Origin of the sequence: Gracilibacillus boraciitolerans JCM 21714 (assembly GCF_000521485.1) — a bacterium.
In the GTDB taxonomy this organism is placed as follows: Bacteria; Bacillota; Bacilli; order Bacillales; family Amphibacillaceae; genus Gracilibacillus; species Gracilibacillus boraciitolerans.
In genome coordinates this window covers 1-57,671 of record NZ_BAVS01000005.1, presented here as the reverse complement: position 1 = coordinate 57,671, position 57,671 = coordinate 1, and the positions used below count along the sequence as shown (strand labels likewise).

Genomic DNA, 57,671 nt, shown 5'->3' with positions numbered 1-57,671 from the left:
AAAACAATATAAACCTCGATGCTAAAAAAGTACAGACTGACCCTAAAATACTACTACAACATGCGATACTTTACCGCCATTTTCAATGATATATTTTAAAATGTAAGCCATTACAAAAACATTTTGAAAGGGGGGAGTAATGAAATGAGGGAGAAATTCAAGTTTATCTCGATATTATTCATTGCAATTATGGCTATTATCTTCATCACAGGCTGTAACAGTGAAAGTGGAAGCGGTACCGCAGATGATACCGGAACGGACTCAGGTACAGAAACAGAGAGTGAAAACACAGATGATGGAGGAGTAAGTATTGGTATTGTATTACCAACAAAAGATGAGCCACGTTGGGTTCAGGATGAAGCACGATTTAAAGCAGCATTGGAAGATTCAGAATACACGACAGAAATTTTATTTAGCCAAGGATCTTCAGCAAAAGAAAAGGAAAATGTAGAAACATTAATCAGTCAAGGTATAGATGTGTTAATTATTGCACCACATGACGGTGCTGCAGCTGGTGCATCGGTTGAAGCAGCAAAAGAGGAAGGAATAACCGTTATTTCTTATGACCGCTTAGTGACAGATACAGATGCAGTTGATTATTATGTCACATTTGACAGTGTCGCAGTAGGGGGGGAAGCACAGGGACAGTATCTGGTTGATAACGCAGAGGGAAGCAATGTGCCACTTTATTTGTATACGGGAGCGTCTTCTGATAATAATGCATTTTTATTCTTTGAAGGAGCATGGAATGTGCTGCAGCCAAAAATTGCTGACGGAACATTTGTGATTGCAAATTCTAGTGAAGCAGAAGCTTTAAAGGATAAAGCAGAACTAACACGTGATGAGATGGGCAAAATTTTAGGCCAGGTAACAACGAACTGGGATCCAAACGAAGCAAAAAATAAAGCACAAACTAATTTAACTGCTGCTGGAGAGGATCTTAAAGGGAATGTTGCTATATTAGCACCAAATGATGGCACTGCCCGCGCAATCGCAGATGTATTTGCAACAGATGGGGGGGAATTACAGACTATGTTGTCACAGGGCAAGATGCTGAAATCGCTTCTATTCAATATATTATTGATGGAAAACAATCGATGACAGTCTTTAAGGATGTTCGAACATTGGTAGAAGACTCGATGGGAATGGCAGTTGACATTTTAGATGGAAATGAACCAGAAACTACCGGAAGTTATGACAATGGAAATATCGAAGTACCAGCAAAACAAACGGAAGTTATTGTTGTTGAACAAGATAATGTACAGGCAGAGTTAATCGATTCTGGATACTATGAAGCTAGTGAATTTACTGGATTAGAATAATAATTGCTAGACATAGTGGGAAATGGTGTTGGAAATTCACCGGCACTCATTTTCCACTATCAAGTTTTCTCGCTAAGGGAGGCATCGTGGTGAGCGATAATATATTAGAAATGAAACAAATTTCCAAGGAATTCATAGGTGTAAAAGCGCTCTCTAATGTTAATTTTGCTGTAGAAAGAGGAGAAATCCATTGTTTAGTAGGAGAGAATGGCGCAGGTAAGTCGACGCTGATGAAAGTACTGAGTGGCGTGTATCCCTATGGAACATATAAGGGAGATATCATTGTTAACGGTGAGATTCTACGATTTAATAAAATTAGTGATAGTGTCGAAGTAGGCATTGCTATTATTTATCAGGAACTGGCACTATTTCCTCACCTATCTGTTTATGAAAATATTTTTGTAGGTAATGAAATACAATATGCCGGTATTTTGGAATGGAACCAAACAGTGTCCGAGTCCGAAAAAATGTTAAAAAAGGTAGGTTTGAAAGTAAATCCGGACACCTTAATAAAGGATTTGGGCGTTGGCAAGCAACAGCTGATTGAAATTGCCAAAGCATTAAGTAAAGAAGTAAAACTGCTTATATTGGATGAGCCAACAGCAGCGTTAAACGAAAATGACAGTGAAAATCTGCTGGAATTGCTAAAAGAACTAAAGAAACAGGGAATTACCTCGATTATGATTTCCCACAAACTGAAGGAAGTTATTGCGATCGCTGATAAGGCAACAGTTCTGCGTGATGGAGAAACGATTTGTACGCTAGAAGCTTCAAAAGGTGAAATTACGGAAGCCGCTATTATCAAAAATATGGTTGGCCGCGAAATAGAAGACATCTATCCGAAACGGCCAAATCAGGAAATAGGCGAAACCATCTTAAAGTTATCTAATTGGACGGCTTTTGATCCGAAGTTAGGACGAAATGTTACGAAAAATGTCAACCTTAATGTTAAACGGGGCGAAATTGTTGGAATTTCTGGATTAATGGGATCTGGACGTACGGAGCTCGCCTTAAGTATGTTCGGTAACGCACGGAAATATAAAATCACTGGTGATTTAGAGTTGGAAGGACAGCCAGCTAAACTGCAGCATCCTCATGAAGCGATAAAAGCAGGTATTGCCTATGTAACAGAAGATCGCAAAGGAAATGGTCTATTTCTATTGCAAGACATCAAAAATAATATTTCAATTGGAAATTTAAAGGAAATCTCTTCAAAAGGAACAGTAAATATAAATGAGGAAATAGTTGTCGCTGATCAATACAAAGATTCATTAGGAATTAAAAACGCCCAATATTCAACAATTAGCAGGAAATCTGAGTGGTGGTAATCAACAAAAAGTATCGCTTGCCAAGTGGTTATTTGTGAACCCTAAATTACTGATATTGGATGAACCAACTCGTGGTATCGATGTTGGAGCAAAATTTGAAATTTACTCTGTAATGAATGAGTTAATTAATAAAGGAATGAGTATTATTATGATTTCATCTGAGCTTGGGGAAGTGCTTGGAATGAGTGATCGTATTTACGTAATGGCAGAAAGTGAAATAAAGGGTGAATTATTAGCGGAAGATGCGACCCAGGAAAAAATCATGCAACTTGCGACGCAATAGGAGGAATCATTCATGAAATATCTAAAGGAGTTACTGAGCTTAGTAAAACGGAATATTCGTGATTATGGGATGTACATTGCCTTATTTGTAATTATGATCACGTTCACGGTTCTGACTGATGGATTGTTTTTATCTTCTCGGAATATTAGTAATTTACTAGATTCCGCTGGCTATATAGCTGTATTAGCGGTTGGGGTTATGCTGGTCATTGTTATTCGTCATATTGATTTATCAATTGGTTTCCTGGCAGGTTTTCTTGGTGCAGTTGCAGCTATTCTAATGGTGAATTATGGCATGCCGATCTATGTTGTTATACCTATTATCCTTTTTCTTGGGATTTGTGCAGGGTCCGTTACAGGTTTTTTAGTAGCAAAAATAGGTATACCAGCGTTTGTTGCTACGCTTGCAGGCTGGCTTATCTATCGTGGTGCGATTTTACTGGCAACAGAGAAGACAGGAACGATTATTATTGATAATGAGACATTTAATGCGATTGGTAATGGATATATTCCGGCAATTATGGAAGTGGCCGGATTGCATTTCCTTTCCTTAATTCTAGGGGGGGTGCTTGGTATCTTATTTTACATCTATAGTGCCATCACCAATCGTCACAAAAAAATAAAATATAATTTTGAAGTGGTCTCCAAACCGATATTTGTTGTGCAACTTGCTTTTATGTCTGTGGTTATTGGTTATATTACATGGCTATTAGCAGGATATAACGGCTTTTCATGGACAGTGGTAATCATTTTAGCAGTTGTTTTTATCTATCATTTTATAACAACCAAAACAGTAATTGGCCGTCATATCTATGCGGTCGGCAGTAATCCGGAAGCAGCGCACCTTACCGGTATCAGTGTAAGTAAAATTACGTTCTTAGTATTCGGTTCCATGGGGGGGATGCTTTCTGCATTATCCGGTATTCTTTTTACGTCTCGCTTACAATCTGCGACAACGACAGCAGGTACGTTATTCGAGCTTGACGCGATTGCTGCAGCCTTTGTAGGTGGTGTATCTGCCCACGGTGGTGTTGGAAAAGTTACCGGAGCTCTAATCGGTGCGATCGTAATGGCGACATTAACGAACGGGATGAATCTGATGGGTGTAGGAATAGCTCCTCAATACATGATCCGCGGAGGCGTTCTCGCATTAGCTGTAATTTTCGACGTAATGACTAGAAGACAAAGAGGATAAAGAAAACCTCACTATCGTTTTACAACCGGTAGCGAGGTTTTTCCTATAATAAATTGAAAAGTGACCTAATTATGCTTTAAAGTGACCTGATTATTAAAAAAAGTGACCTAAATATGCTCTAAAGTGACCTAATAATTTAAAAAAGTGACCTAAATATACAAAAAAGTGACCTAATCATAATTTGACAGAAACTTTCATATATTTCTTACACGGCATCGATCTTTAAAAAGTACAGATATTCTTTATATAATCCAGAATTTAGTGACTCTTGAGTTATATAATAATAAGTATCATGGAATTATTTGAAACCAATGAAATATTTTCAAGTATCAATAACTCCGTTTTCAAAAAAATGATAGCGCTTTCTAATGGGAAGGGGGGGAGTTGCTAAGTTGACAAAAGTACTGATCGTGGATGATGAAAAGGTGGAACGAGATGGACTCGAAAAGATTTTACAATCGTATTTTTCCAATATGATCATTCAGCAGGCTCAAAACGGAAGAACAGCATTACAAATGGTAAAGACATTTCAGCCAGAATTGATTTTAATGGATATTAAAATGCCAGGAATGTCCGGTATAGAAGTGATTAGACAAATAAAATCAGAGCATGCTGGCATAAAGTTCATTATGATGACAGCATATGCAGAATTTGATTATGCAAGATCAGCATTGAAGCTCGGTGTCGTTGATTATCTGGTTAAACCAAGCAGTGTTCAGGAAATTATCACTACGGTAGAAAGAATTTTAGTACAAATCACTAAAGAAAATAAAAAGCAGGAATTAGAAAAACAGCAGGAACATACCCTGCAGAAAGCCATGTCCCTCTTTGAAACCGATGTGGTGACCCAATTATTATTTGATCATGTTCATGACGTCCATATCGAAGAATTAATGGAAATACTCGATATGCATGGAACACAGGAAAAATTTGTGATAAGTCTGATTCTTCCTAAAGGGTTGGACGTCCATTATACGGTAATAAAAGAAATCGTCAGAAAACGAGGTGGGGGGGCATGGGTAGGGGGGCGCTATATGGACATCAGTTACCGATTATTGTATTTCGCGATCCGATCCAATCATTTCGAGCCCAGGCAACCTTACTAGCACGAGAAATTCTCTCACATATAAACCCTGCCAATATCAGTTCTTCTTTCATCGGAATAGGAAATGTGTACACACCTCTAGAGCAAGTCCGACAATCCTACCAGGAATCTTTAATCGCAACAAGTGATACAGCCATCCCAGTTAAATTTCGATTTTATACCGATTTACCAAGCATTGTTCCAGGGATAGATACGAAAGCAAATAAGCAATATGAACAGCAATTTTTTGACTATATACGAGCCGGTAACTGGCAGGAGATTCATCAGTGTTTTACGGATTTTATCGATCGTTCCAAACAATTAGGAGAGAATTTATTACAAACATCTCAAAAAACAAGAGAATTATTGTGGATTGCCTCGCGGATACTTGGGGGGGAAATGGGTGTGGAACACCACACGCAATTTTATTATTTCAAATCGACGGATTATCGACAGTTAAGTGCGGAAGTATTAAATTATTTAAAAGCAATGGAGAATTCCTTTCAAGATCATCAATCAGAGTTTGAAGCAGATACCATTCACTATATTAAACAATTTATTATCGACCATGCGCATGAAGAAATTTCGCTGGATAGGATTGGCAAAGAAGTAGGACTGAGCCCGATCTACATTAGTAAATGTTTTAAGGATCAGCTGGGTATGAACTACATCCACTTTTTAACCGAATGCAGAATCAATAAAGCACAGAAATTAATGCGCGATCCTAACAAAACGTTAAAGGAGATTACCTTTGACGTTGGATATCATGATCCGAACTATTTTAGCAAAGTTTTCAAAAAAATATGTAAGACCTCACCAACCGAATACCGGAACAAATTGCTCCATAAAGTGTAATGATTAAAGCTGATCTATTTGTGGCGAAGAAAAAAGTAATGTGAAATACGAATGATACCAATTCTACGATTAGAATTAGTTATCATTCGTATTTTTTATTTATAAAAAGGATGATCTATAATTACGGAGCAAAGGTTTCTCCCTAATTCACACTTGTCTGGTACTTGGAAGTTTATCGACGAAATCTAGCGTAACCTAAGACGACATTTTAACGATAAACCCATATATCGTTGAAATCCACTCTAACTCTTAATGACATTTCATCATTGCCACAAAATTTATGTGGCATCATCTCCCTGCCTTCTCCTTCTCCTAACCCTGTCGAGTCTTAATAGCTTGTGATCTCATCCATAAACTGCTATAGTTAATAATTGACTGACCAGTCATTCATATATAAAGATGAAACCAATTATAAAACAGACCGTAGAAAAGAAAGTGGGGGGGTGTTACTTCTAATGGATAGCAAAAAAAAGCGGATGATCGAAGAAAGCATTAAACTATTCTCGGAGAAAGGATTCCACACAACATCGATTCAAGAGATCGCAAATAAAAGCGAGGTATCCAAAGGTGCATTCTATCTCCATTTCTGCTCCAAAAATGAATTACTGGTAGAAATATACAAATATTATTCGAATGTTATCATTGAAAAAATTAGCTCAATAAAATCGGATACCGAAAAGCCATTTGATCAATTCACCGAACAAATTGCGGCATTGCTTAGCTTATTTAAGGAGCACAAGGAATATTTAATCATGCATGTCCGTGATAATGTCAATCTTGGAGATAAGATGGATGAGCTGATTTATAATATCCATAAACAGGCGTATACCTGGATAAGCGACCAATTGATTCATGTTTATGGAGATAAAGTCCGTCCCTATTTAGTCGATATGGTCATTCAGGCAGACGGACTAATCGGTGGTTACTTTAAGTGGATCGTGATTCATGATCTGACATTTGATCCAAAACAATTAGCCCAATATATCACAGATAAAATCGATCTAATTGTCCAAAAGGTCATCACAGATCAGCAATCCGTGATTTTTACCTATCAGGATTTAAAGAAATTCACTAATCCTGCTGTACATGAGTTAATACAACAAGTGAAAAATCAAATTGAGAGGAGTGGCCAGCCGGAAGATACAGAAGCAATTCAAGTATTGGAAGAAGAATGGAATAAAACAGAACCCAAGAATATAATCATCCAAAGTATGTTGGAACGCCTGGAATTAAATCCAGCAGTAAAAGAGACCATTCAGATATTAAAAAAGACAGCTGTAACGATCCGTTTGCGTCTTATCAAAAAAACATAACCATCATGATAAAAAAAGTGTTGAGAGGGGGGACAAACATATGAAGCGTTTATTATTTATACTGATATTAGTGATCATCACATTGGTCGCATGTTCAGAAAATAACAAGGAAGAAAAACAAGTAGAACGAGTAACACCTGTTGAGACAGGTGAAGTAACGAAAGGTGATCTCGTCATGGAACGTAATTTTTACGGAAGAACGATGCCGAATCAGACGATACCGATCATCCCAACCGTAGCAGGAGAAATCGATGAACTGAACGTGGAAAATGGAGACAAGGTCGAAGAAGATGATGAAATTGCAACCATCTCCAGTCCCCCCCAGGGAAATATCAAAGTCGAGGCAACGAGCACAGGCACGATCACACAATTACAAGCACAGGAAGGATCATTGGTATCGAATCAGGATCCATTGGCAGTTGTGATCGATTTAGAACAGCTGACCGTACAGCTGCAAGTGCCAGATGTTCAATTAGAATTATTTGAAAAAGGCAAGAAAGTTACCCTTATATTAGAAAGTGCTGAAGAAGAAACACTTGAAGCAGAAATAGAATATGTGGCATCAGCAGCCAATGAAGCAGGATTATTTCCAATCGATTTGTCATTTGATAATGAAACAACCCATCATAAAGCAGGTGTCATTGCTACGGTTGTCTTAGAAGACACGGTGATTGACGATTCCTTATTAATTCCTACAGCAGCACTTGTCGAGGACAATGATGGAACATATGTCTTCACAACAGACGGGAAAACGGCAACAAAAGTAGAGGTAACAGTCCAGGCAACACAATCACAGTCAACGGCCGTTCAGGCGGAATTAAAAGAAGGAGATCAGCTGATTACAAGCGGTCAATTAACCCTTGAAGATGGCGCAAAAATTAAAGTCATAGAGGAGGACTAATCATGAAACTAGTGAATACATCGGTAAAACGACCAGTCGGGGGTCATCATGATTGTCCTCGCTATTATTGCAATGGGTGTTATTTCTGTTCGAAATTTAGCGATCGACCTTTTCCCAGAGATTGATCTGCCGATTGCAGTGGTTGCGACGAGCTATCCAGACGCGGCACCACAGGAAGTCGAGAGTTTGGTATCGAAGCCGCTTGAGGGGGGCTTTAAGCTCGATTGAAGGGGTCAATTCGATCCAATCCCAATCGCAATCAGGATCATCTTTAGTAATTGTTATGTTTGAAAATGGTACGAATTTGGATAATGCACTATTGGAAGTAAGGGAAAGCGTTGATCAGGTAAAAGCAATGCTGCCAGAAAGTGCCAATGCTCCAAGTGTACTACGATTTAATCCCAATCAGCTACCAATTATGTGGGTTGGTCTGACTGGCAGTGATACCACGACCCTGCAATCGATTGCAGAAGATACGGTTCAGCCCTATTTTGAACGGCAAGGCGGGGGTAGCTTCGGTCAGTATCGAAGGTGGAGAAGAACGTGTGATTGAACTAGAGTTAGATCGAGCGGCAATGACCCAGTATGGCCTCACGACTCCATTGGTTCAGCAGTCACTTGCAGGTGCCAATCAGTCAGGTTCAGCAGGTTCGATCCAACGTGGGGATCAGGATTTGCAATTGCGGATCGATGGATCATTTTCCTCGATTGATGATATCGCCAACACGATTATTCGTACCCCCCCACAGGGTGCACAAATAACAGTAGCCGATATTGCAAAAGTGAACGATACCCTGCAAAAGAATGGCACGACATTAGTTAATAATGAGACAGCTGTTGTGTTAAGTGTCCTCAAACAATCGGATGGGAATACCGTAGAAGTTTCCGACAATGTTCTGGCAAGTATCGAACAATTAAATAAAGACTTACCAGAGGATATTTCGCTAGATGTGGTCGTCGATACTTCTGAATTTATTAAGCAGTCGATTAATTCCGTGATTCAGAATATGATCTTCGGTGGTATCTTTGCCTTACTTATCTTACTGTTATTCCTTAGAAGTGTAAGAGCAACATTAGTTATTGGCGTTTCGATTCCAATCGCGATTGTTTCGACCTTTGTTCTCTTATATTTCACAGGGGGGGAAACCCTAAACGTCTTAACGATGGGTGGTCTTGCCCTTGGTATCGGGATGATGGTCGACAGCTCGATTGTAATACTCGAGAATATTGTCTACTATAGGCAGCAAGGCTATAAATTAAAAGAGGCATCGATCAAAGGGGGGGCATCCGAATTAGCGCCAGCTGTGATCGCATCGACAACGACAACCTTAGTCGTGTTTTTACCAATCGTGTTTGTTGATGGAATCGCGTCGGAATTGTTTACACCGTTAGCATTAACAGTATCATTCTCGTTAATCGCATCACTGGCAGTTGCCGTGACATTAATTCCGATGCTGTCATCCAAGCTATTGACGAAAGCAATGGAGGATCATGGCCGCCGTTATTGGTTTGATCGCTTTTTAAATAAAGTCATCGCAGGCTATCAACGTGTCTTAGAAAAAGCATTAAAGCTAAGGAAAACAACGATTGCAATCACACTTGCAGCTGTAATTGGCAGTTTGGCCCTTATCCCATTTATCGGAACATCGTTTATTCCGGAAGGGGGGGATCAAGGACAGGTCAACATATCTGTAGAAACACCAACAGGAACAAATGAAGACAAGCGGCTTGCGATCACGGAAAAGGTAAATGAGCAGCTATCAAACACGAGGATGTTATTGACGTAAGCTATGTCACTGTGGGAAGCAGTAATCCTGAACAAGCGGTGATGTCAGATGGATCTGCTGCATCTTATCAAATTCAATTAGTGGCACCGGAAGAACGCGAGCAAACGACCGCTTCTTTTGTACAGGAAGTGAATCAGGATTTACAGGATATTGCTGGAGCAGAAATCACTGTTTCTGAGGCAAGTTCAGGTGCAGCTGGTTTTGGTGATCCAATTCAGATCCAAATCAGTGGTCCCGAAACAGAAGTGTTACAGCAATTATCCGACCAGGTCCTGATGGTTTTAGAGGATGTAGAAGGAGTCTATAATCCAACCTCCTCTTTAGCGGATACACAACCAGAAATGCAAATTCAGGTTAACCGCGAACTTGCTGCACAGTATGGCTTAAGTTATCAGGAAATCATGAGCCAGATCCAGATTGGTTTCACGGGTCAGACTGTGATGCAGTATCGCGAAGATGGCGAAGAAATGAATGTCACGCTGATGTTTCCAGAAGATGAGCGTTCGACTATTAATGACTTAGAGAATTTAAAGATTCAAAATCAACAGGGAACAATGATTTCCTTAACAACTGTTGCAGATTTTGAACAAGTCCAAAGTCCTGCAACGATTACCAGACAGGATCAGCAACGTCAAGTAAACATTACCTCTGGTATCTCTGGCAGTGATTTAGGAACGATTTCTGCCAACGTGGAAGCAGCCCTTAATGGCATGAACTTCCCTGAAGAGTATGACTATTCGATCGGTGGTCAGGCAGAAGATATGGTGGAAGCTTTTGCAGATCTTAGCTTAGCTTTACTATTATCAATTTTCTTAGTATATGCCGTAATGGCTGTGCAATTTGAGAACTTCCTATTTCCGTTAATCATCATGTTCTCGATGCCAGCAACAGCTATTGGGGGTATTCGGCGGACTGTTTGTCACAGGCCAGCCCTATCGATTACCGCCTTCATCGGGGGTGATCATGCTCGCCGGTATTGTCGTAAACAATGCGATCGTTCTCGTCGATTATATCAATATCTTAAGAAGACGAGGGGGGGTCGAACGACATGAGGCAATTGTGGAAGCAGGTAAAACAAGGCTGCGTCCGATCTTAATGACGACTTTAACAACGATCCTGGCAATGGTACCATTAGCCTGGGTTACGGAGAAGGCGCCGAAATGCAACAGCCAATGGCAATCACTGTTATCTTTGGTTTAGCGACATCAAGTATCTTTACCTTAGTGTTAATTCCAGTTATATATACCTATTTTGATAATCTGTCAGAGCGGGTGAAAGGCTGGTTTGGAAGGAAAGAGAAGAAAGAAGCATAAAATAAACCCTGAGGTGTTACGTTACCTCAGGGTTTTATTAATAGAATTTGAAAGCAATAATGTTACAAAATGTGTAATATTAAAATTGATGATTGCCATTTGATATGTTTTAAAGTAATATTATGGTAGTTAATAGAGTGCTCTTTTATTATAGGAGATTGAGGAATGAAAAAAAAGGTTTTAATTATTACTCAGAATTTTTATCCTGCGATAGGCAGTGCGGGGAATCGTATGAAAAACATCTTTCAATTACTGTTAAAAGATAATATAGATGTAGAAGTCCTAACAATTGAACCATCCTACCCCCCCAATAAAAATATGTATAAAGATCGAATGTTTTGGGACGATGAGGAAGTCAATAACCAAGAGCAACGAATAACAAGAATACCAATTAAGAATAAAAGGTTTTCAAATGAATTATTCAGTAGGCTCTTTTTTTATTTAGAAATTATGTATCGCTTCACATTGGAATTATGGAAGAGGCGAAAAGATAACTATGATTATTTATATGTGTCGACCCCCCCAATATTTATTGTTTTATCAGCATTAATCGGGCGAAGACTGATACATTCTAAACTTATATTAGAAGTAAGAGATTTATGGCCTGATAGTTTGACAGGGGGGGTCAAAAGCTTCGATAAAAAATGGATTATTAATATTTTTCAGTATTTAGAAAAGAAAATGTATCGAACGGCTGATACTATTGTGATTAATAGTCAGGGCTTCAGACAACATATAGAGAAAAAATTAAAGACAGATAAAGAGATTATTTATCTACCTAACGGACCCAGACAATACGAATTACATGCGAACCGAAAAAACCATGATGAATTTAAAGTAATATACGCAGGTAATTTAGGTTTAGCTCAGGATATCGACCGGCTCAAGCAGGTTGCACAGGACTTAAATAACATAACATTCATTTTGATGTTGTTGGCTATGGAATGAGAACGAATGAATTTAAAGAGTATATTCAAAAAGAATCTTTAAATAATGTAAAAATGCATGAACCTGCAACAAGGAGCCAAAGTTTACAATTAATTAGAAATGCTGATGTAAGCATTGCTTTTTTAAATGAAGAAGAAGTATTTACGACCGTCTTACCTGGAAAAGTATTGGATTACATGACATGTCAGACTCCTATTATTGCAGGTTTAAAAGGTGTTGCAGCAGATTTAATAATAGAAAATGAAGCAGGATATGTTTATAGTTCAAGTGATGCTCTCCCTCTCATAGAAAAAATAGTAGAGCTGAGAGAAAACCGGCAATTATTAAATAAACTGCAGAAAAACTGTTTGCGCGTAATAAAACAGCACTTCTTATGGGAGAATAATATAAAAAAAATAGTAGATTTTATTAAATAAAGAGGGGGTATCGAATGAAGCGAGTAGGAATGTTTGTATGGAATCATTTCACAAATGATGCCCGTGTCATGCGGGAAGGGACCTCGTTGGCGCAAAATGGCTACGATGTGGAGCTTATTTGCATCGATGACCCTGATGATCCAAACGTCAAGCAATATGAAGAAATAAACGAGCATTTTCGAGTATATCGAATGAAGCGCTATCCAAGCTTACTTTTATTTATGCAAGATAGTTACCGTTTTGTAGTCGGTAAGAGATGGCCGCTAGTCCCACTAGCAATCATATGGGCTTTTCTGGTTTATATATTCCCATGGGTTATCCTGCCATTAACAGTGATCGCGATTCTGTTGTTAAAAACGAAAGTAAGGGTGCTCTGGATAAGAGGATCGTTAATTTTAAGAATGATCTGGAAAGGCCATCGTGGTAATTATGATATCTATCATTCCAATGATTTGAATACCATGCCACAAGGATATATAAGTGCCAAATGGCGGATAAATAAAAAGCCTCTTATTTACGACTCACATGAAGTCCAAACAAGTAGAACAGGCTATGATAGTCCGTGGTACGAGAAATTTGAACGATTCTTCATTCAGCGTATGGATGCGATGATGGTAGAGAATGCCACAAGAGCAAAATATAATGAAGATTTATATGGCTTTTACCCATATGTACTGCACAACTATCCAACAGAAGAAATAAGCATCGAAAAAGAAAAAGCAGATTTACATGCTATCCTAGATTTGCCAAAGGATGAGAAGATCCTCTTATATCAGGGTGGTATTCAAATGGGAAGAGGCCTGGAAAATATTATCGAAGCTTTTCCGCAATTTAAAGAGGGTACATTAGTGTTTATCGGAGACGGAAAGATAAAAGAAAAACTAAAACAAATGGTTAAAGAGAGAAACTTAGAAGACAAGATTAAGTTTATCCCAAAAGTTCCACTTAAGGAATTGCCTAAATATACTAAGAATGGCTATTTAGGTTTTCAGGTCTTAAATAATGTGTGTTTCAATCATTATTCCGCATCATCAAACAAATTATTTGAATATATGATGGCAGAAGTACCTGTGGTCGCCTGTGATTTCCCTGAAATTAAGAAGGTAGTGGATGAAAATCAGATAGGTGTGACGATTGATCCGCATTTACCAGATCAAATAGCAAAAGGCGTTAACTACTTATTGGAAAACCCCGATAAACGCGAAGCATTCAGTAAGAATTGTATTTCGGCAAGAAAGCAGTATAATTGGGAAAGGGAACAACATAAATTATTAGAACTATATCAACAATTTTAAGGAATGAAAGGAAAGTGTTGAAAATGAAATTATGTACAGTAGGTTTAGGTTATATTGGTTTACCAACTTCGATTATGTTTGCGAAGCATGATGTAGACGTAATCGGAGTTGATGTGAATCAGAATGTAATTGATTCTTTAAATAATGGTAAGATTCATATAGAAGAACCAGGTTTACAGGAAGCGCTGGAAGAAGTAATTGAGAAAGGGAACTTTAAGGCACAATTAAGTCCGGAAAAAGCCGATACTTTTATTATTGCGGTACCCACCCCTAATAGTAATGACGAACATAAATCTTGTGACTTAAAATATGTATTATCCGCAGTAGAAAGCATTATCCCTTATTTAGAAAAAGGAAATGTAGTGATCGTCGAATCTACCATTGCACCAAGAACGATGGATGATAGTATTAAACCACGCCTTGAAGAAGCTGGCTTTACAATCGGGGGGGAAGATATTTATTTAGTGCATTGTCCAGAACGAGTGTTACCAGGTCAGATTATGCATGAAATGATTTATAATAATCGAGTGGTAGGTGGCATTACAGATGCCTGTACAGAAAAAGGTGCAGAAGTATACGAAAGAATCGTAAAAGGCGAAATCGTAAAAACCCAGGCAAAAACTGCAGAAATGTCCAAGTTAATGGAAAACACGTTCCGTGACGTTAATATTGCCCTTGCCAATGAATTAGCGAAAGTTTCGACTGAATTAGGAATTAATGCTCTGGAAGTAATTGAAATGGCCAATAAACACCCACGTGTTAATCTGCACACACCTGGACCTGGCGTAGGTGGACATTGCTTAGCGGTTGATCCATACTTTATTATTGCAAAAGCACCGGAAAATACCAAACTCATTAATCAAGCAAGAGAGATCAATAACTCCATGCCTGACTATGTAGTGAATGCTACCGAAAAGCTTTTAGCTAAAAACAACGGCAAAAAAATTACCGTATTCGGTTTAACCTATAAAGGTAATGTCGATGACATCAGGGAAAGTCCTGCGATGGAAATTTATGAAATATTACATGCAAAACCAGAATATGACGTTGTAGCTTATGATCCACACGTGAAACTGAGCTTTGTGGAAAAAGACTTAGAAAAAGCATTGGATGGCTCTGATATAGTGTTAATCTTAGCGGATCATAATGAATTTAAAGATTTAACAGGAGAACATTTTGCAACAATGAGAACCCAACAAATTTTGATACAAAAAATATCGTGAATAATACAGATGCATCAATGAATTATGTGAATTATGGCAATTTATATAACTATGTTAACTAATTTATTTAAAGGGAAGCATAAAAATGTTTAATGCAGTAAAAACGATTATTATGGAACAGATACAAAACAAGAGATTGATATATCGAATGTCTCGTTTTGAGGTGAGAGCAGATTATCAATCTCATTATTTAGGAACTCTATGGCAATTTTTAACACCTATTATCCAAATTGTGATTTATTGGATTGTATTTGGTGTTGGTTTAAGGGGGGGCGGTTCTTCAATTGGAGAACTACCTTATATTATTTGGTTGTTAATGGGCTTGATTCCATGGTTTTTTATCAGTCCATCCATGATACAAGGTTCTAACAGTATTCATCAAAAGGTATCCTTAGTATCGAAGATGAACTTTCCGGTCAGTTTATTACCTACTATTAAAATATTGAGTAATAGTGTCCAATTTATTGTACTTATGTTGATCTTTGTTGTTGTATTAATTATTAACGGCGTGGGTATTTCATTATTTTGGATTCAATTATTCTATTATTTTTTCTGTATGTTTATGTTCATTTTTGCCTTTTCATTGTTTAGCTCTACCATTTCAATGTTAATAAGGGATTACCAAACATTTCTATCATCTACTATGAGAATGTTATTATATTTGTCACCGATTTTGTGGGATCCAACTGGAGACAGGGTTCCACCATTATTAACGAATTTACTGCAATTGAATCCTTTATACTATATTATAGATGGAATTAGGAATTCATTTCTAGGCACTGCATGGTTTTTTGATGACTTAGTTTACACTTCCTATTTTTGGGTATTCACGATCACATTGTTACTAATAGGTGCTAAATTACATATACATTTCCGCGAAGATTTTGTTGATTATTTATAAAATTGTGAGGGAACTTCATGACATATAAAGTAAAATTAGAAAATGTCTATAAATTATATTCCACAGAGAATAAACGTTCAGATCAATTATTGGAATTTTTGTCTCTAAAAAAGAAAAAAAAACGAGATGCTGTTTGCGGCATTAAGAGAGATATCCTTTACTGCTAATGAAGGAGAAACAATTGGTATTTTAGGTTTGAATGGTTCTGGTAAATCTACTTTGTCTAATATTCTCGGTCAAGTTGTCCAACCATCGAAAGGTAGTGTTTACTTAAATGGCACACCTTCTTTGATTGCTATTTCTGCTGGATTAAATAATAACCTTTCTGGAATCGATAATATTCACTTAAAGTGTATGATGCATGGATTAACTGAGGCTCAAATTGAGAAGGTGGAAGATGACATTATGGATTTTGCAGAACTTGGGACTATATCCATAAACCAGTAAAAAATTACTCCAGTGGTATGCGCTCAAGATTAGGATTTGCTATATCCGTTCATACAAATCCCGATATATTAATTATTGATGAGGCATTATCCGTTGGGGGATTCAACATTTGCGAATAAATGCTTAGATAAAATGAATCAATTTAAACAGCAGGGGAAAACGATATTTTTCGTCAGCCATTCTGCAAGCCAAATGAAATCCTTCTGTGACAGAATTCTTTGGTTGCACTATGGAGAATTACGAGCCTTCGGTGTAGTAGAAGACGTAATAAAGCAATATAATACCTATGTACACACAGTTAAAAAAATGACAGCTGAACGAAAATCACAATTAAAAAATACCAGTCTAAAGAAACAATATATTAACTCCAAAGATGTATTGGAAAAAACAAAAAAAACATCTTTTATCAGATGGTTCATACCGAAGCTTCTATTAATCTGCCCGTTATTGATTCTGGCTTATCTAGTAGGATTAGGGTTATAAGCTTAAAGGAGATATGCTAATGAATGAAATAAAACATGTTACAGCTCGGGAAAGTTGGTTATATGAACACGTACATGGCAATCATTTATTGATTGTTGGAGATTTGCCAATTCATCTATTCCAAACGCTTGTTAAAGAGGAACGTGAAATTACAATATTAGATGGAATGGAGTTGCAAGCTAGATTAGATTACTTTCAGTCTAAACATGTGCCTTCTTACCATTTTTTATCGATGGACGATTGGAAGTCGGCAAGCTATAAGCACTATTTCGACTCGGTAATTATTTTTGAAAGGTCAAATTATACTTTAAAGTTTTTGGGTTGGAAGTCATTATTGCGATCACGCGGTAGTTGCACCTTTCTGATAAATGCGGATGATACACGAGAATTATATCCTGCTCATCCATTTTGGACTGATTATTTTGAATTAGAAGATCATAAGCACCGTTTAGAAGAATTAGAATGGATATCACCTTATATTTATATCCAATTTATCACAACCACTCACGATCATCCACTATTAATGGATGTTGCACTTCTTAAAAAACTGGAATGGATTCATAAAGCCAGAGAAGAAAGGATCTTAGACTACTATAAAACACAATTTAAGACAGAAAAACTAAAAAAAGTAGAAGTAATGAATCAATTAAGAGACCATCTAAGTAGTGAAAAAAACGTCTTAAAAAAAATATCAGGATTTGCTAAAAGACTATGAAAAGTTAAAAAAATCCTTTCAAGATACCGATAAAAAATATAAAAATTTAAAATCTTCAAAAGCAGGCAGATTAATTATGAAATATTGGAGTATTCGTAATAGAGTGAGGCGAAGGTAAATGGATCAAATGAAAATGAATGAAGAGGAAGCAAAATTGCAAACGCAGTTAAATGATATTGAGAACCAATTAAAAGAAGAAAGTAAGACGGGTACTACTAAAGAACGGTTTCTATGGAATCAAATTAAAGCTTCCTCTAGCTTAGACACCTATCCATTTCAAGAACAAGTGGTTGATTTGGAACATTATCAACAATTGAAACAGGAAATGGTTGATGAAGATTTTCCTTCCAAGGTAATTACTATTACTAATGCAGCTAATGTTACTCCAAGTAATGGTTCTCAATATTTTCATAAATATAATATTAAAATTGGTATTATTGCTGATGAGTTTTTGTACAAAGCATATGAGAATACTGCTGAATTGATTTATTTAACACCGGATAATTATAAAGACTATAAAGATAAGCTGGATTTTGTATGGATTGTAACGACGTGGAACGGTCTTAACGAAGAATGGAAGGGGGGGTTAGGTAACCCCCAAAAACACCACTATGCGTAAGACAATCCAACAGCTAATTAAATTCTTTAAAGCAGATAACAGGACAATTGTGTTCTACTCGAAAGAAGATCCACCAAATTATTCTATTTTTATTGATATTGCAAAGCAATGTGATATTGTATTTACAACTGCTGCTGAGATAATTTCTAATTACCAGCTTGATTGTCAGCATGAGCGCGTCTACCTATTAGAGTTTGGTTTCAATCCTGTTTACAATAATCCGATTAATAGACAACGACCGGGTAAAGATGAGTTAGTAGTTTTCGCGGGATCCTGGTATGCCAAATATCCACATCGTCAAAAAGATACGATGCGAATATTTGATGATGTAATCCAATCTGGGGGGGAAAATTTAAAAATCATTGATCGGAACTATCAGCGTAATCATCCAAATTATTTATTCCCTATTAAATATTTACCATTTCTGTCACCTTCCATCGATCATGCATCCATTCAAAAGCTGTCTATGTTACATAGCTGGATGGTTAATTTAAATTCAATACAAGATAGTCCAACTATGTTTGCAAGCAGAATATTTGAGCTTCAGGGAATGGGTAATCTGATTCTTTCAAATTATAGTAACGGGGGTTAATAATCTCTTTCCATCCGTCTTTATGGGTATTACAAAAGGGGAAATTCAGAATATTTTACGTCGCTACACAACAGAAGAATTATATGAAATTCAAATGTTTGGTGTTAGGAAGGTTATGCGTAAGCATACTAGCTTTCATCGGTTACAATTCCTGTTAAAAAAAATAGGTATGGAAGTTAACGATAATCATCCGAAATTTATTGTCGTATTATATGATGAACATGATAATTATCAACAAATTAAAGAAAGCTTTGATCGGCAGACATATCCGCATAAAATCCTAAAGGGTATTCATGATACTACTGATGAAGAACAAGAGATGGAGTATGTAACTATTTTTTCAGACACGTATCTCTATGAAGAATTTCATCTGGAAGATATGATAAATGGCTTTAAATATACAGATGTTCGTTTTGTTACGAAGGATATAAAAGTAACTAATCATGAAATTATACCTGTCAAGGAACATCAATTTGTGGAAACTTATAGCGACAGCTCACTTACTATGTTCGCTTTAAATCATTGTTCTTTATCTGAATGGATCAGACAATTTCACGAAGAAAGTCATTCCTTTGATAAAGGATATGCAATTGATGGGCTTGAAATACAGACGGTTATGAAGCAAATAAATAGACGGCATCATCCAAAATTTAGTGTAATTGTGCCTATCTATAATAATGGTGACCATCTATATGGGAAATGCTTTCTCAGCTTAAGAAGATCTTCAATGTTCCATGAGATGGAAATCATTTTGATTGATGACGGTTCCACCGATTCCTATACTTGTAAAATAGTTGAACGATTAGCTAGAAAGTATAGTAATATCCAAACATTTTTCTATCCAACTGGTGGAAGTGGAAGTGCATCACGCCCCCCCGTAATAAGGGAATTGAACTTGCGACTACACCATTTATTACTTTCCTGGATCCGGATAATGAAGCAGTGAATGAAGGATATACTAAACTATATCAAAGTATAATAGAACAAGATGTGGATATTGTGATTGGAAATATTATTAAGGCAGATAAAAATTGCCGTGAAGTCAATTACTTTAAATCTGTTTATGAATGTTTCCCTCAGCAAAATATTTTTACACAACAACATGCAGCAGAAATCTTGCTCGATACTTCTTTTAAAAGTCAAAGTATACAAGCAATGATGATGAAAAAATCGTTTTTACTTGAGCGAAAATTAAAAATGGTGGAGGGTGTTGTCGGTGAAGACACACTATATTTTTGGGAGGTGCTTTACAACGCGCAAAGTTTTGCAACAATTAATGAAATAATTCATATCTATTTTGCGGGTGTTGAAGGATCTTCTGTAAATAATATCACATTACAAACTTTTTTAAAGTATAAAAAAATTGAGGAAAGGAAATTAGAATTTCTCCAAAATCATTCGTTATTAGATGAATATCTGGCATTGCGATTTTCCTATTATTTTAATAATTGGTACTTGAAGAAATGGAATCGGATGAAAGAATATGATAAGGATCAAGCAAAAGAAGTGCTAAAAGATATTCTGGAAATGTATCTGCCATATATGCAAGAACATCAAAAGCATGAATGGCATCTTTTAATGCGATAATGCTGAAAGGATGGAAATCGATGAGTAAACAATTTAATTTACCGTCTGTTGAAGAGCAACGAGAGGAACTTAGAAATAGAACGATTGAAGCATCAGAATTTTACCGAATATTACATATAGGAAGATATGCATTTGGTAAAACAGATATCGTTAGCAGAATGAAACAGGCACTGGAAAATTTAGGACATACCGTATTTGATTTTAATACAGATGATTTTAGAGGTGTTGTCTATAATCCAGACAGACTTACCGGTGGAATAGGACCGGTTGAGATAAAATTGGATCAATTAAAGCCAATCTTAAAAGAATTCAAACCACAAATTATTATTTGTAATGCGGGAGGATACACATTTTCTGAAGAAGACAGCAATTGGCTAAAAGATCTAGGTTTTATATTAGTGGGCATTACGTTGTCAGACCCTGATGTATTTGTCGGCACAAAGAAATTCGCACATCGTTTCGATTATCATGCAACAAATGCGATTGAAGCGTTAAATATGTATAAAGAGGCTGGAATAAATAATACTATTCATTTCCCCCCCTTTGCAATTGACCGATCCTTCATTGAAACTGAAGCTGTAGCAAGACCAGATTGGAATGCAGATGTTGTCTGTATCGGAAATGCCTTTAATCGCGAAGATCGTAATCGCGTGATGAATCATCTGAATCAATCCTTAGATGTTAAAGTATATGGTACAGGTTGGGAAATACCAGGTGCATTTCCTGTCAGTGGAGAAGATTTTTTCTCAGCAGCTCGAGCTGGGAAATTTCATATAAATTTTCCTGCGACACGGGCAGGATATACCAATCTGAAGATAGGCGTCTTTGAATCGATTGCAAATGGTGGTATTTTATGTACCGAGATTTTTGAAGAAATGGAAATCTTTTTTGATTACGGGGAAGAAATCATCGGATATAAGAATGAATTCGATTTAAAGGAAAAGATAGAATATTATCTGGCACATCCTGAAGAAGCAGAAAATATACGAAGAAAATCTTTTGCTAAACTAGTGGAAAAGCATATGTGGGAGTCAAGATGGGAAGATTTATTTGCTTATATTCGTCAGGATATTAACCAAACACAGAGTTTATTGAATATGGAGCGTTATTCTCAAATAGGTAAATTAATTGGTCAAAAGCAAAAAGCTGCCAAAGTCATTATACAGGGCTATTATGGAGCATTGAATTCAGGTGATGATTTAATACTGGAATCTATCAGTCATCATATCAAAGCGCAGCATCCTAACACGTTAATTATGGTGGCAGGATTTAATCCGCAAGCTATAACCTTGAAACAAGGCTTTTACAGTTTGCCACGCACGGATTATTATCGAATGGACCGCTTTATTAAAGAGGCTGATTTGTTAATTTACGGAGGTGGCGGACTTCTAAATGATTATTCCTTTAATCAGTCGGCTGGTGTACCGGATTTCTTTGACAGTATTACAAATGGAATTGCTGGAATGGGTATTTTACCGACAATTGCTAACATTCATGAAGTGCCGAAGATGTATTTTGCCTTAGGAGTGGGTCCTTTAACAAATCCTGAAGCAAGAAAATTCGCCAAATTTCTGGCCAACCAAATGGACCTTATTACCGTTCGTGATCAACATTCCAAGCAATTGCTTGAATCAATTCCTGGTGTGCAGAAGGAAATTCATCAAACCTCAGACCCGACCTATATGCTACAATACCCCGGGACACAATTAGCTCAGGAATATATAAAGCAGCACCATTTAAAAGATAATTTGATATTAGTTTCGCTGAGAGATTGGCGGGATAGCCCTGAGTTCTTTGAACAAAACATAGCGACATATCTTGATAGTGTTTTATCTGAGAGTAACACATCTACAATATTGTTCTTGCCATATCAATTTGGAAGAGGGAAGTCCGACGATAATAATATCCATGAACGTGTCAGCATGTTAATGTCAAAACATGAAGATACTCACATTTATAAGCATAATGGTAAATATGATGAATTTCTTAGCCTAATTGGTTATGCTCAAGCAGCAATATCAATGAGACTTCATGGCTCTATATTAGCGAATCGCTTCGGTGTACCCGCTATAGGCTTTAATTATGATGAGAAGGTTATGGCACACTATCAGAATATGAAGATGGAACCTTACTTGTTAGAACTTGATTTTAAGTTAAATGATGCTACGACAAAATATCGTGAATTAATTGATAATAGAAGGGAACTTGTCAGTAAATTAAATGAAGCAGTAAAACAAGAAACAGCGAAATCAGCTAAAACATTTGATATGGCAGTTCAGCTATTAAAACAAGGTATTAATCGCCATAAGGAAATTTATCGATTCTATCCTCGTCAAGATCTTTACGAAATATGAAGACTAATTTAGTACGTAAGGAACTCCTGGAGGCAAATCTCAAAAAAGGTGAAATAGAGAATGAACTATATAATGTCTCACTAGAAAATAAATTGCTTCGTAATTTAGATCGATCACATGCTATAGCTAGTGAAATGGTTGATTTGAATAATGCAAATGTATATTGCCAAAATCAACATTTGAATAAGGAAGTAACTATGAAACAACAGTCACAGGAAATTGTTTTTCGGCTTTCGAATATTAAGGCACCAAAAAAGAAGGATTACACAATAGTAGAAATAACATTAGATGTTATCAAGAAGAAGGAAAATATGGTTTCCTTTGTACTTCATAATTCTTATCAAAAGCCCAGGAATAAGGGAAGAATTCAATATTCTGTTATATTAGAAGGCAAGAAGATCCATAAGGAAGATATCGCACTTAGCAACAAAGAAAACTTTTTTAATCTGAAACTCACACCGAAAAAAAATCAAATAACATTACGTATAAAATTAGAAGCTATGAAAAACTGTGAATCTTGGAGTTGGGGTTCTGCTTCACGAACTAAATTCTATGGACTTCGTATCTGGACAGAAAGTGCAAATGAAAACGACTATTCAATCATAACCCAAACACTCAAACGAATATAAAGTTTAGCTGAGGAGAAAAACCCGTGGAAAGGTAGGCCGACAAGTCGAAGCGATTGGTAAGCAGTACTACCACTTCATAATTACCTTTGATAGTATTGAAGCAGAGCCAACCTCTTTACGAGGTTGGCTCTGCTTCTGTTTCCTGAGAATATTCAGTTGGTTGACCAGGCTCTTCTATTTCTAAGTGAACACGTAACTCGTGCTTTACAGTATTTAAGGACTCTTCATTTAACTGATAGTAATAGGTATTACCAATATATTGATCTGAACCCTCTAACGTAACTTGATCAATATTAGATGTTCGGAAATCCGCATATTTACTTAAAAAGTTGATGCCATCACCAACTTTAAAATTTGTTTCGACATTGGATTCTAAATTCTTACCTAGATCTTCAATTTTTGTTATTGCAGTAAGTGAAGTAATTTCTTTGATGATTGCTTCAATCACTTGCTTTTGTCGCTCATTACGGCCAATATCACCACGAGGATCTTCCAGACGCATTCGTGCATATGCCAGGGCATATCGTCCGTTTAACTCCATTTCACCTTCAAAGAACTGAAGCTTTTCGGCTTTCTGGTCATCACTATTCTGTTCAAAGTCAAATGGTACATCAACGGTTATACCACCAAGTGTGTTGACAATGCTTTTAAACCCATCAAAGTTGACGGTGGCATAATAATCAATTGGAATATCCAATAATTCTTCTACAGTTTTGACAGTTAATTCCTTCCCGCCGTATGCAAAGGAATGATTAATCTTGTCCATTCCTTCCCTACCAGGGATGGTTACATAGGAATCACGGGGGGGAATACTCAACAATTTTAACTTTTCATTGCCAGGATTAAAGGTGGCGACAATCATCGTGTCGGATCTTCCATGATCTCCATCTGAAGAATAATCTTCGACGCCCATTAACAGAATTGAAATTGGATCTTGACTAATCTTGACAACTTCTTCGCGTTTTTCAGACTTTTCGCCTCGTTCTAATTCATCATAGGTACCACTGGCAGCTTGATATGTTTCAAATAAAATATAGGCACCAAGGCTAATTCCTATTACAATTACTAATCCTAATATAAGCAAGGAAGTTTTTATTCTTTTTTTCTTTTTTTGCTTTTTTTGTTGTTCTCGCAGTTCTTTGCGCTCCATGGGCATTCCCCTTAAATCAATAATCCTTCTTTTCATTAATTATAAAGAATCTAATAGGTTTTGGCAATATATGTTGAAGAAATTATCAAATAATGTAATATTCATGTAATAATTTACACAGTTATTCCATATGCTAATGTTTTATAAATCGAATAGAGGCAAGAATCATCTAAATATCAGACCACTAATTACGTAGGTAAAACAAGATTATTTCACTGTTGTAGATGATTAGACAAACATATGGTATTATATGATAGTGTTACTTTTGCATTTTTGAAAGTAATACTATAAAGTACACAACAGATAAAGTGAAGCTTTCATGATAACCCACTAAAGATAGAATAAACCAACGAAATATTTAATATCCAGAAATCAAAGTAGGTGTTTGTAAACAATGTACAATATTACGGAATTAATCATCGCATTTCTTATAGCGACACTTGTAGCCTTTTTTACGACTCCACTGGTAAAGAAATTAGCCTTTAAAATAAATGCCATTGATGTACCAAAAGGACGTAAACAACATGATGGGATAAAGGCCAGATTAGGTGGAATTGCAATTATTGCTGGTGTAGCGGCCGGATTAATTTACCTTCAGCCAGAACATCCCTATATGCTTGAAATCATCATTGGCGGAATTATTATTATCATCACAGGAATACTGGATGATACGATTGGCTTAAAGCTTATCAGAAAGTGATTGGTCAGTTAGCAGCAGCAGGTGTTGTTATTTCCTCAGGGCTTGTAATTGACAGATTGACGATGCCTTTTATTGGTTCCGTTGAGTTAAATCAATTTGGTTTTCTATTAACGATTATATGGATAATAGGTGTGACAAATGCGATTAACCTGATTGATGGACTGGATGGATTAGCCTCCGGGGTATCAGCGATTGGATTAACGAGTATTCTGATTATAGCAATTATGGATTATCGGCTTATCGTTGTTTATTTATGCATTGTCCTTGTCGGAAGCTGTTTAGGCTTCCTGTATCATAATTTCCATCCAGCGACGATATTTATGGGGGGGGACACTGGTGCATTATTTCTTGGCTATGCGATATCAGTGATATCAATGCTCGGATTATTTAAAAATGTAGCCTTGTTTAGTTTTATCATTCCAATTATTGTAATAGCTGTTCCAATATTTGATACCTTATTTGTCATGATGAAACGGTTAATTAATAAAGAGGGGGGATCGGAAATGCTGATCGCAAGCATCTTCATTACAGACTACTTGATATGGGCTACAGTCATCGGTCGACGGTATTGATCATTTATGCTTTCAGCTTTTTCTTTGGATTGATGGCGGTTATTTTTAGCAGCACTCAGTTATTAAATTCCTTAATTATATTTACGTTTATTCTTCTGGGAATTCAAATTATTGCCGAGTTATCTGGTGTGGTGCTAAATGGCCAAAAACCATTAATAAGCAGTTTACGTAAAATAATCAAAAGAAGGATGTAAGTACCATGTACGGATTCCGACACTTATGATGAAAAGAAATGAAGTTAACGGTTGAAATTTGCAATCTACTTCTATATAATGTATCAGAGACTTGTGAAAAATAGATATTCGTTATATTCATAAATATATAGGAGGCAAATATGAGCTTATTAGCTTTAACGGTATGTTTTATTATTTCCGTTATCATTACACCATTTGTTATAAAATTTGCTATTCGAATTGGAGCTGTCGATCAACCAAACGAACGAAAAGTCCATACGAAAGTAATGCCGCGTTTAGGTGGCTTGGCAATCGTGATAAGTTTCTTTATCGGATTCTTTATTTTTAACCCTGGTATGATACAGGCCTGGCCAATGCTTGTAGGTGCATTGATTATTACAGCGGTTGGTTTCCTGGATGATTTATATCAACTCAGTGCCAAAGTAAAGCTATTAGGACAAATTATTGCCGCAACCGTAACCGTGATTGGCGGTGTCCAAATGGAGTTTATCGTATTACCATTTGGTGAAAGAGTGGAATTCGGACTATTCACCATCCCGATTACGATTATTTGGATAATAGGGATAACCAATGCAGTCAATCTGATTGATGGATTAGATGGTTTAGCTGCAGGAGTTTCTTCGATTGTCCTCATTACAATAGCAGGTATGGCAATGGTTATGGGCAATGTCTATATTGGTTTTATCGCACTGTTATTACTTGGAAGCACATTAGGATTCCTAGTCTATAACTTTAATCCTGCCAAGGTGTTTATGGGGATACGGGCTCGTTATTCTTAGGATATATGATTAGTGTATTAGCTATTACCGGTTTATTTAAAAATGTGACATTCTTATCCATTCTTATCCCAATAATTGTGTTAGGTGTACCGATTATGGATACAGTCCTTGCGATCGTCAGAAGAAAAATTCAACATAAACCATTAATGGCCCCGGATAAATTTCATCTTCATCATTGTTTGATTCGGATGGGCTATTCTCACAGACAAACGGTAATCTTTATTTATGCGCTTAGCTGTCTGTTTAGTATCGCTGCGATTGTATTTAACCGTTCCACCGTATGGGCTCTACCGTAACGTTATTTTTACTGCTTATCGTAATTGAACTAGTGGTTGAAGTGACTGGTTTAATTAGTAAAAATTATCGTCCGATTTTAAATTTTGTCGATAGTATGAAAATAAGAAACAAATAATAGAAGAAGCCTCGTCCCAGGACGAGGCTTCTTCTATGTGTTTATGTGTTATTGAAAGGTATCTAATGCCAGCTGAGCTGTTTGTAATGCATCTCGTTTTAATGGCTCCACATGATTTTTTAATAGACTGTGATAATCGTCAACATTTTCATACACATCATTTACAATCTCATACAGTTCGTTCTCAGACCAATTACTCTCATTTACATTAGCACCAATCGGCTGGTTAACTAATTGTGCAAAGGAATCTATTTTCGGATCATAAGAAATGGCGACAAAAGGAGTATGCGACAGACTGGCAAATATCAGAGAATGAAGACGCATGCCAATCAGCATACATGAAGCAGCGATGATCGAAATTTTTTCCTCTAACTCCAATTCTACTGGTACGTGTCGAGCCTCTGTCTCCATATACCCCCCCATAACTTTCTCGCAGTCTGCCGGTCATCTTCTCCATGCATCGGTACAAAGAGAATCTCCGTCCCCTTCTTTGCAAAACGATCACAGACAGCAGCTAATTTTCTGATAAAGTCTGTTTCAACTGGCCAGTCGCGAACGCTAATGGTAATAAAATCAGCTGATAACGATTGATCTGTCAGCCATATACTAGCTTGTTGCTTTACAGCTAATCCGAATACAGCATCTGGTACAATGTCAATCGGCTTCTTTAGACCAATCTCCTCTAATAACTTCTTTGAATCGGCATCGCGAACCGTAATCTGATCGCTCTTATTTAGAGTGGAACGTGTCAGCCATTTCCCAACGCCCCATCAATCGGTCCCATGCCCTGTGCATAAACAAAAACAGGCTTTCGGTAAAACTTAGCAATTCTCATCACCGCTGTGTAATAAGGAATCGTCTTCCAACCGGTTTTATCCTGTAATAAACTGCCGCCGCCACTAATCAAACCGTCAGCATTTCGAATTGTTTTAGCAATAGCCTTGATATCCCAACGATTAACCGCTTCTACATGATACTTAGCAGCTGTTGATTCAGGGTTATTCGATAAGACTACAATACTCACGTCTGGTTGCAGTTTGCGAAGCGAATCGACAATTGCTTGCAGAATTGCTTCATCTCCCGTGTTGTCAAATCCAAAGTATCCTGACATTACAATGCGCATTAGTCATCACCCCCATACCTTAGCTAGTTTTTTACTTCCCCCATTTAAAGATGTAAATAAGGATTAATCCTATTATTAAGCCGATCACTAAGCTATATCCTGTACGAATGATCGAAATATATATCGGAATGTGCAAATGACTAAACGTATTCACGATCGATAAAAATCCAATACTACCAGGAATCAGTAAGTACTTACCAAAGCGTGGATGCTTACCAATCACATAAGTCGCTAATATAAATAATGGAAACCCAATCAGAAATTCCTTCGTTCTAGGTCTGACATACAGCCATTCCTCTAATCGTTGACGCACAATAATCTCAACGTCAGCTGCAACACCTTCATTACCTGTCCGAGTAATGTAATAATAAAAACCAATACCAACAATACTTAGGACAATAAGGTGCCAATATTTTACTTGAGCATTTGAAATAACGTGAACGACTTTTTTCATTTCCGCGGCGAAGTTGCTTCTCATATGGTGATAAAAACGATTCAATGGCTGCCATAATGCCCATAACGCTAAGAAGACCATTGGAACAACGTAAACAAGAATCACTCCTCGGAATTGCGCAAATCCAGTGATAAAGGAATCGCCATTTAAGACTCCGATCATAATTGTGATGCCGATGACACTAATAGCAATTGCCTGAAGGTAAACTAACATAATCCCCCCCTTCATGGTTGTTGTCCCATCTTTTGCAGCTAAAGTAGCATAAATCGCTGTAAGAAGTGCGATAGCAAGACCAAATGCTTGTAGGCTTGCTAACAGGCCTGTACCTAAGTACATCCCAGCGAGAAGCGCCATCACTATCGATCCTGTGATTCGAATCCATGTTTTCTTCATCACTTCTAATGAAAGATAAGTGAATGCGATACCGGCGAGTAATACAGAAATCATCGACCAGATCGGAATTTCAATATCCTGAAACGGCTCAGGTTCCCCGGAATGATAGTTAGTGGGGGGGATGTGACTGTTTAATCGATTAAGAAATATTTCAGTGGTTTCTAACCTATCGGAAGCTTCTCCTATACCCGGTATATGTAAAAATAGAGAACGAATATTACGTTCCTTTACAGCCCTAACTGCTCGTTGAACAGACTCGGCAATGGCATCAGATTCAATGGTCATACTGTGTAATCGAATAACATCATAGTCAAGTTCACTAGCAAGGGTTGCTAAACCATCCTGATAAGTGAATTCAATGGAATAAAAATCGAAACCAGCTTCATTTAATCGATTGGCATAGGTTTGTATGTCAGCTTTCTCAGGATATCCAATAACTTCTCCTCCTGAGAATAATAAGGAAGAAGTGTCATCATTTTTTAAATCAATTATATTATTTATCGTTTCATTATTGTTAAGTTCTGTGTTCTCCACACGAAGCACATATTCAAAACCATAGTTACTAACTTCTTCTATTAATAATTGGTTATAACCTAGATAATAATTGAAAGCTGATTCATCCGATAATTCTTCGCCGTTTTCATTATTACCTTCCTTATTGATACCTAAAGATTTTAATTCATCTTCTATATATTGTTCTTCATCGATAAAATATAACTCCTCTGTTCCAATATTGATTGTAATCGGATGGAACTCGCTAACTATTTTATCGTCATAATAATCTTCTGAAGGTCTTGTTATGTAAAAACCATCTTTGTCTTCCACAAGGTTATCAGCATCTTCATGAAAGCGCACAATATCCTCTAATTCTCTCTTTTCATACTTACTAATTATATCAAGACTTGACCATTTAGCTAATGAATCAGGTGTAAAAGATACGGTTGTAAGACCCGCATCGTGTAATCTAGTCAGCGTTTCTTCCAACGATAGATCATCTTCCTTTGTTAAATCATTAATCTCTTTAAACGGGATGATCGTATTATATGTATCATTACCTGTCTCGACATTCCACCTTGCTAACACACCAGGAATAGATAAAAGCGTCAATATAATAATGATGAGCCATAACCAATATTTTTGTTTCAATTTTATACTCCCTTTCTATACCACCTATTCATTATATTTTGATTATGTAGTTTATTTATTCACATAGGACTAAAAACTTACAAATAGGTTTCAAAAACTCAAAAGCTATTATAACAGATATTAGGTGAAAATAGGCTATAAAAAAAAGGTAATCGATAAATTGTTACAAGGATGAGGATAAACTATCATTAAATATGACAATTTATTTACGATATAAATAAATATATGAATAAATAGTTAGTTAGTTATTACTTAAAACCTACAAAATATTACAAAAGTCCTTGACAATTAATCATATTCTCAGTAAACTACTATGTGAAGCACTAATTAGCTTTATATTTGCTTAACTTCGAAACTATTTTCATTGTTTAATTACATAGGTTAATAGTTTCAGGGATCTCAAGCGAATTTTTATATCACGAGGAGGAATTTAAATAATGACAATTTCCAAAAAGTCAAAAGTATTTGCAACATCGATCACTGCAGCTGTTGCAGCTACAGCAGTAGTGCCATCAGCATTCGCAGCGTCTTTCCCAGATGTTCCAGCTGATCACCCAGCAGCGCAACAAGTAAGTGATCTAGTTGATGCAGGAGTCGTAGTTGGTTTTCCAGATGGCTCATTCAAACCAGGTGACTCTATAACACGTGAAGATGCTGCAAGAATGGTATCTGCTATCTTAGAACTGGATGCAGTTAATGCACAAACAGCAGACTTTCCTGACGTAAATCAAGATGCATGGTATGCTAAATATGTTAATGCTCTTGTTGAAAATGATTTAATTGATGGTTTGCCAGATGGTACCTTCGGTGTTGATGAAACATTAACTCGTGCTCAATTTGCTAAAATTGTAGTAGATGCGTACGGATTAGAAATGAAATCTGTAGATCATCCATTTACAGATTTAAAAGAAGATGCATGGTATAACAAATATATCGAAACACTTTATGCAAATGATCTAATTAAAGGTACTACACCAACAACTTTCTCACCAAATGACGAAATTAAACGTGTAGACTTCGCTCTATTATTAGCTAATGCTGATTATAAGTATGGAACACTTTTGAATTCGCTACATGAAGCAGTTGTAAATGTTGAGAGTGTAAAAGCAATTGACAGTACTACTATGGAAGCAACTTTCTCAGGTGAATTAACTGATCAAGAAATTGCTGAACTTACATTTGAATTTGATCCAGCGTTGGAAGTAACTAACGTTGAACGCAAAGCAGATTCAGAAGTACAAACTGCAGCAGCTGGTGATGCAACTACTACAGTGGTATTAACTACTGAAGAACAAGTTGCTGGAACTGAATATAAGCTTGTATCAGTAAATGGTGATGAATTAGAAACTTCTGTTGAAGTTGCGCCAGTACCAGCACCAGAAGTTGAATCTGTAAGTGCGATTGATGATATTACAGTAACTGAAGGTGATGATGTAACTCTTCCAGAAATGGTAGAAGTAACTTACTCTGATGATACTACTGAAGAAGTTGCAGTAACGTGGAACTCTGATGAGTTTGACTTCTCAGAAGCAGGAACTTATGAGTTGACTGGTACTATTGAAGGATCTGATCTTACTGCATCTGTAACAGTTGTAGTGGAAGCAGCAGTAGTAACTCTTGAAGTTGAATCTGTAAGTGCGATTAACACTCAAGGTCAAGAATTATCACTTGATGCAGTAACTGTTACTTCGACACTTGAAGTTAACTTTGGTGAAAAAGTAACTGAAGAGTCGATTAACATTAATAACATCCGCTTATTCGAAGCAGATGGAGACGTTCCTGTATCAATCACAGCTAATAACGTGTCACTATCTAAAGATGGTGAAACGGCTTTAGTTGACTTGGATGGTTCATTAGATAAAGACGTTGAATACAAATTAGTTGTTAACAACGTTGAAAATGCGGATGGTGAAGTATTCGCAGAATCAGTAACTAATTTTACTACTTCAACTGACGCTGTAGTTGACGATGTAACTTTTGATACTGGTTTCATTAACCCGAATCCATTAAATGCAAATAGCAACGTAGACGTTGTTACTGTAGAATTCGATGAAGCGTTAGATAGCACTTCTGTTAATGTAACTAATGTAGCTATCTACGATGCAGAAACAGGAAATCGTGTAGCTGCTCAAGTAAGATTGAATGCATCAGATGCTACTGAAATTGAAATTGATCCTACTAATGATCTTCCAGATGGACAGTACTTTGTAACAATAAATAACGTCAACACTTTAACTGGAACTGATGCTGAAGATTATACATTTAATTTCACAGTAAATGCAGACGCACCGTTAAGTGCTGCTTATTCTGCAGAGACATTAGATGGTACTTCTCTACCAGGTACAGTTTGGCCTAAATTAACAGCTGGCGTTCATGAAGCCGATGGCAATGAATACTATGCTGGTCTTCAATTGCAAGTAGATGTAGCTGAAAAGCTAGATGCTGATTCAGTTCAAGACTATGTGCGTGTTGTAGAAACAGATACTGAAGAAGTTGTTGATGCAACTATTTCTTACAATGCAGCTTCTGGAATTATTACAATCGTTCCAAATGCTGATCTTAAAGAAGGCACAGATTATGAAATTCAATTCTTAGGTGGACTGAAGACTGACTTAGGCATTCTACTTGATCCTTCTGATGTAGACGACGTTGACCAAACAATTTCTTTTGATACTTTAGATATCACATCTCCAACTGTTGTGTCTGCTACGTCTGAGGATGGTCTTACATCACTTTCAGTTGATGAAGCACATGATTTCACTTTTGAATTTAGCGAAGCATTAGCTCTAGATGAGACTAACATTGCAATCGTTAAAACAAGTGTTGATTTAGATGATACATCTAGCCCAGCAGCAGGTGATATTTTAACGCCGGTTACTGACTATAGTGTATCTCCAGTACTTGGAAGTGATAATGAGTACACACTTAGAATTGCAAAAGACAAGCTTGAAAGAAATGAAGCTTATAAAATTGTAGTAGTTGGTCAAGATCTAGAAGACCAAGAAATTGTTACTCAAACAGGACGTGTGGTATTGAATGATGGCACATTGGCTGGGAGTAATGGTAACGAACTTGAAAAATCATACGTATTATCATTAACTACGGTTGGTGAAGATGTTACAGTTCCAAAAGTGGTGAATGTATATAATTCATCAACTATTAATGCTGATTTCTTAGTGGATGGCATGTTAACAAATGTTGTTAATGGAGATACATTTGTTTTTGAATTTAATGAAGAGATTCAAAATATCGATAGTACGAAATTTGATCTTCAAGTTAAATCGGGAACAAGATGGGTTACGCCAACGAATGGTGAATCAATCTCTGTTGGTAGCTTGGTAACTTCTCAAGGGGGGGTAGATAAAGGTGTAGATGTAACAGTTAACAGTCCACTTGAAGATGCTACGTACAGAGTCGTTCTTGAAGAAGGTGCTGTAGATGATACAGCTGCTACTCCTAACGAAAGTTCTGAATATGCTTCTTTCGAATTCGTAGGTAGTGAAGGCGACGATAATGCTAATGATGTAGAAGTTCTAATGGGATCTGACGACGGGACAACACTTACTACGGGTACTGCTACAGATGATAGCTTCTATATTACCTTTGAAGAAGAGCAAATCTTTGAGGTGCTTCCAGAGTCAGTAACTGTTACAGATGCTGATGGAAATGAAGTAGTTGGAGAGCTTGAAGAGATTGATGATCAAATTACAGGCATAGGTGCTGGCTTTGCTGGAGATGACAAAGCTTATAAATTTACACCTGAAGAAAGACTATCTAATTCAACTGTTTATACAGTAACTGTTGATGGTGTGAAGGACACAGCTGGAAACACAATTGCGAAGAAAGTAGTGTAATTTGAAACAGTAGCTGCAGGACTTGCGGTTTCAACTGTTAGTATCGAAGATGGAGCAATGACTGTAGATCGCAAAGCGACAATCTCATTCTCACTTAATGCAGCAAGTCCTCTAATCGAAGATGCAACTGCATCTACATTAGCTGTTGCAGAAGGCTCAGTTCGTCTAGTTAATGTAGATTCTGGTGTGAATGGCACTACTGTACCAGTTGTTGAATATGATCTTGTTTCAAGCAATAATAAAGATTATGAGATTCAGTTCTTAGGTGCAAATGATCTTGATCCTAACACTAGATACAAACTTGAAATCAACCCAACAGGTACCGACAACACGGAAACAGTTAACTTTACAACTGGTTTAGCTGCGACTGATGATGTTGCTCCAACTGTTGCTGAACAGGGAACAGTTGCTAATACAACAACTACTTCATCTCAAAGTGTTTCGGTTACAGCTGTTGCTCAACGTGGACAAATTACTTTTAACACTGACAGTATTGCTGTACAGATGAGTGAAGGTCTTGATATCTCTGACGCAACTGTAACACTTAGAAACCTGTCAGATAATACAACAGTTTCACTGCCTGGTTCAAGCGTATTCCTTGCTGATTCTGATGCAGACAGCACTAATGGAGAAGACATTCTAGTTGTTGATCCAGCGGTTAATCTTGATGCAGATTCTACGTATGTACTGAATGTATCTGACGTAAAAGACGCTTCAGGTAATGTAGCTAGCGATTTTGAATTCATTTTTGAATCAGCTGCTGCTCCAGCAACAGTAACAAATTCTGGTGTTCTTGCTTCAGTTTCAAATTCTGTTCAAGGAGACGCTGAAGATTTTGAAAATGCAAATGCAGACATCACAAACGGATCAATTGCAACCGATACAATCACTGTTAATACAGTAAATCCTTCAACAACTATGAATGTTCAAGTAGATAATGGTGACACTGCGGATCAAGTGGCTACAAAAATCCAAGCAGCGTTAACTGGAAATGTAACTGGATATAATGTTGCAGTAAATGGAGTAAATACGAGCCAATTAGACTTTACAGCAACTAGTGCAGGTAACTTGACAGACATTACATTCAGTATTGCTGAACAAGATTATGCGTTAGAAAATACTGGAACAATCTCTGGTGCTGTGACAACACAAGGTGATGATGCAGGTAACGCTGAAGAATTCACAATCACTGTTTCTGATGACGCAGCGGCAGCTGGTAAAGCTTCTATTACAGTAGGTGCTGAAACTTATATTATTGATATTGCTGTAACTGATACTGCAGCTGATATCGCGGATAAAATTGAAGCTGCTATTAACACTGATGGTGTTCCAACAGGGTATTCAGTTGACTCTGTCACAGGAAATAGTTCAGTGGTATTAACGTATGCAAATGATTCAGGTCAGACTGATTTAACGCTTACTGCTAGTCAAGTGGATACAACAGTAGCTGCAGCTGCAGCTACTGTTAGCCAACAAGGTGCGGCTAATACAACTGAAACTCACACTGCAACTTTCACAAACTCACTTGCTACAAAAGACATTACTGTAACGGTTAATGGCCAAGCTTATACAGTTGGAGTTGTTAATGGGATGTCTTCTACTCAGGTAGCAACTGCTGTTGCAAATGAAATTGGTTCAACTGATCCTAATTGGACTGTTACTAATAACTTTAATGGTACTTTGACATTTACATCTAAAATAGCAAATGCAAATGTAAGTGACCTTACTGTTAACGTTACAGAGTAATATTTAGAACTAAATTCACGGGGGGGACGTAAATCATGAATCATTCGAAGTTCGAAAGACCGAAGATGGTTTAAAGGTTTAGTTCTTGAAAATGAAAGCTCCTGTTGTCTCAGAAATGAGATGGCAGGAGCTTTTGCGGATTCACGGGGACGTAAATCATGAATCATTCTAAGTTCGAAAGGCCGAAGGTGGTTTAGCGATTTAGTTCTTGAAAATGAAAGCTGTCGCCTTCAAAAAGTCTATCCGAGTGTTTTGTGCAATCGTAAAATACATAGTTCTGCAACGGGGGGGAATGCAGAGAATTACAACTTGACATGGAGCCTCTACGGGCATGACTTCTAAGCCAAGAAGCCAGCAGTATTAAGGGCTGGCTTTGCCAAAGAAGGCTATCATGCCCGCCTCTCCATGTAAAGTTGGGCTACGCCAAATTCTCTGCAACATTGTGTATTTTTATTTTGCAAAAAACAATCCGAGGAAATTTCACGAGAAATCTCCTTGGATGGGCTTCTTTTTTTCGCTATTTCACAGAGAATTGATGATGCACTAGGAGAGTTTCAGCTGACTAAACTAAAGAGTAGTTAGGAGAGTTAAAAATATGCATGACAAAAAAGCCTTTCTTCTTCGATTTTAAAAAGGCTCACTGTTATTCTATGAATCTATATATTAAGCGATCCGCTTATATATATGGTAAAGGCCATTCATAACCGAAGTTGCTTTGAGCTTTAATTCTTCCGCTTTTACAGGCAGATGCTTTGGTGTAGGGATCGGTGTTTGCCCGGCTAGACCTTGATGTGTCCGGTGTGAGTTGTAATAGTTGTGAATGTAATCGCTAAGCAGATGACGGATGTGCTTTTCATTGATTGGAATAATATGATCGGTGCATTCCCGTTTGATAATACCAATTGCTCTTTCAGCGTAAGCATTTTGCCAAGGTGATTTATATGAAGTTCTTTTAGATTGAATACCTGAAGATTGTAGAAAACGTTGAAATTTAATTGATCTGAATAATGGATCGTTATCATGTATGAGATAAGTGGGGCCTTCACCATAGGGCGTAGCGTTCCTGAATTGCTGCACGACCCATTCTGCATCTGGATTCGTTGTCACATTAAAATGGACGATCTGTCTAGTTTGATGGTGCATGATTATAAGTACATGTAAGATTTTAAAGTTGAACGTTGGAATCGTAAAGAAATCAACAGCCCACGTAACGGATAAATGATTTTTAATGAATGTCTTCCAAGACTGTATTTGTTTTTCAGTGGGTGGCTTTGGCTTGTTTGCCATTTGCTTAATGTATTTGGCAATGGTATTCGGAGCAGGTGCATTAGTAACACCACGAAGTTTGATCTGTTCATGTAACTTTTCGGGCGATAGTGTTGGATTCTCCTTGTGCAGTTTCTCAATTAGAGCAATAATTTCTTTGGAGATAGGTGGCCTTCCAATTTTTTCAGACTTTTTTCTCCAATGAATTTTAAATGCTGTTCGATGCCAACGAATAACTGTCTCAGGTTGTACTTTGAATAGTAGGTCTTTCCAATTGGTTAAGACTTTCGATAATATAACTCATAAATGCTTGAAAACAATATTTTGCTGTTCTTTGGTAACTCGGAGATCCTTTGTTTTTCCATTTCCTTCATCAGTTGACTATGTAATGCTAAGTTTTCTAAACGTATTGCGATATTATTGGCAAAGAAATCGGAAGGTAGCTTCTTTAGTAGAATCATAATTCGAATTTGTTATAATTGATTAGATTCTTATAAATATGGGATTTCAGAAGTCCGAAATGACTCCCTATTTCATTAAGTTGCATTAAATTCGATTGAGAAACTGTGTAATTTATATCTAGTTGTATTGCTGTTTCATCATTTTTAACTCTATAATTGTTACAAAAATAACCAGATTATTAAATTTTCATGTGACATTTTAGGTGTTTTGTACTAAACTAGGATTATAAATCCATATAATAGGAGGATGAAATTTGAAAAGTATTATTTCGTTTTTTACAGTTTTTGCTCTTATTCTTTCGAGCGGGTTAAGTATCACAGCAACCGACATGGACTGTAGTGACTTTGCAAATTGGAAAGAAGCACAAAGCTTTTTCGAGTCTGAAGGGGGGGGTCCAGAATCTGATTCTCATCGTTTAGACAGTAATGGTGATGGACTAGCTTGTGAAAGCTTGCCAGGGTTTGATTCTTCTTATGAACCATATAAAGGTGATAAGGGGGAAACAGGAATCTTCACAGACACTGGTGGCCACTGGCTGAAGCCGATATTGAACTTTTGTATAATTTAAGTCTTATTGGTGGCTATAATGATGGTTCTTATGGTGTTAATAAAAGCATTACTCGTGCAGAAGTAGCAACGATTATTACCCGTCATTTAGATTTATCAGGATCAAAACCCACATTCTCAGATGTTTCTTCGAAACATTGGGCATACTTATCAATTGGTGCTATTGAGAAAGAAGAGATTATGGGTGGTTACAAAGATGGTAGTTTCAAGCCAAATGCCCCCCCAATTACGAGAGCTGAGCTATCTGCATTACTAGTTAGAGCATATGAACTAACTGGAAAGAGTCCTTTATCCTTCTCCGATGTTTCATCTAAGCACTGGGCTAACCAAAGTATCCAAGTACTCGTTAACAATGGTATTGCAGGCGGTTACCCCCCCGACGGAACATTTAAACCAAGCAGTAATGTAAATAGAGCTGAATTTGCTACTTTCTTAGCAAGAATTATAAAAAAAGATAATACGAAAATTGCAGGCGGTGAAATCACCGTCTCCTTTATTGATGTTGGTCAGGGAGACAGCATTCTACTCGAGACGTCTAATGGTAATACGATGTTAGTTGATGGTGGTAACCGTTATGCTGGTGATGAAGTAATTGCACACCTAACCAAAAGGGGTGTTTCAAAGATTGACCTTTTGGTTAATACTCACCCTGATGCTGATCATCTTGGTGGTTTAATTGATGTATTAGAAACTTTCTCAGTTGAAAAAGTTTTAGATAGTGGTAAAGTTCATACAACACAAACATATACTGACTACTTAACATTAATCGATCAAAAAGATATTCCATTTGAAGTTGCTCAAGAAGGACAGTTTATTGAGTTCGATGAGAATGTTATTATCCAAGTTCTTAATTCAACTAATGATAGTAGCGATTTAAATGAGTCTTCTGTTGTATTAAAAGTCATACATGAAGATGTCAGCGTATTACTTACAGGTGATGCTACAATGGAGAATGAAGAAGAGATGATGAAAAAATATAATGTGGATGCAGATGTTTTAAAAGTAGGACATCATGGCTCAAGTACTTCTTCCTCATTAAATTTATTAAGAGCTGTCACTCCTGATAACTCAATCCTTTCCTACGGCGATAACTCTTATGGTCATCCTGATTCTGAAGTCGTACAAAGACTTTACAGTGTTAATGCAGAAATATGGTCCACCTATTATGACGGTAGTATTCTATTAGAAACAGGAGATAATGGATACAGTATGATGAGCGGTGATATGTATTAATGAGAAAATTTATAGTTGATTCCATTGAAAATGAATTGGTGACCCTCCTCTCTAAAGAAAATGAAATGGAACAAGTGGTTGTTGCCAGAAGTGATTTTCAAGAAAATATTACTGATGGGGATGTAATCGAGGCTACTATTAATGAAAAATGCAAAGTAGATAGTTATAAAATTCTCGATGATGAAACAACTACATTAAAGAAAAAAAATGAAGAATTATTAAAGAAGATATTAAATAAGAACAAACACTAGACATTAGAAATAGGGAGCAGACCCACAAAAAAGACAATTGTTTACGTATAGAGAAAAGTCTGTGGGTTTGTATAGATATATAGGGAAAATTGGCGTGTGTATTGTTTATTAAAAGATAATATATCCGTTATTTCTGATTGTTCAATGTGAATATTTGAGCATGTGTGAAATGTACATCTTGTCCTTTTGAACATAGATGCTTAAAAAATAAAAAACTTTGTAGAAATTTGCAGGATATTTTGATGCTGTGTAGAATAATATAAAATAAGAGTAAATTCTTCATGTTTCCTCATACATTCTATTTCATTCGTTTCGTTTTTGCCTTTCTCTCTTTTCTTTATTCTTTATTATAGACATAAACAGTATAGTATAGTAAGAGGAGTTTATCTTTTGCCTAGAAAGAAACGGGTTTTGTATCCTGGTGAGAGGTTTCATATTACCAGTATTGGGATTCGTCGAACGACGTTATTTCATGACGAGGAAGATAAGCTGGAATATCTCCGGTTAGTGGAAGAAGTAAAAGAACGCACCCCATTTATTCTTCAGAGCTATTGCCTCATGACGAACCACATTCATCTTTAGATCGAAGTAATCGATCACCCTACAGGGAACATCATGAAACACATCCATTCTCATTATGCCAACTATTTTAATCACAAATACCATTTTACAGGTCATGTATTTGAAAGTCGCTATGGTGCTGAGCTGCTGACAACAGTTGAATACGAATTAGAAGTAAATAAGTATATTCATTTGAATCCGATTCGTGCCAATATGGTGCAGAATTTATATGATTATAAATGGGGGGGTAGTTATTTTGATTATATCAATCTAAATCACAGTTCCCTTGTAAGTACAGGCAGAATTCTCAGCTTTTTTCCTGAATCGAAAACAGAACATGATAAGAAATTTTTGCAAATGAGCGTACAAGAGCAACGTCAATCTAACCGAATCCCTCCTTTTCGTTCGCCACATCATTCGTCTTCCTATGTTACGCTTGTTGGTGAGGGGGGGAGTAATCCCAAGCCTGGTGAAGCTTCCCTTGCTCATCATCGAGTACTGTTTCTCGATGAATTGCCTGAGTTCACCAGAAAAACATTAGATATGCTTCGTGAACCATTGGAAAGTGGTAAAGTTACTATTAGTCGAGCACAAGATACGGTAACCTATTCCTGCTCGTTTTCAACTAATTTCAGCTTTGAATCCCTGTCCATGTGGGTATCATGGAGCGAAAAATTGATATTGTACCTGTAGTCCAAAGGAAATTCAAAAGTATCAAAACGGAATTTCCGGTCCACTGCTGGATTGCTTCGATATCTTCTTCTCACATGTATTATATTATGTGTTTGTGAAAATGGTTTTACAACATCCAGAGCGATCGTGTTGCTTTTGTAAGGTGTGATAGGAGATGGTTAATGTGATGGTTTTTCCATTGATGAAACGAACCTTTGTTTGCTGCTTATCTTTTTCTATATGTGTAATGGCATGGAAGAAAAGCCAAATGCATTCAAATGCAGATGGTGATTGTGTTGGGTAAGCATAGATGCCCTTTGTTGGGTGAATAGGATGGGTGTTTTTTGTTGATATCCCAGATGATGTTGTACAGATGCTTTGCGACCATGATAAGTAGAACCATAATGTAAGCAGTTTTCTTTAATAATGTCTAATGATTTTTGGTTACTTGTGAGGGAGGTATTAACTTCGAATATGGTTGACTGACGATGTAGATCATGCATTGGGAAGAGAGCTAATGTGTTGGTGGTGATGCGATAATTAGTCTCCATCATTATCATCCAATCGGTTTTTATAATAGTTTGCTAGTTCCTTTTCATAATGTTCAAACAGTGTATCTAAGGAACAATCTAATGTTCTCGCAATGTTCGCTACCGTTATGAATGAGGTATGTGGATATTTCCCACGTTCAATTTTGCTATAATGTTCTGGATCAAGCCCTGCTGATTCCCCCCCTACGAAGTGCTGTGTCCACTTCGGGTTATCCTTTTGTAATGCCTCCCGATAATGCCTAATACAATATCCGAGAATAATACCATGAATGCTTGGTTGATTTGCCACTGTAATACCCCCCCTCATAACCCTTTGTATCTATTATCATAGAAAGGAATAAGGATGAGTACGTGCAGTGTCACGTATTGTATAGCGTGCTCAACTTCCTCATGATTCAAGGCCACTTGGTGGAGAGTTAAGCAGGTTGATGCGTGTATGAAATTTGCAACTATTAGTTCCAGGATGGGGGATATAGACTAAATTTGCGTTCACGCTCAAATTATAAATAATTAAAGCATAAAAGCCAAAAAGAGGTCAAAAAAATGAGTTATATGAGACAATTGGAGAATTTAATTGTAATTAACAATGGGATCATAGATAGTGACGAGTGAAGTGGAGAAGCAAGGTATCCCACAGCATTAGTTAACTATTCTTTCATGAGAGGGAATGTTGGATCGAGCGTCACATGGAGTTTAAGGATATAGGGGGCAGACCCCAAAAAAAAGACAATTGTTAACGTATAGAGGACAGATTGGGTAAGGAAATGGGATAAGTTACTTACTAACCCCCCCTATATCTTCACGATTGAAGTCACGAGTTTGCGCAAGCTATATAATCAGGACATCTACAAATTTATTCCTACCGTTTGCGTAATTCTCGTGTGTAAAGGAGTATAAATTGTAAAAACTTTATGTGGCCATTTGAAATGTTTTTATGTGTATGTCCAATGCTTCGGCCCATTACTTCAATTTCACCCAAGGGTAAAAGTGCAACATCTACTCAAGCAGAGCTTTCGTAGTGTATTCTATGCCGGCTGGCACGGCCTCAATTAACTTTGTAAAGTGGATTTTCGGCTCGCGCCAATTCTGAGAGTCAAAGGCCATCATTTTTGTTTTGGATTCTACGCACTCCGATACTTATGGAGATCATGAGGCACTTAAGATACTTTAATATTATTCAATCTCAAATGGTTCTGTTTCATATCTTATAAAATCTTCAGGAACACCTTGTGGTTTATCACTACTAATTGTTTCAGCAATCATTTTTCCAACATTAGGATAATAATGATGACCATCGAAATAATTTGATAAATCTTTGGTAACAGAATTCGGATACATGAAATTATAAACACCTCCAAAGACATCAATAATTTCATTTAACCAATGATAATAGTCATCCAAGTTTCCTTCTTCTGCGAGAGCATTAAACAACGGTGCAGAGATTGGTGAGGTAAAAATAATAAATTTTGTATTTGGGTTTTCACTTTTTAATTCTTCTAATACCTCTTTAAATTCTGGATTGTATTGGTAATTTTCTCCATAAAATACATTGCGAAACTTTATAATTTTTTTCTCTGTTTCGTCAATTATTGATTCTAGTTGAAAACGTTTGGCGAAAGCGGTGTTTTCACGATTGTAATTTCTGAGCTGAACGATTTTATCCGCCTTTGAAATTCGAAAATTTTTCCTCGAATATTTTAAAACATCTAAAGAAATCAAATTTTCGTAACGATAAAGAGGGTTTTCTATGTTTTCTATATATTTATCTATGTTTATATCTTCATGGCTCTCTTTGAGACTACTTTTATTAAAGTCTACACCAATGATAATTCTTTCAAAATCACTGCCTTTTTCCTCTTTTGCAAAGTCAATCATGCTCTTATATTCCTTAAAAGATAAATCACTAGCTGCAAAATTATACACATTCATATTATTGAAGTTATGTGGATTGATATAGGTAGTTCTACTACTTCCTATTAATAATGTATTATAGACAAAATCATCACTATAGTGAATCTGATTTACTTTCAACTGGCGTTCGTTAATGTTAACTTGAACATCATTATACTCGTGACTATGATTAAATGTCCACAATGGATCTATGAAATAATTGAATGCAGCTACAGGTCCTAATCCGAGTACAGTAATGATAAAAAATATAACAACAAAAGATTTAAAGGACATATTTATCCTCCTTTCTTAGAAGTTAAAGTAAATAAATTCGGTTACTTGATACAAGTGTAATGTCGAATAGATAAATAGTATCGCTGCATATAAAGAATATAACGGATTTGGTTTAAGCGAGCGAGTTATTTCAACAGAATTCTTTAAAAATATTGTGACGATAAAAGCTGCTAAAAGATACAGGATAGTTAACCACATATCTTCTGTTAGTTGATAAGTATATATTTGATTATCTAACCAATTCATATTAAATTTTGTAAGTAACTGTTGAGGCATACCAAACCCTCTGAACCCGAACATAGTTCCTAAAATACTGAGTGCTGTAGAAAAATCAGGGGATCGGAAAAATACCCTAGTGATATTAATAAAATTAAATGTAATAAACCATGCAAGAATAGCATTCATTTTAAATCCTGCTTTATACCACGCTCTATTGATGATCAAAGCAATGCCATGCATCGAGCCCCCCCATGTGATAAACGTCCATTCTGCTCCATGCCATAAGCCGCTAATAGTAAATACTAAGAACAGATTGAGATAAGTCCTTCTGTTGGAGAATCGATTGCCACCTAAAGGAATATAAATATATTTGCCTAAAAACTTTGATAAAGTAATGTGCCATCTTTGCCAGAATTCTCGAATAGTACGTGCTTTATATGGTGAGTTAAAATTAATTGGTAAATAAATATTAAATAATAGAGCTATCCCTATAGCCATATCTGTGTAGCCGCTAAAGTCAAAATATAATTGAAATGTGTAAGAAAGAGTGGTGATCCAGCTATCGAAAAAAGTTAATGAATCAGTTTGAGAAAACCCTTGATTTACCCATACAGCAAATGTATCAGCTATTGCGACTTTTTTAAATAAGCCTATTGAAAAAATAAAAAGTCCTTTTGAAATATTTTCCCAATTCATAGATTTTTTTGTCATATTCAAGTATTGTTCCATGACTTCTTTATGCTGAACGATTGGACCAGCTATTAACTGTGGAAAAAAGGATATAAAGAGTACATAATTTAAAAAACTATTTTCTTTCACTTCATTTCTATACATGTCCACTAGATATGCAATTTGCTGAAATGTGTAAAAGCTAATAGCGAGTGGAAGAATAATGTGTAATAAATTAAAATCTGTTTGAAAAACAAAGTTAATATTCTCAATAAAAAAATCGTAATATTTAAAATATCCTAATATACCAATGTTAATAATGAGTCCAATACTTAAAAATAATTTTCTTTTATCCTTTTGAACTGCTTTGCTTATGTAAATACCAATTGTATAATTTGAAATGATAGATGTAATCAGTAGAAGTACATAAATTGGATTCCACCAACCGTAAAAAACGAAACTAGCAATTACTAACCATACTTTTCCAGGAGTTGTCCAATATTTATTTAATATAAAGTACCCGATCACTACGATAGGGAGAAAAACAAATATAAATTCAAAAGAGTTAAAAAGCATCGTGACTGAATCCCCCCCCAAATTAATAAATAAAATTACTTATCATATTATACTATAAATAACTCAACTTCTATACTTAAAATAATAAATGTATTTTAAAAAGGTGATTAATAGTATGCTATACTTTTATTATGAAGCAAATTAGGAGGTAGTAACAATGACACTCAAAAAAGGTTTTATATTTTCTCTGTTCCTTTTTCTTTCCTTGTTATATTCTAGTACAGTATCTGCTCAGGAAGATATTAAAGTTATTTTAGATAATGAACAAATCCAGTTTACTGATGTGAAACCTATTATAAAAGAAGGTAGAACGCTTATTCCTGTAAGAAAGGTGTTTACAGAAGCAGGAGCTAGTGTTATTTGGCAGGAAAATATTAGAACAGTTCGAATTCATTTAGGTGAGAATACAATCGTAATGTCTATTGGAAATACGCATGTTCAAAAACAGGTTAATAATATAATCAAGTATTATCCTACAGATGTCCCGTCGCAAATTATTAATAATAGAACTTATATTCCATTGAGAGTAACTTGTGAGTTACTTGGTTATACAGTCGGATGGGATTATGCTAATAGAACCGTATCATTGTCTTCTGAAGCAGGTTTACAAATACCAGATCATTCCCAAATAGCTGATTTTGAGTTAAAGGTTTTAACTCTAGTAAATGAAGAAAGAAGCAAAAAAGGGATCTCGGAATTAAAACTCGATACAGCATTAAGTGATGTTGCAAGAGAAAAGTCTAAAGATATGTTACTTAACGGCTATTTTTCCCATACTTCTCCTACTTATGGTTCGCCTTTTGATATGATGCAGCACTTTAATATCTTATACAGATCTGCAGGAGAAAACATTGCAGCCGGACAAACAACTCCTTCCTCAGTTATGACAGCTTGGATGAATAGTGAAGGCCATCGTAAGAATATCTTACGAGAAAGCTATACGCATATTGGAATTGGCTTTGCAGAAGGAGAACAGGGATATAAGTATTATTGGACACAAATGTTTATATCAAAATAGCATTTGCAAATTAAAGGCTTAAATATATGTATTTTGATAGTTTGTAAAAAAAATGTCGAAAAATAAGTATATGTTTGCAATGAATTATCTTCTAAATAATAGTAGTAATACCAGAATAATCTAAAATCTATCATTCTAGTAAAAAAGTATGATATACTAGCATGACAACAATAGAAGGGTGTGACTTTTTTTGAAAAAAGAAAATACGTTTTTAAAAGTACTTCCGCTACTCTTTGCGATTTTTTTATTAGCCTACCCGCAAGAGAGTTCTGCGAATGAATGGGAAGACTATCAGCAAGGTGTCGAATTAATGGAAAAAGGTAAATATAACGAGGCAATTATTAAATTGGAAAGGGCAGCCAAAGTGGCGCCAAAAGCAAGTACTTATAGAAAACTTGCCATATCATATGAAAAAACAAATCAATTTCAAAAGGCTGCAGAAACATATTATCTTGAAGCAGATATTTTTCGGAATTTGGGGGGGTATTTAGATACATATAACGCAGTAAAGAGTAAAGGTGATGCATTATATACGGAAATCGATCTTTTTATAAGTGAAGAAGTGCAATTACCCAAACAGCAACTTGGTAAATATGAACCAACTAGTGGTATGTATGTGGGTGCTTACATAGAACAAGAAACTAATTCAGTAAATAAATATCGAGACTTTAATTCAGTAACAGGTAAAGATCATGCGGTATACTTTAAGTATCTTAATTATGGTTTGCCATTTCCAGCTGAATTTGCAAAGCAAGTAAAAGAAGTTGGTGGTTCGATACAAATAGCATTTGAGCCAGAAGAAGGATTAAATGCAGTTAAGGACAACGAGTATTTACGACAGTTTGCACGTGATGCAAATGATTCAGGTATCCCCGTCTTTTTACGTTATGCATCAGAAATGAATGGAGAATGGGTTCCTTGGAATGGCGATCCAGAACTTTACAAGCAAAAATTTTCACTTGTTGCTAAGGTAATGAAAGAAGAAGCTCCTAATGTTGCAATGGCATGGGTACCAAATAGTGTACCTGAAAAGAATATAGATGCCTACTATCCAGGAGATGATGTTGTTGATTGGGTAGGTATGAATCTTTATAGTGTTCCTTTTTTTAATGGAGATCCTAATAAACCAGCAGAAGATGTTAATCCACTGGATTTAGTGGATGATTTTTATCAGAAATATGCATCTAAAAAACCGATGATGATCGGAGAATATGCTGCCAGTCATTTTAGTTCAGTAGGTAATACCGATGTTACAAAATTTGGTACAACAAAACTCTTAATGTTTTACCATGGGTTGCAAATGAAGTATCCGAATATTAAAGCGGTCCACTGGTTTAACGTGGATACGATAAATGGTAACAATATTAATCATGGTAGAAGGTTAAATAATTTTAATTTATTGAGAAATAATCAAATGTTATCTGCATATAAAAAAATGCTTAAGCAACCTTATTTCCTTTCAGAAGTGGTTAATGGACCAAACGTTGATGGAGAAGATGCTCTCTTAAATACATCCAGTTTACTTCAAGGTAGTTCGTTGTTTCATTCCGTAAATGGATTAGGATTTATAAAAACATATGATCCATATATTAATAAAGTTGTTTATGAGCTGAATGGCAAGCTACTTTCTGAAAGTAAACAATATCCTTTCGAGTTTTACTTAGATCACGCTAAACTTCAAAAAGGAACAAATAAATTAGTTGTGACTGCTTATGATTCAAAAGGAAAGGCAGCTGGTAAAAAGGCTGTTTCATTTAAGAAAGGACCTGATATAATAAAGGCAAATAAAAATACATTAAATCTATTTATTGATGAAAAAACAGTCTTTAATGAAAAAGGATCCTTACAATTATTAGCACCAGTTTCGTTTAAAGAAGGACGTTCATTTGTTCCGCTTCGTTTTATTAGTGAAACACTTGGTGCTAAAGTTGGATGGAATGAGAAGACAAAACAAATTACTATAAGTAACGGTGAAGATTCACTTGTTTAAATGAAGGTATAAAAAAAGTTAAAGTGAATAATAGATATCAAACAATTGATGCTGCACCTGAAATTCGAAATGGTACAACATTTATTCCAATTCGTTTTGTAACAGAGAATCTTGGTGCGCAGGTTAACTATTATGAAGCTACTAAAGAAATTGAAATCATATTTTAAAAAATTTCTCTATAAAAGTAAGTAATATAAAGGGAACTAGGTGTAGATTAAATAACGTTGGTGAGTGAAAACTCGCTAACGTTATTTTTCTATATAAATAAAAAAACAAGTCAGCTCCGCTGCAGAATAGTAGTAGTTATAAACCAAATTCTGGATATGGTACTTACTTGTCTATATTAAATGATATAAAATCATTACATTTGTAGAAAATAGTGTCAGTTATGAGTCATACAAAGAGAGGATATGTAAATTTGTGCAAGTCAACTTACATATGAACCAACCTATTTTCCGAAATGTGGCAAGAAGAAAGAGGCTGTCCTTATCAATAAAAACTGGACGCAAACATCACGTATAACCACTTCGATCACAGGAACGCATAAAAAAATGCGGTCAGTGATATGATCCCCAATAAGAATTTATTCTTTTTTTAATTTCAAAAGGACAATATTTGAAACAAACCGAATGATTAAAACTCCGATTAAAATAGCAATACCATTAATATAATAGCGACATTTATTCCAAAAGGATTAAACCAAGAATCATTTGGTGGAATTATAAACTGTGTACCCAAAACCACTGATATAAATATATTGATGATGCTAATTAGAACAATAAAAAGAAATTCAATTTTTGCTGATAATAGACCTGCCAAAATAACATATAACAATGTCTCTATAAACAAGAAAGAAGCTCTATTTGGAAATTGAAAAATTTCATAGTAGTGAATCAAAAAAGGTACAGGAATTAACGAAACTGCCAACCATATAATTTTCAAAAAATCTCATCCTCTTTGCGATTCAGCAAATACATATTCCATTTTCTGTATTCACAAGTTAAATATACCATAAAACCGTAGTGATTTGCGTAACTAAAAAAACTTCTGCCATGTTAGTTTTAAATTTTTATACAATAAGTAATTGAGGTCGTGCCTGGCGACTTAGATACACTACGAAAGCTCTGCTAGAGTTGATGTTGCACTTGTATGATTGAATGAAAGCGAAGTAATGAGCTTGAGCATTAGACATTCACATAAAAACATTTCAAATGACCACATAGAGTTTTTACTCTTTATACTCCTTAATATAAGCGAATCTTAACTTCCCTTGATATAAATGGCAACCGGCATACTAGAATCACCAGCGTGCATTAGTACTATACTAATGGTCTCATTTGTTCCAGTAAAAGTATAATCTAGGAGTTCTACATATTCCACTCCTGATTTAATAATCAAATCCGTGCTTTCTGATTTTTCCAATTTGTCATTTAAAACTCGATCAGCAATTGGTAGACCGATATCGTAATCAATGCGACTATCTTCACATGTTTTATGAAAGCTGTTTGATTGGGTTATTTGAATACTATTTATCCGAGACTTATTCTGAATCGTAATACCAATGGTGACTTTCGAACTTAGTTTATTGAAATGCCATTCAAAAAACCGGTGTTCATTTGGGCTGGATGATGTGATCTTATGCTCAGCAAGAGTCGAAGTCTGATTTGGGATAAGTTTAGAAGTTAGTATTTCTGGATTGTCACTTAATTAATAGATCCCGAGTCCCCTATAAACGAACTTCTGGAACAAAATCTGGTCTTGCTGTAGATCCTTCATATTTACTAATAAAGTTACTAACAAACATATAATCATCTAGGTAAATAGACAGTTCATTAGTGCCAATTCACAAAAATACTAAGCATATTAAACTGTATTAACATGAAATTTATGGAAAATAATAGCATTTATTAATCAAATCCTACTAATAACAGTAAAGTGTATAAATATATTTGGCCTAATCGAAAACCGATAATTATATACAGAAATTATCACATATAAATAGTATGCTATGTCATAGGATGGTGAGAAAAAGCAGTTTTCATTAGATGAAAATCTTGAAAAACAGTACGAAAATAAGATTTTCATCGTGTTTGAAAGAAGTATCGACAGGTGATTTGGAAGAGTGTTTTGCTTATGATGAACTTACCGCGGAATCACTGTTAAGTACTTAACCAAATAGGGGGGGTTAAATCAATGGAAGAGTTTGCGTCTATATTAAAAGAACATGAAAAGATGATTTTTCATTTGATCAACAAATACCAAATTCAAGATATCGAAGGTGAATTTTATCAGGAAGGAATGATCGCGGTCTGGCATGCGCTTCAAACGTATGATCAGACTAAGTCGAAATTATCAACCTATGTTTATTACTGTATTACCAGGCGGTTCCTCAATAAAATAAAAAAAGAAAATAGTGAAAGAGAGAAGTTTCAGATTTGGTTTGATCAAGTCACCATGGAGGATATTCAGATAGAAGACCAATTAGACGTAGATAGCCAGCTATTAATCGACATTCAAAATATTCTTTCCCTAAAACAGTGGCAATGGTTTGTGCTATTTATTCTGCGCGATCGACCAGTAAAGGAAATCGCCGACAACTTTGATGTTACAGAAAATGCAGTGAAAAATTGGGGGAAACAGGCAAGGCCGAAAATTAAGCTGCTTTTGGTAGAGAAGGAATATCTTTAGAGCTGCTAAATAGTGTCTTGCAAACAATTTAATATAATATTGATTTCAAGATGGTGCAACTGTTGCAGTTTTCAAAAACAAAAATAAGCCTTACGATAATGTTTCGTAAGGCTTATCAAGGATTACTGATTTAACTTAATTTAGCTGATCGCACACAAATCTATGCTTAGAGTTTTTTATTAATAGCATCAACCAGCTGTTTTGCGCCTTCCGGACTTAATACAATTTGACCATTTGCTAATACCAAATTGTCATCACGAACTTCTCCGGTAATCATACATTCATTAGGTGATGAATATTTTTGCAAGATGATCTGTTCCCCATTCACAAAAATCTCTACCGGATCTTTTTCATCTAAACCCAGTGAACGCCTTACTTCTTTTGGAATAACAATTCTTCCTAAATTGTCTAACTTTCTTACAATACCAGTACTTTTCATGATTTCACTACCTCTACATTCTTAATTTTTATTTTATCATCACATGTTTTTATTTTAAAGTCAAAAGAATGAAATGTGGAAGAAATAAAGAAAGACAATGAAGGAGGATTAATATAATTAAATCTCCTTCATTCCTTTATATTATAGACTAATCTCTAAAATCTGGTTCCATTGCACGTGCCATAAATACTGCAAACTGTTCTCTAGTCACGGTGTTGCGTGGACCGAACTTGGTTCCAGCCTCATTTATACCTTCCGTAATTCCTGCATTGTACAGACGAGTCACAGAATCTCTATACCATTCAGCAGTAAGATCTGTAAAAGGAGTTGCCGACGTTGACTCTGGGAATTCATAAAGCCTTTGTAAAACAACCGCCATTTCTGCTCGTGTCATTGTTTTATTTGGTTTAAACTCATTGTTACCAGTACCTGCAAATAATCCTTCATCTACAGCCGCAGCAATTTGTTTATAGTATTTATAATCCTTTGAAACATCAGAAAAATCAGGATCAGGTCGATTTTCTAATGATGTATTGTTAGCACGGGTAATTAATAAAACCACTTGCCAGCGAGGAATATCCATGTTCATACCAAATTTATTATTACCAACTCCATTTAGAATGTCACGATCCGCTAAATAATATATCTTCTCTTCGGCATAATGATCTTGAGGCACATCACTAAATCGATAATCTAAATAGCTGGATGCTATAAATCCTGTTGTTCCATTATTTCGTTTAATCGGGTACCAAACGAAGTGGTTTTCACTTTTACTGTTCGTGTCATATTGGAAAGGACCTGTGATCTCAACAATGTCACCTTTATTTAAAGTAGTAATACTAGCACTTGCAGTTGTGGGAGATTTTCTTAGATTTACATCTGTTTTGGCTCCAACTTTTTGACCTTTATTAAAGTAGTGTTTTGATCTGGTTAGTGGTAACTGAAAATCATAGTGCATGGTGGTGAACTCAATATTCTCTGTGCTGCCACTGTCATATTCAAAGTCATCCACAGAAAAAGGTAAATCAGAAATAGTCATTAAATTATTTTTTTCCGCTATAGCTAATACTTTCTCCTGATAAGCTCCAGAATTACGATTGCCGGTTGCTTTAATAATTGGACTATTAGTAGGTTTAATGCCGTTATAAGCCATAATCGCAAAATACCAATCCTCTATAATTTCCCGATTGCCGTCATTAATAGTTGGCAAATCATTTCTTTCAAACATACTATCTATTATTTCAACACCTGCTGTAATATTATACACGATATCTGTCTTAAGCTTAGTTTGATCATATTTTCCTTTATTTGTAATTTGCATGATACCAATACCACCATCTGGAGAAATTAATGGCTCACCCACATCATTATATTGTTGCCAGCCACTTTCGCTCTCAGCTATAGCTTTTACAATTTCAGGAGGTATATCATAACTAAGTGCCACCTCAGTTAGTAAACAATTAATAGTTTGTAAGCTTGGATTTTCACCTTTATCTACATTATGGTTACAGGTATCTCTTATCTCGGGCGTTGCCTGAACGACTAAACCATAAGAAAAAACACCAACAAAAAATAGAGAAATAAACGTCATTATAAATTTACTCATATAAAGAGAAACTCCTTTTCGGTATTAGATTAATAGATTTGATTCATTAAATATTATAAAGGATATAAGCAAATTAATAAACCAATTTTAGTAAAATATGGTGCATAGTTCGATAAATAACACATATGTATGACAAAGGAGGAGATGAATTTAGTAGAATAATGTATGTTTGTCGAATATGAGATGACAGATGGTCCTGTTTCTATTACAATAAATAGGTATAAATTTAAAATATAGGGATGGAAATATATGCATTATAGCTATTTACTCGGACTTATTAAAGCTCCAAATGATCAATTATATCGAATAGAACGTAAGGATGTAATCGAAAGACAATGGAAGATTCAATTACTGTTAGTCATTATGACTGTCTTGATATACGTGTTAATGTCAGTCTTAGGTATGGGATCGCATTTTCATTCCCATCATATTACGGATCTAAGCATGTCCCAATATACCATCGAACAGCTATGGTTTATCAATGGACGAATGGTATATGCATTAATTATAGCCTTAGGGATTTTGTTCATCATCACTTACTATTTTCATTTACTGACAGAAATTCCTTATCGTAAACTAATGGTAATGCAGCAAGTGGTTTTAGTGGCAATGCTCTGTGAACGATTGCTATGGATCCCGGCCTTTGTATTTTTAGGATTAGACTGGAATGTTTCGCCATTGTCATTCGGAATTATTGCTTCCTATTTTACGGATAGGCCTTGGATTATTAATTTTTTTGGCTCCATTACAATTTTTCAACTATGGATTATATTTTTTCAAGTGAAATATATGAAGAAACTGTCCATACTTAAAACATATAAAATTTGGCTGATCGTACTTAATTTATATATTTTCCTCGATGTGATGGCAGCATTTATAACTTATTTGGGTAGTATTTTGCAACAAGGATGGATGTAATATGAAAAGAAAATGGGTAATAACAGGGATTGGAGTCTTTATTGCAATCAATTTTTCGCTGCTGTATGCAGATGACAGCAAAAAAATTGAGCGATTTTCATTAGTGAACGAATGGTCAACATCGGAAACGAAAGATATGGAGAATATTCTGAGCCAAGAGGGAATTGTTATGGCAGATGAACAATATGTTTATCTTGATGAAAATGTCGGATCCTTTAAGGAATTTTTAGTTGATAAAGGTTATAAGGTATCTGTCTCAGATCCATTATATTCGTTTCAAGTAAAGGATTACGATGAAACACGCAGATCAATAAATCGCAAATTAACTGTCTTAACCGAAGAGATCACTAGTTTAGAATCTGTAATTAACCAAATACAAAACTATCAAATTCCGACTAATGAAAGTAATGATTCTTCCTTTACGGTTAATGATGGGGAGTACAAAATTGATATTTCAGAAGACGACCAGCAGTATATCGAATCAGAATTGCAAAAGCAACAATTTGTATTAGAAAAACAAACCGAACTTGAGGGAAAAAGGACACAACTGAAGAGTTTAGAAAATCAGTTAAATCAGCTGGAGACAACAGGTCATACGGTAACTGTAACAAGTCCATATCAAGGAATAGTAAGGGATGTATCAGTAAATCTAAATGATCCGCTTGTTACTATTTTAAGTAATAATAAATTTATATCTGCTGAACTGGACGAAACGGAACAATCTATAGTATCAGAAGGAATGAAAGTGAGAATAGAGGAAGAATGGCAGGGTGTTGTTGAAGAAGTTCATCAAATTCCAGAGAGAATAGAATTAGGAGATCTGAGTATTTTTCCATTAGATGTAGCGTTTGAAGATACAGAAACGAATGAATTTGTGATAGGGAAGCACCTGGATCTTGAGATCATACTAGATAAATCAGAGCAAGCTCAAGCGGTTAAGGAAGAATATATCGATAAAACGAACTTATGGCTTGTTACAGAAGATGGTTATTTAGAGCAAATTAAAGTGGAACCAGGCATCTATATGTCAGGCTGGATCGAACTATTAAATAATCTCGAACCGAATACAACGATTGCTTATGATCCCTTCGAACGATTCAGGAATCATACAAAAGTAACCAATCCATTAAAACTAAACAAAATCAACTGGAAATGGGAAACCAACACAGCAAAAAGAACTCTCATGCTAAAAGGCATCATCTTACGCTAAATGGGACATGGGGGGGAAAGGTTCTGTATCCCATTCTATATTTGAACTAATGTATTTGTTTATTTTTAATTTATTTTATAGTAGTATTAACACTGAATTTAAAAAATTGAGGGGGAGAAATTGTTTGAAAAACAGAAAAATATTAATGATATTAGTAATTACTTTTATGTTGCTAATATTAGGTGTAGGGTTGTTTTTTCTAATTAAAGGAGATAATTATGATTTAAAAAATATTTCTGTAATTGATTCAGATGCAAAAGATTTTTCTGAGGATATTGTATTTGATGGAAATCATTATAAAATAAGTGATCCTATTTTTGAAGAAGAAAATAATCTCTTTATTTCTTTGAATGATCTGAAGGAAGTTATTCCTATTGAAATCACAGAGAATAATAATGAAATGAAAATTTCACATAATGGAGAAAGCATTTTATATAATGATAAAGTTATACAAAATAGTAATGCTAATGAAAATGAAGTACAGCAGTACCGAATTAAAAATGAAATTATTTATATTCCAGAACGACATATTGAAAAATACTTAGGGGTAGAAGTAACTTATTTTTACGATTCTAAAACTAAAACTGTTGCATTAACAAGTCGAAAAGAACAACAATTAGAAAAAATAGATCAACAATTAGGATCTACTATATTTATTGAAAAAAATAATGTGCAAACAGAAAAATTTGAGCCTAGGAATGGTTTATATTTGGGTGGATATGTCATTCAAGATGAGTATATAAATGCTAGCATGAATACATTTAATGAAATCACAAATAAACAACATGCTTCATACTTCAGATATGTAGGTTATGGAAAGCCTTTTCCTGAAGAATGGGTAGAAAATGTTAAGTCTGTAGGAGGTTTCCCTCAAATCGCTTGGGAACCTAATAATGGACTAGACGAGGTAATAGATGATGATTATCTAAGAGAATTTGCGAAAAGTGCAAAAGAAGCAGGAGTGCCAATCTTACTTCGTTATGCGAGTGAAATGAATGGCACCTGGTTGAATATTCAGGAGACCCAGAGCAGTATATAGAAAAATGGAAACTAATTCATGATGTTATGGAAGAAGAGGCTCCAAATGTGATGATGTTATGGAATGTGTTTACAATGCCAGAAGGGACGATTGATGAATACTATCCAGGTGACGAATATGTAGATTATGTCGGCGTAAATATTTATAACGTCGTCTATCATAATGATAAATTAAATAATCGTTCAGATTTTGAAGATCCTTTACGGTTACTGGACTATGTTTATAATAAATACAGTCATAAAAAACCGATTGTAATAGGTGAATTCGGAGCAACTAATTATACAGTTACAGATGGTTTATATCATGTTGAATTTGCTAGAGAAAAAATCAGAAGAATGTATAAATATCTGCCGATACTATACCCAAGGGTTAAATTTATTTATTATTTTGATGTTAATAATCTTGTCAATGCTCCAGAAGGTAGAAAGATAAATAATTATGCTATTACTGAAAATCCTATAATAACCAATGCTTATAAGGAGTATGTTACAAATAATAATGAATATTTATCTTCTTATGTTGAAGCATCTTCTTCTGCAAATGAAACATTTTCATATCGTGATTTCATGTTTTATTTTAATGGTGAATTGTATGTAGATCATACATTTTTTAGTGATTATCTTGATATGAAATTAGATGAAAATAGAAATACATTCGAAATAACTTCTAACGATCAAACATATGAGTTATTAGTGAAAACCATTCAATCGATAAGGCAGCGTTTTTCGAAAAGAGAGATTTAACAGGGCTACCAATCATTGAAGTATTAGATCAATTTGAATTCGAATATGAATTAAAACAAGGAGATATTCATATAAATATTAATTAAAAAAGTCCTTTAAAAAGTTAATTAAATTAACTTTTAAAGGACTTTTTTGTTGTCTAGGAAATTATAGAATGAAGTCCTGTGGATAAAGTAAACGCGAATAGCCACGTCCAGCTCCGAGCGCCAAAAACTAGGCGACTTCACGAATCATCCTACGATAAGTCATCATCGGTTCGCAAGCTCTCCGTGATTCCTTTATCTCAGTTGATTCGCTCCAGTCGCTACGTTTCTAAGAGGACGCTCTGCGCTTTTTTTCATAAGGTAGGAAAGTATATAATCGTTGGTATTACAGCATTTTGGTATCCGATTCCCGCTTTAAATGTGATATAAATGAAGATGTAGTAGACTGGTTATATTATTTATTATGAGAGTAATCGTGTGCAAGGAAATCGCTTCGGCTGCCCACTTCCCTTTCCGTGTCTTCAGCTAACTTTTTCGAGCACAAACCGCTCAAAAGTTAGCTGAAGACACGCCCCCCCTTGGAAAGCGAAGTGGGCAAGCCGTAGCGGTGATATTACGGTTCATATAATTCAGAATCCTTACATAATAGTTAGAGCACAGTATCTGTGTTAATAATATGGACCGGGTGGGTTTCCCCCCCGGTTTTTCTTATT

The 57,671-nt window shown here is 35.7% G+C and carries 48 protein-coding genes and 7 pseudogenes; 41 read left to right on the top strand and 14 right to left on the bottom strand.

Going from position 1 to position 57,671, the window contains the following annotated elements:
- Positions 1-144 precede the first annotated feature (144 nt).
- The 23 genes and pseudogenes from JCM21714_RS05480 to JCM21714_RS05405 all read left to right on the top strand — a co-directional run bounded on the left by JCM21714_RS05480 (position 145) and on the right by JCM21714_RS05405 (position 23,589).
- Positions 145-1,322 (top strand): annotated as a pseudogene (locus JCM21714_RS05480) (sugar ABC transporter substrate-binding protein).
- 89 nt (positions 1,323-1,411) lie between these two features.
- Positions 1,412-2,933 (top strand): annotated as a pseudogene (locus JCM21714_RS05475) (ATP-binding cassette domain-containing protein).
- 12 nt (positions 2,934-2,945) lie between these two features.
- Positions 2,946-4,127, top strand: a complete 1,182-nt coding sequence (locus tag JCM21714_RS05470; protein ID WP_035722475.1) for a sugar ABC transporter permease — start codon at positions 2,946-2,948, stop codon at positions 4,125-4,127.
- A gap of 392 nt (positions 4,128-4,519) precedes the next feature.
- Positions 4,520-5,233, top strand: a complete 714-nt coding sequence (locus JCM21714_RS23805; RefSeq protein WP_369403477.1) for a response regulator — start codon at positions 4,520-4,522, stop codon at positions 5,231-5,233.
- Entirely contained in the window at positions 5,143-6,066 is a 924-nt protein-coding gene (locus JCM21714_RS23800) for a helix-turn-helix domain-containing protein (RefSeq protein ID WP_369403476.1), read from the top strand. Before JCM21714_RS23805 ends, JCM21714_RS23800 begins: the two co-directional genes overlap by 91 nt.
- A 371-nt stretch (positions 6,067-6,437) precedes the next feature.
- On the top strand, positions 6,438-7,379 hold the full coding sequence (locus JCM21714_RS05460; RefSeq protein WP_235182638.1) for a TetR/AcrR family transcriptional regulator: 942 nt from the start codon (positions 6,438-6,440) through the stop codon (positions 7,377-7,379).
- 40 nt (positions 7,380-7,419) lie between these two features.
- A complete protein-coding gene (locus JCM21714_RS05455; protein ID WP_035722471.1) occupies positions 7,420-8,280 on the top strand; it encodes an efflux RND transporter periplasmic adaptor subunit in 861 nt (286 codons plus the stop codon).
- 2 nt (positions 8,281-8,282) lie between these two features.
- Positions 8,283-11,380 (top strand): annotated as a pseudogene (locus JCM21714_RS05450) (efflux RND transporter permease subunit).
- A 165-nt stretch (positions 11,381-11,545) separates the two neighbouring features.
- On the top strand, positions 11,546-12,328 hold the full coding sequence (locus JCM21714_RS18150) for a glycosyltransferase (protein WP_052000415.1): 783 nt from the start codon (positions 11,546-11,548) through the stop codon (positions 12,326-12,328).
- Complete coding sequence (locus JCM21714_RS18145) at positions 12,325-12,744, top strand: glycosyltransferase (RefSeq protein ID WP_052000414.1); 420 nt, start codon at positions 12,325-12,327, stop codon at positions 12,742-12,744. Before JCM21714_RS18150 ends, JCM21714_RS18145 begins: the two co-directional genes overlap by 4 nt.
- Positions 12,745-12,758: 14 nt before the next feature.
- Positions 12,759-14,039, top strand: a complete 1,281-nt coding sequence (locus JCM21714_RS05440; RefSeq protein WP_235182637.1) for a glycosyltransferase — start codon at positions 12,759-12,761, stop codon at positions 14,037-14,039.
- Between the two features lie 23 nt (positions 14,040-14,062).
- Positions 14,063-15,324, top strand: a pseudogene (locus JCM21714_RS05435) (nucleotide sugar dehydrogenase).
- 23 nt (positions 15,325-15,347) lie between these two features.
- Positions 15,348-16,163, top strand: coding sequence for an ABC transporter permease (locus tag JCM21714_RS05430; RefSeq protein ID WP_035722469.1), 816 nt, complete (start codon positions 15,348-15,350; stop codon positions 16,161-16,163).
- A gap of 126 nt (positions 16,164-16,289) precedes the next feature.
- A complete protein-coding gene (locus JCM21714_RS19750; protein ID WP_052000413.1) occupies positions 16,290-16,610 on the top strand; it encodes an ATP-binding cassette domain-containing protein in 321 nt (106 codons plus the stop codon).
- Positions 16,611-16,627: 17 nt separating this feature from the next.
- A complete protein-coding gene (locus JCM21714_RS23795; RefSeq protein ID WP_148294972.1) occupies positions 16,628-16,729 on the top strand; it encodes a hypothetical protein in 102 nt (33 codons plus the stop codon).
- The gene (locus tag JCM21714_RS19740) at positions 16,704-17,093 is read left to right on the top strand and encodes a hypothetical protein (RefSeq protein ID WP_052000412.1); all 390 of its coding nucleotides are present in this window, start codon (positions 16,704-16,706) and stop codon (positions 17,091-17,093) included. Before JCM21714_RS23795 ends, JCM21714_RS19740 begins: the two co-directional genes overlap by 26 nt.
- Before the next feature lie 19 nt (positions 17,094-17,112).
- Entirely contained in the window at positions 17,113-17,808 is a 696-nt protein-coding gene (locus JCM21714_RS05420; protein ID WP_035722466.1) for a hypothetical protein, read from the top strand.
- Positions 17,809-17,926: 118 nt separating this feature from the next.
- The gene (locus JCM21714_RS18130; protein ID WP_052000411.1) at positions 17,927-18,427 is read left to right on the top strand and encodes a hypothetical protein; all 501 of its coding nucleotides are present in this window, start codon (positions 17,927-17,929) and stop codon (positions 18,425-18,427) included.
- Positions 18,420-19,019 (top strand): CgeB family protein, encoded by a 600-nt coding sequence (locus JCM21714_RS18125; RefSeq protein ID WP_052000410.1) that lies wholly within the window; start codon positions 18,420-18,422, stop codon positions 19,017-19,019. The genes JCM21714_RS18130 and JCM21714_RS18125 overlap by 8 nt, the downstream gene beginning before the upstream one ends.
- Before the next feature lie 22 nt (positions 19,020-19,041).
- Entirely contained in the window at positions 19,042-19,965 is a 924-nt protein-coding gene (locus JCM21714_RS22800) for a glycosyltransferase family 2 protein (RefSeq protein WP_052000409.1), read from the top strand.
- Positions 19,851-20,606 (top strand): glycosyltransferase, encoded by a 756-nt coding sequence (locus JCM21714_RS18115; protein WP_084040590.1) that lies wholly within the window; start codon positions 19,851-19,853, stop codon positions 20,604-20,606. The genes JCM21714_RS22800 and JCM21714_RS18115 overlap by 115 nt, the downstream gene beginning before the upstream one ends.
- A gap of 20 nt (positions 20,607-20,626) precedes the next feature.
- Positions 20,627-22,960 (top strand): polysaccharide pyruvyl transferase family protein, encoded by a 2,334-nt coding sequence (locus tag JCM21714_RS18110; protein WP_052000407.1) that lies wholly within the window; start codon positions 20,627-20,629, stop codon positions 22,958-22,960.
- Complete coding sequence (locus JCM21714_RS05405; protein ID WP_035722457.1) at positions 22,957-23,589, top strand: hypothetical protein; 633 nt, start codon at positions 22,957-22,959, stop codon at positions 23,587-23,589. Before JCM21714_RS18110 ends, JCM21714_RS05405 begins: the two co-directional genes overlap by 4 nt.
- A 115-nt stretch (positions 23,590-23,704) precedes the next feature.
- Here JCM21714_RS05405 and JCM21714_RS05400 read toward each other — a convergent pair whose 3' ends face one another.
- Entirely contained in the window at positions 23,705-24,739 is a 1,035-nt protein-coding gene (locus tag JCM21714_RS05400; RefSeq protein ID WP_052000406.1) for an LCP family protein, read from the bottom strand.
- Positions 24,740-25,133: 394 nt separating this feature from the next.
- Between JCM21714_RS05400 and JCM21714_RS24670 the strand changes: the two genes are divergently transcribed.
- From JCM21714_RS24670 to JCM21714_RS05390, 3 genes and pseudogenes are all read left to right on the top strand, one after another.
- Positions 25,134-25,439 carry a hypothetical protein gene (locus tag JCM21714_RS24670; protein WP_439644446.1) on the top strand — a complete coding sequence of 102 codons (306 nt, stop codon included), beginning with the start codon at positions 25,134-25,136 and terminating at the stop codon, positions 25,437-25,439.
- Positions 25,436-26,011 (top strand): MraY family glycosyltransferase, encoded by a 576-nt coding sequence (locus JCM21714_RS24665; RefSeq protein WP_439644445.1) that lies wholly within the window; start codon positions 25,436-25,438, stop codon positions 26,009-26,011. Before JCM21714_RS24670 ends, JCM21714_RS24665 begins: the two co-directional genes overlap by 4 nt.
- Before the next feature lie 334 nt (positions 26,012-26,345).
- Positions 26,346-27,396 (top strand): annotated as a pseudogene (locus JCM21714_RS05390) (glycosyltransferase family 4 protein).
- 48 nt (positions 27,397-27,444) lie between these two features.
- Here the strand turns inward: JCM21714_RS05390 and JCM21714_RS22795 are convergent.
- Genes JCM21714_RS22795 through JCM21714_RS05380 form a run of 4 tightly spaced genes read right to left on the bottom strand, consistent with a single transcriptional unit; the run spans position 27,445 to position 30,512 of the window.
- Positions 27,445-27,819: a polysaccharide pyruvyl transferase family protein gene (locus tag JCM21714_RS22795; protein ID WP_268748295.1), complete on the bottom strand. Its 375-nt coding sequence runs from the start codon at positions 27,817-27,819 to the stop codon at positions 27,445-27,447.
- Complete coding sequence (locus JCM21714_RS22790; protein ID WP_268748300.1) at positions 27,777-28,115, bottom strand: polysaccharide pyruvyl transferase family protein; 339 nt, start codon at positions 28,113-28,115, stop codon at positions 27,777-27,779. The genes JCM21714_RS22795 and JCM21714_RS22790 overlap by 43 nt, the downstream gene beginning before the upstream one ends.
- A 29-nt stretch (positions 28,116-28,144) precedes the next feature.
- A complete protein-coding gene (locus tag JCM21714_RS22785; protein ID WP_268748294.1) occupies positions 28,145-28,519 on the bottom strand; it encodes a polysaccharide pyruvyl transferase family protein in 375 nt (124 codons plus the stop codon).
- A 31-nt stretch (positions 28,520-28,550) separates the two neighbouring features.
- Entirely contained in the window at positions 28,551-30,512 is a 1,962-nt protein-coding gene (locus JCM21714_RS05380) for a DUF5693 family protein (protein ID WP_035722456.1), read from the bottom strand.
- Between the two features lie 437 nt (positions 30,513-30,949).
- Here JCM21714_RS05380 and JCM21714_RS05375 point away from each other — a divergent pair, with 437 nt between their 5' ends.
- Together JCM21714_RS05375 and JCM21714_RS05370 are read left to right on the top strand one after the other, a co-directional pair.
- Positions 30,950-34,366 carry an S-layer homology domain-containing protein gene (locus JCM21714_RS05375; protein ID WP_035722453.1) on the top strand — a complete coding sequence of 1,139 codons (3,417 nt, stop codon included), beginning with the start codon at positions 30,950-30,952 and terminating at the stop codon, positions 34,364-34,366.
- A gap of 57 nt (positions 34,367-34,423) precedes the next feature.
- On the top strand, positions 34,424-36,112 hold the full coding sequence (locus tag JCM21714_RS05370; protein ID WP_035722450.1) for a hypothetical protein: 1,689 nt from the start codon (positions 34,424-34,426) through the stop codon (positions 36,110-36,112).
- A gap of 663 nt (positions 36,113-36,775) precedes the next feature.
- Here JCM21714_RS05370 and JCM21714_RS05365 read toward each other — a convergent pair.
- Complete coding sequence (locus JCM21714_RS05365) at positions 36,776-37,399, bottom strand: integrase core domain-containing protein (RefSeq protein ID WP_052000405.1); 624 nt, start codon at positions 37,397-37,399, stop codon at positions 36,776-36,778.
- Between the two features lie 694 nt (positions 37,400-38,093).
- Between JCM21714_RS05365 and JCM21714_RS05360 the strand changes: the two genes are divergently transcribed.
- From JCM21714_RS05360 to JCM21714_RS23790, 5 genes and pseudogenes are all read left to right on the top strand, one after another.
- Entirely contained in the window at positions 38,094-38,408 is a 315-nt protein-coding gene (locus JCM21714_RS05360) for an excalibur calcium-binding domain-containing protein (RefSeq protein WP_035722449.1), read from the top strand.
- Positions 38,396-39,640 (top strand): S-layer homology domain-containing protein, encoded by a 1,245-nt coding sequence (locus JCM21714_RS05355; protein WP_052000404.1) that lies wholly within the window; start codon positions 38,396-38,398, stop codon positions 39,638-39,640. Before JCM21714_RS05360 ends, JCM21714_RS05355 begins: the two co-directional genes overlap by 13 nt.
- Positions 39,640-39,891, top strand: a complete 252-nt coding sequence (locus tag JCM21714_RS05350; RefSeq protein WP_035722442.1) for a DUF3006 family protein — start codon at positions 39,640-39,642, stop codon at positions 39,889-39,891. The genes JCM21714_RS05355 and JCM21714_RS05350 overlap by 1 nt, the downstream gene beginning before the upstream one ends.
- A 390-nt stretch (positions 39,892-40,281) precedes the next feature.
- Complete coding sequence (locus JCM21714_RS20055; protein ID WP_052000403.1) at positions 40,282-40,473, top strand: transposase; 192 nt, start codon at positions 40,282-40,284, stop codon at positions 40,471-40,473.
- A gap of 369 nt (positions 40,474-40,842) precedes the next feature.
- Positions 40,843-41,218 (top strand): annotated as a pseudogene (locus JCM21714_RS23790) (ATP-binding protein); the annotation flags it as partial.
- 11 nt (positions 41,219-41,229) lie between these two features.
- On the opposite strand, the pseudogene JCM21714_RS05340 reads toward JCM21714_RS23790, so the two are convergent.
- The 4 genes and pseudogenes from JCM21714_RS05340 to JCM21714_RS05325 all read right to left on the bottom strand — a co-directional run bounded on the left by JCM21714_RS05340 (position 41,230) and on the right by JCM21714_RS05325 (position 45,323).
- A pseudogene (locus JCM21714_RS05340) lies at positions 41,230-41,627 on the bottom strand (competence protein ComK).
- A 37-nt stretch (positions 41,628-41,664) separates the two neighbouring features.
- Entirely contained in the window at positions 41,665-41,964 is a 300-nt protein-coding gene (locus JCM21714_RS05335; RefSeq protein WP_035722436.1) for a helix-turn-helix domain-containing protein, read from the bottom strand.
- Positions 41,965-42,848: 884 nt separating this feature from the next.
- On the bottom strand, positions 42,849-43,859 hold the full coding sequence (locus JCM21714_RS05330; RefSeq protein WP_052000401.1) for a hypothetical protein: 1,011 nt from the start codon (positions 43,857-43,859) through the stop codon (positions 42,849-42,851).
- Positions 43,860-43,874: 15 nt separating this feature from the next.
- Complete coding sequence (locus JCM21714_RS05325; protein WP_035722433.1) at positions 43,875-45,323, bottom strand: MBOAT family O-acyltransferase; 1,449 nt, start codon at positions 45,321-45,323, stop codon at positions 43,875-43,877.
- A 157-nt stretch (positions 45,324-45,480) separates the two neighbouring features.
- On the opposite strand from JCM21714_RS05325, the gene JCM21714_RS20995 reads away from it, so the two are divergent.
- The 3 genes from JCM21714_RS20995 to JCM21714_RS19085 all read left to right on the top strand — a co-directional run bounded on the left by JCM21714_RS20995 (position 45,481) and on the right by JCM21714_RS19085 (position 48,498).
- A complete protein-coding gene (locus tag JCM21714_RS20995; RefSeq protein WP_052000400.1) occupies positions 45,481-46,341 on the top strand; it encodes a stalk domain-containing protein in 861 nt (286 codons plus the stop codon).
- 190 nt (positions 46,342-46,531) lie between these two features.
- A complete protein-coding gene (locus tag JCM21714_RS05315) occupies positions 46,532-48,331 on the top strand; it encodes a stalk domain-containing protein (protein ID WP_052000399.1) in 1,800 nt (599 codons plus the stop codon).
- A gap of 23 nt (positions 48,332-48,354) precedes the next feature.
- Positions 48,355-48,498 (top strand): stalk domain-containing protein, encoded by a 144-nt coding sequence (locus JCM21714_RS19085; protein WP_158413469.1) that lies wholly within the window; start codon positions 48,355-48,357, stop codon positions 48,496-48,498.
- 478 nt (positions 48,499-48,976) lie between these two features.
- Here the strand turns inward: JCM21714_RS19085 and JCM21714_RS05310 are convergent, their stop codons facing one another.
- Positions 48,977-49,273 carry a hypothetical protein gene (locus tag JCM21714_RS05310; protein WP_035722431.1) on the bottom strand — a complete coding sequence of 99 codons (297 nt, stop codon included), beginning with the start codon at positions 49,271-49,273 and terminating at the stop codon, positions 48,977-48,979.
- A gap of 318 nt (positions 49,274-49,591) precedes the next feature.
- Positions 49,592-49,753, bottom strand: a complete 162-nt coding sequence (locus JCM21714_RS20050; RefSeq protein WP_158413468.1) for a hypothetical protein — start codon at positions 49,751-49,753, stop codon at positions 49,592-49,594.
- 771 nt (positions 49,754-50,524) lie between these two features.
- Here JCM21714_RS20050 and JCM21714_RS05305 point away from each other — a divergent pair.
- Positions 50,525-51,019, top strand: coding sequence for a sigma-70 family RNA polymerase sigma factor (locus tag JCM21714_RS05305; RefSeq protein ID WP_035722428.1), 495 nt, complete (start codon positions 50,525-50,527; stop codon positions 51,017-51,019).
- 166 nt (positions 51,020-51,185) lie between these two features.
- Here JCM21714_RS05305 and JCM21714_RS05300 read toward each other — a convergent pair whose 3' ends face one another.
- Entirely contained in the window at positions 51,186-51,458 is a 273-nt protein-coding gene (locus JCM21714_RS05300; RefSeq protein ID WP_035722425.1) for an AbrB/MazE/SpoVT family DNA-binding domain-containing protein, read from the bottom strand.
- 148 nt (positions 51,459-51,606) lie between these two features.
- A complete protein-coding gene (locus JCM21714_RS18090) occupies positions 51,607-53,064 on the bottom strand; it encodes an S-layer homology domain-containing protein (RefSeq protein ID WP_052000398.1) in 1,458 nt (485 codons plus the stop codon).
- A gap of 249 nt (positions 53,065-53,313) precedes the next feature.
- On the opposite strand from JCM21714_RS18090, the gene JCM21714_RS05290 reads away from it, so the two are divergent.
- The 4 genes from JCM21714_RS05290 to JCM21714_RS20475 are packed head-to-tail and all read left to right on the top strand — an operon-like array spanning position 53,314 to position 56,974.
- Positions 53,314-53,982 (top strand): hypothetical protein, encoded by a 669-nt coding sequence (locus JCM21714_RS05290; protein WP_035722422.1) that lies wholly within the window; start codon positions 53,314-53,316, stop codon positions 53,980-53,982.
- A gap of 1 nt (position 53,983) precedes the next feature.
- Positions 53,984-55,192, top strand: coding sequence for an efflux RND transporter periplasmic adaptor subunit (locus JCM21714_RS05285; protein WP_035722419.1), 1,209 nt, complete (start codon positions 53,984-53,986; stop codon positions 55,190-55,192).
- Positions 55,193-55,199: 7 nt separating this feature from the next.
- Positions 55,200-56,231 carry a glycoside hydrolase family 26 protein gene (locus JCM21714_RS20480; protein ID WP_235182635.1) on the top strand — a complete coding sequence of 344 codons (1,032 nt, stop codon included), beginning with the start codon at positions 55,200-55,202 and terminating at the stop codon, positions 56,229-56,231.
- 26 nt (positions 56,232-56,257) lie between these two features.
- Complete coding sequence (locus JCM21714_RS20475) at positions 56,258-56,974, top strand: glycoside hydrolase family 26 protein (protein ID WP_052000396.1); 717 nt, start codon at positions 56,258-56,260, stop codon at positions 56,972-56,974.
- The last annotated feature ends 697 nt before the right edge of the window (positions 56,975-57,671 follow it).

Coding starts and splice junctions, on each gene's coding strand:
- JCM21714_RS05470 (WP_035722475.1), top strand. CDS start 2,946: ATGAAATATCTAAAGGAGTTACTGAGCTTAGTAAAACGGAATATTCGT.
- JCM21714_RS23800 (WP_369403476.1), top strand. CDS start 5,143: ATGGGTAGGGGGGCGCTATATGGACATCAGTTACCGATTATTGTATTT.
- JCM21714_RS05455 (WP_035722471.1), top strand. CDS start 7,420: ATGAAGCGTTTATTATTTATACTGATATTAGTGATCATCACATTGGTC.
- JCM21714_RS18150 (WP_052000415.1), top strand. CDS start 11,546: ATGAAAAAAAAGGTTTTAATTATTACTCAGAATTTTTATCCTGCGATA.
- JCM21714_RS18145 (WP_052000414.1), top strand. CDS start 12,325: ATGAGAACGAATGAATTTAAAGAGTATATTCAAAAAGAATCTTTAAAT.
- JCM21714_RS05440 (WP_235182637.1), top strand. CDS start 12,759: ATGAAGCGAGTAGGAATGTTTGTATGGAATCATTTCACAAATGATGCC.
- JCM21714_RS05430 (WP_035722469.1), top strand. CDS start 15,348: ATGTTTAATGCAGTAAAAACGATTATTATGGAACAGATACAAAACAAG.
- JCM21714_RS19750 (WP_052000413.1), top strand. CDS start 16,290: ATGCTGTTTGCGGCATTAAGAGAGATATCCTTTACTGCTAATGAAGGA.
- JCM21714_RS23795 (WP_148294972.1), top strand. CDS start 16,628: ATGCGCTCAAGATTAGGATTTGCTATATCCGTTCATACAAATCCCGAT.
- JCM21714_RS05420 (WP_035722466.1), top strand. CDS start 17,113: ATGAATGAAATAAAACATGTTACAGCTCGGGAAAGTTGGTTATATGAA.
- JCM21714_RS18130 (WP_052000411.1), top strand. CDS start 17,927: ATGGATCAAATGAAAATGAATGAAGAGGAAGCAAAATTGCAAACGCAG.
- JCM21714_RS18125 (WP_052000410.1), top strand. CDS start 18,420: ATGCGTAAGACAATCCAACAGCTAATTAAATTCTTTAAAGCAGATAAC.
- JCM21714_RS22800 (WP_052000409.1), top strand. CDS start 19,042: ATGGGTATTACAAAAGGGGAAATTCAGAATATTTTACGTCGCTACACA.
- JCM21714_RS18110 (WP_052000407.1), top strand. CDS start 20,627: ATGAGTAAACAATTTAATTTACCGTCTGTTGAAGAGCAACGAGAGGAA.
- JCM21714_RS05405 (WP_035722457.1), top strand. CDS start 22,957: ATGAAGACTAATTTAGTACGTAAGGAACTCCTGGAGGCAAATCTCAAA.
- JCM21714_RS05400 (WP_052000406.1), bottom strand. CDS start 24,739: ATGGAGCGCAAAGAACTGCGAGAACAACAAAAAAAGCAAAAAAAGAAA.
- JCM21714_RS24670 (WP_439644446.1), top strand. CDS start 25,134: ATGTACAATATTACGGAATTAATCATCGCATTTCTTATAGCGACACTT.
- JCM21714_RS22795 (WP_268748295.1), bottom strand. CDS start 27,819: ATGGGGGGGTATATGGAGACAGAGGCTCGACACGTACCAGTAGAATTG.
- JCM21714_RS22785 (WP_268748294.1), bottom strand. CDS start 28,519: ATGCGCATTGTAATGTCAGGATACTTTGGATTTGACAACACGGGAGAT.
- JCM21714_RS05375 (WP_035722453.1), top strand. CDS start 30,950: ATGACAATTTCCAAAAAGTCAAAAGTATTTGCAACATCGATCACTGCA.
- JCM21714_RS05370 (WP_035722450.1), top strand. CDS start 34,424: ATGACTGTAGATCGCAAAGCGACAATCTCATTCTCACTTAATGCAGCA.
- JCM21714_RS05365 (WP_052000405.1), bottom strand. CDS start 37,399: ATGGCAAACAAGCCAAAGCCACCCACTGAAAAACAAATACAGTCTTGG.
- JCM21714_RS05350 (WP_035722442.1), top strand. CDS start 39,640: ATGAGAAAATTTATAGTTGATTCCATTGAAAATGAATTGGTGACCCTC.
- JCM21714_RS05330 (WP_052000401.1), bottom strand. CDS start 43,859: ATGTCCTTTAAATCTTTTGTTGTTATATTTTTTATCATTACTGTACTC.
- JCM21714_RS05325 (WP_035722433.1), bottom strand. CDS start 45,323: ATGCTTTTTAACTCTTTTGAATTTATATTTGTTTTTCTCCCTATCGTA.
- JCM21714_RS20995 (WP_052000400.1), top strand. CDS start 45,481: ATGACACTCAAAAAAGGTTTTATATTTTCTCTGTTCCTTTTTCTTTCC.
- JCM21714_RS05305 (WP_035722428.1), top strand. CDS start 50,525: ATGGAAGAGTTTGCGTCTATATTAAAAGAACATGAAAAGATGATTTTT.
- JCM21714_RS05300 (WP_035722425.1), bottom strand. CDS start 51,458: ATGAAAAGTACTGGTATTGTAAGAAAGTTAGACAATTTAGGAAGAATT.
- JCM21714_RS18090 (WP_052000398.1), bottom strand. CDS start 53,064: ATGAGTAAATTTATAATGACGTTTATTTCTCTATTTTTTGTTGGTGTT.
- JCM21714_RS05290 (WP_035722422.1), top strand. CDS start 53,314: ATGCATTATAGCTATTTACTCGGACTTATTAAAGCTCCAAATGATCAA.
- JCM21714_RS05285 (WP_035722419.1), top strand. CDS start 53,984: ATGAAAAGAAAATGGGTAATAACAGGGATTGGAGTCTTTATTGCAATC.
- JCM21714_RS20480 (WP_235182635.1), top strand. CDS start 55,200: ATGGGGGGGAAAGGTTCTGTATCCCATTCTATATTTGAACTAATGTAT.
- JCM21714_RS20475 (WP_052000396.1), top strand. CDS start 56,258: ATGGAAGAAGAGGCTCCAAATGTGATGATGTTATGGAATGTGTTTACA.